Source organism: Salipaludibacillus daqingensis (assembly GCF_029891575.1).
Lineage (GTDB): Bacteria > Bacillota > Bacilli > Bacillales > Salisediminibacteriaceae > Salipaludibacillus > Salipaludibacillus daqingensis.
In genome coordinates this window covers 1-57,671 of record NZ_JARZHF010000012.1, presented here as the reverse complement: position 1 = coordinate 57,671, position 57,671 = coordinate 1, and the positions used below count along the sequence as shown (strand labels likewise).

Sequence of the window (57,671 nt, the reverse complement as noted above, 5' to 3'; positions counted from 1 at the left end):
TTTTATCGTCTTTCAAATTAATGAATTTATTTTGTTATTACCGCTACTCTATTTATTTTTCTCTTTTATGTCTCCGGCAGGTGGTTTAGGGGATAGCCTCGCTCAAAAAGTTTCGGTACAAAGAAAAGTTTCCTTTGGTAGTATTCGAATGTGGGGATCGTTAGGTTTTGCATCCGCTTCCTTGATCGGTGGATATATTTTAAGCGCTATTGGAATCGTACATATTTACTATGTATTTGCATTTTTTTTGGTGATAGCTCTTGTTTTTACATACATGGCCCCTGATAGTGAACCTTCGAAAAAGCCTGTGAAATTAATTAATGCCTTTAGGTTGCTAAAAGATAAACGATTATTAATTTTCTTCGTATTAATTTTATCGATTAGTCTGACTCACCGTATGAACGACTCGTTTCTTGGGTTATACATCGTTGAATTAGGTGGAGACGAATCGATTATTGGAATAGCTTGGTTTATCGGCGTTTTCACTGAAGCGACAGTTTTCGCATTTAGCGTGTATTTATTTAGAAAGTTTCACCCTTTAACGTATATTACTATCGCTGCAGCCATTTATGTATTAAGATGGTCGTTTATGTCAGTTGTTCCTGATGCCAATTATGTGTTAATTGTTCAAGTTCTTCATGGTTTGGCGTTTGCGACATTTTATTTAAACGCATTCCAATTTGTCTCAAAACTAGTGCCCGAGGAATTAGAGTCAACGGGGCATTTACTATTTATTTCTGTCTTTTTTGGTGTATCAGGTGTCATTGGTTCCATTCTTGGCGGAATGATCATTAATACCTTTGATGTTCGCAGTCTTTATATTCTAATGTTAGGCATCTCTCTCATTGGTTTATTAAGTTCATTGATATACCGATATTTTTATATTCAAAGAGAAAAAAAGCAAGCAATCGCTTCAAACTAAATTAAAGGAGGACATGTATATGTTCGGTTTTATTGCTATTGGTGTTCTTGTTTTACTCGTTATTTTATGGGTGGCTGGTTATAACAAATTGATTAAATTTAGAAACTGGGTAGAAGAATCGTGGGCACAAATTGATGTTCAGTTAAAGCGTCGTTATGATCTAATACCAAATTTAGTTGAAACGGTGAAAGGTTATGCTTCACATGAAAAAGAAACATTAACAAAAGTGGTCGAGTTACGTAATCAAATGGGAGATTCGAATATGAATCGTCAAGACCAAATGGAAGTCAATGATCAATTGAGTGGTGCTCTGAAAAACCTCTTCGCATTGCGAGAGGCTTATCCAGATTTAAAAGCGAATCAGAATTTTGCTATGTTACAAGAAGAATTAACTCAGACAGAAAATAAAATTGCCTATTCAAGGCAGCTATATAACAATACTGTTATGAAATACAACACAAAAATTCAGAGTATCCCTACGAATATTCTAGCGTCTATTCACGGTTTTGGAAAAAGAGACATGTTAGAAGCAAACAAAGAAGAACGAAAAAACGTAGAAGTGAAATTTTGATTGTAGGTGCACACGATGTTACTTTATGAACAAATTCAAAGAAACAAAACAAAAACCGTGTTTATCGTTACATTTTTTGTTGCGTTTGTTTTAGCAGTAGGAGCAGCTTTTTCGTATGCCATGTATGGAGACTTTATTATAGGAATGATCCTTGCTACGCTAATATCGATTGTTTACGTGTCGATTATATTAGCTTCAAGCACAAATGTTGTCATGAAGATGAATCATGCAAGAGAAATTAAATCAGTGGAAGATCATCGTTTTTTATGGCATACGGTTGAAAACATGGCAATGGTAGCCCAAATACCAATGCCTCGTGTATTTATCGTAAAAGATTCTTCTCCTAATGCATTTGCGACTGGACTATCACCTAAAAGTGGAGCGGTTGCTGTCACGTCTGGTCTGATGGATACGTTAAATCGGGAAGAAGTGGAAGGTGTCATTGCCCACGAAATAGCTCATATAAAAAACTATGATGTTCGGTTGTCGACCATTGCCCTTGCACTGGTTTCGGTTATCGCCATTATTAGTGATATTGGTTCAAGAATGTTGTTTTTTTCTAGAGGTGGAAGAAATCAAAAGCAAAGTCCAGTTGTTATGATCATCGCGATCGTTTTGTTAATTGTTGCACCTATCATTGCGATGATGACAAACTTGGCAATATCAAGGAATCGAGAGTATTTGGCAGATGCGAGTGCAGCAGAATTAACGAGAAATCCTTGGGCACTAGCTTCTGCATTGGAAAATATAACGGGAGTAAAAACCCCTGTGAAAGAAGCATCAAATTCTTCCGCGCCACTTTATTTTTCTGATCCACTGAAAAAAGGTGTCAAAGGGCTGTTTTCAACTCATCCTGATCCAAAAGAAAGAATTCGACGTCTGAAAAATATGTAAATATTTTGCTGCGTTTACTTACGAAAGATCTATGAATATCCATAGGTCTTTTTTATTTTTTGTTAATAAGTGAATCAAAAGTCTTGTGATATATGGTATATTTAACGAGATTTGAAAATATAGAATACATAAAAAATTGTTACTTCGTGGGGGTAGAAGATGAAAAATAGTATAAGAGCAAAGATTCTATTAGGTTTTGGTGTTGTACTAGTTATAATTGTAGCAATGTCTGGATATTCGCTATACAACTTGTACACAGTAAATAATCACGTTGATGATATCGTATCTGATAATTTACCGCGCGTTGCAACGAGCGATGAAATGGCTTATAACATGGCTGACCGTATGGCAACGATTCGAGCCTACATATTGAGTGGTGAGGAAGAATATCGCGAACACTTTATTGATATGGCAGCTGAAAGTGAAGAATTAGGGGACTTGTTACTAAATTATTCTAATCGAGATGTCGATGTAGCTCACTTAATTGAGCAGAGTGATCGTTGGAATAGGCTAACGATAGATCGTGTTTTCCCTATGTTTGAAGAACACGGTTTAGATACTGCTTTTATCACAGTAAGGTATGAATTAGATCCTATCGCAGAAGAAGTGCAAGATGGTTTTCGTGGCTTAGCGATAGAAGAGAGAGAAAGTATTGTTTCACTTGGAAGTTCGATGATGGAGCAGGGAACCATGGTCAGGATATTTAATATTATTGCAACTATAACCGGTGTTGCTATTGCAGTCGCCGTAGCATTGTTTGTAGCTAATCGGATTGTGAATCCAATTTTAACTGTTGTAACAAAAATTAAACAAGTGGCAGACGGTGATTTCTCTGGCGATAACATTAAAACGAATTCCAAAGATGAAATAGGACAATTAACGATAGCGGTTAATGATATGGTCATCAATCTGCGTCATCTATTAACGAGAACGATGGAGACGAGTGAAAAGGTAGCTGTTGCATCAGAAAAGTTAACAACAGCATCAGAAAAGTCTTCGGAAGCAACGAATGTCATCTCATCAACAATAAATGATGTTGCCAAAGGAGCAGCTAATACAGTAGAAAGCTCAAACGAGAGTGCTCGTGCGATGGAAGAAATGGCACTTGGAATTCAGCGAATCGCCTCTTCCTCTATGGTTGTGACGGAATCTGCATCGACAGCAACGAATGAGTCAGATGAAGGGAATCGAGATATCAACGAAGCGGTGAAACAGATGGGCTTAATATCAAGTTCCGTTGATGAAACGTCTTCGGTTATGAATGATCTTGGTCAAAGAACAAATCAAATTGGATCGATTGTTGAAATGATTACAGATATATCAGAACAAACGAACTTGTTAGCTCTTAATGCCGCGATTGAAGCAGCTAGAGCAGGCGAACATGGCAAAGGATTTGCTGTCGTAGCAGATGAAGTAAGGAAACTCGCAGAAGAGTCTCGAAAATCAGCGGAAGAAATCGGCAATGTTATTGTTCAAATACAACGTGATACAGAACAAGCATTAGCAAAAATGAGAACGGACACGGAGGAAGTGAATCGAGGGATTGAAAGAGTTCACAAAGCTGGTGATGCTTTTGAACGAGTGAATCAATCGATATTAAATGTATCTACTCAAATTCAAGAAGTTTCCGCAATATCTGAAGAAATGTCAGCGAGTACAGAGCAAGTCAGTGCTTCGGTGGATGAAATGGCAAAAATGGCAGACCATACGTCAGATAGATTTTTAGATGTCAAAAACGGGACAGATAATCAACGAATATCGATAGAAGAGATCACATCATCAGCAGAAGAATTAGATATACTTGCAAAAGAATTAAAACAGGAAGTAAAGAGATTCAAAGTTTCATAAAAAGAAGCAGCTTAGCCTGTTTCTTTTTCTTTTTTGCAGGAAGTTCGTTATAATGAAAGAACAAACCATTTTCCAATTTCATATAGGTGTGATGTGATGAAAAAAACAGCAATGATTCTGCTTATAAGTACCAGTTTACTTCTCGTAATATTCAATTGGGAATGGGTGATGCAGCTTCGTGAAGAAAATTTAAGTTATTTTACAGATGAGTTATTTCCAGAATTAGGTTATCGTATTTTGTTAATAACCATTCCTCTTATGATGATACAAAATGTCATTACAATTTTTCCTATTATCATATTAATTATGGTTCACTTTATTTCGTTCGGTATGATTTTTGGTTTTTTATTTAGCTTGATCGGAACGAGTTTAGGGGCTCTCCTATGCTTTTGGATAACGAGAACAGTTAGTGAAAAAACGATACAAAAATATTGGAAAAGAAAAGAAGAGAAACTCTCCTACATTTTAGATTTGTTGTCATCCTATGGAGTATTTATGATTGTTTTTTTACGAAGTATTCCGATTATGCCGAGTAATTTAATTTCAATTGCTGCTGGGGTTAGTCCAATAAATGATCGGGCGTATGCCTGGTCCACGCTCTTAGGCAACATTTCAATGGTTTGGTTGCTAAGTCTTTTATCAGGTCCACTTTGGATTAATGAGAACCAATACTTCGGTTATTTAGTCGGTTATGTCATATTTTCACTTTTCGTTTTATTGTTTTACTTCATGAAATTTTTTCGAAAGAATGTTCAGTAATCGATAGGAAAAACTTCTTTTGGAGGTGAAGCTTCATGACAGGAATGTTTTCCTCTTTGGAAATAGGATTTTTAGTTATTTTTCTCGTTTTGATGATTACGGTGTTTAGTGTCATAGGTCGGGAAAAATGGAAACGAAAGCATATTGTTTCGATGGCGAGTAGTAGTCGTGATTTAACAGAAAAGGATTTTAAGTCTTTTTCACCACCAATGATTGCTCAATTAATCTATGGGCGAGGGGCGTATACTCGACATATTACTGCAGGGTTATTAAATTTAGTAAGAAAACGAATGTTAACGTTAAAGGAAGATGAGCGAGGGCCTTCTTATTACTTTTCTGTGGAAGGGGTAGAAGAAAAAACAACTTCCAAAAGTGAACAGTATTTAATCGATTGGATATTGTTTGAAGTCGGGCAAAATGGTGTGTTTTATGTCGACGATCTTTTCGTTTATACAGAAGGTAAACATCAGCGAGATATATTTATCCAACGTCTCTATGAATGGGAAGAAACGATGAAGCTTGAGTTAAAGACTAAAGGACTTTTAAATATGTTTCCAAGTTATAAACGAGTGTTACTTATGTTGTCCGTAGTAATGATTTTATTAGGGAGTGGATTTATCATTGCCTCACCGCTCTTAAGTATCCTTTACCTAGTAGCTGGAATCGCTACATTCATTACTATGTTATCTGTTTCTTCTAAGACGTTTGCGGGGCAATTGGAATATCAGAAGTGGCAACCATTTATTGAGGAGCTAACTACTTCGCCTGAGAAAAAAGACGAACAATGGTTAACAGCTAGTTTTGTTTATGCGATTGCCTTCGGGTTAAAAGAAGATTATTTAAGTCATTTCCCTATTCGTGAAGCATCTCAAGTGTCTTTACAAGACGAACGTTTTCCTCTGTACTTTGCGATGGCACCTGGTGCGACGGCAATTTCATTGGAAGGAAAAAACATGGTTGACGATCTCGAAGCATCTTTGGATAAAGTGATTTCTCCAATTGCTCATAGTGAAAACGATATCGAAAACGAGTTTAACGATTTTTCGGAATAGTTCATTGATTTTCTTCTGAAAAGCTTCTAAACAAGGCTTACAGATTGTCGGGAAATCCTCTGTTGCATCTATGCTGAGGGTTTCTTTTTTTCTGTATAAATATTTAATATGAATACTTTTTGTTAGTTAAAGCAGATTAGAATCCCACTTTATTTACACCCTTGTTAAGTGGGATGCGATCTTCGTTATGTTCTGTTCATCGTTACTTCAGCGCTTTTTCGTTAGCGCTTTACAAGCTACGCATCCGCAAAGCTTCGCTCAACAATTCTTTTCTTGAAAATAGAATGAACGTATTTTTTCCAAAGAAAACAGAGGAAAATGATGTTCTATTGAAGAATAGGTAGTATGATATAGGGAAGAAGATTTTACGTTATTGGAGGAGTATATATGAAAACATTTAAGTTATGTTCGTTAATGGTTTTGTTTGATGAAGACAAAGAAACGAATGAAGAAATGAAGGGGAAACAAATCCCGTTAGCAGAGGGATTAATTATAAATAAAGAAGAAGCGGAAAAAAATTGGTTATTAGAAGCGGTACTCGATAAGGAATGGAATGATTTCTTCCAAAATTATCTAGAAACAGAGCAGTCGTTTATGACGGAAGTGACGATTACTAAGAGGACAAATGATCCGGCTACGTTCGTATGTAAAGTTAGATCTGTCAATCAATTAGAAGATCATATTGTTGTTCATTTAGAAGGGATTATTGTTGTAAAAAAAGACGACTTGTCAGATATGTTGATTAAAAACCTTATCGATGAAGGATATGCAGGAGAAGAATTGTATGATGAATACCGTCGTCGTAAGAAAGATAGGGGAAGAGCTATCCAAGGAATTTTAACAAATGCCTACGAACAAGTGAAAGAACAAGGATATTATGAAGCTGAAGGAGAAAATAAATAATTATATCAAGCGCCTTCCTATTAGATTAAGGGGCGTTTTCTACAGTGATGATGAGGAGGGAGTACTTGCATTGAAAATCATTGATGCACACGTTCATTTATCGCATATACATTCTTTTCGCCATACAGCAATAAACTTGTCGCATGTTGATTACTCTTATCACGGCCTAAAAAAAGAGATGAGGGAAAATAACATTTCTTTAGCCATTGGTATGGGACTCCGAGAGCTTGAAGGAGGCGGAGGATTTCCTTGCTCTGCTGCTTCGACACCGATGGGATTAGACATGCTACCTATATCGAGTGATTCTGTCTTGTATTGTGCAGGAATCAATCCTTATCGGCTCAGTCGGCAAGATCTCTATCATTTAGAGAGGGAATTACTACAACCTAAATTAGTGGGGATAAAAATTTACTTAGGGTATTATCCTTTTTATGCTTTTGATCCCATTTATGAACCAGTGTACGCTCTTGCAAAAGATTATAAGTTACCGGTTGTTTTTCATGCAGGAGATACGTATTCAGAGCGTGGGTTACTGAAATACTCTCATCCACTAACGATTGATGAAGTAGCTGTCAAACATAGAGATGTCAGCTTTGTCATTGCTCATTTTGGAGATCCTTGGATGCTCGATGCTGCAGAAGTGGTATATAAAAATCGGAATGTGTTTGCTGATTTATCTGGCTTAATTATTGGTGATGAAAAAGAAGTAAATCGGATCACACGAACACCACATTATTTTAATCATATGAAGCATGCATTGGCTTACTGTGATCATTACGATAAATTTATGTTCGGTACGGACTGGCCGTTAGTAAAAATAAAACCGTATATAGAATTTATTCAGTCTCATATTCCATCATCTTCTTGGGAGGATGTATTTTATCATACGGCGAAAGAAGTGTTCCCATTAATAAAAGCTACATAGTGAAACGAAGCATTGTATTACATGAGCTAAAGCTTAATGTACTTCTTTTTTTCCATAAGTAAATAAGTCTTCAATTTGGCGACTAACTTGGTTTTTTAAATGTGCATTTAGATATTTTGCTGTCACTACATAACCTCGGAAGAAAATGGAGTACTCAGAGAACGTTTCGTCGTATTCATTTAGCTGAACTTTAATACCTAGCTGTTTCATCGAAAACCTTGTGGTGTAGAGTTGTCGACTCAAACGGTGCAGTGTCACCTCCAAGAGACGAATGTATGGATCCTTTAATTTTAGAGGTGCTTGATCTAATCTAGCTAAGTCGATTTCCAGTACTTTGCGAGCCATCTCAAGTAAGATGTATGATTCCGTTAACTGTTCTTCTTCTGCTGTGAGTTTGGCCATTGTGATACCCCTTTCTCATTATAACGATATACGAACATTAGTTCTTATTTATAGTTTACTTTATTCTATAGATTAGTCAAGAACGTTTGTTTGGTAAATGTCTCCTAAGAGCCAAAATGAAAAAACAAAAAAAGAGAAGAAAAGGGAATTTTCTTCTCATAACCTTATTGATTTGTGTTCTCTGTTAAGCCTTTTGAGTAATGTCCGCTTTTAAACTAGGGAACAGAATGTTATTTTCAAGGTGAATATGTTGGAACATATCGGACTCTAGCGCTTCTAACCGTGAAAAAGTTAAATTATAGGTTGTGCAAGCCCCAGCAGGTAGGGTAAAATCATTGGTGATACTACGAATACTCTTTAATAAGTCACCAGCAGCTTCATGTTCTTCTTCCAATTCATCAATGCGTTGAACGGCTTGTGCATAATCGTTCGTGTCTAGCGTTTGTTCATAACGATGAATAGCAGGGAAAACCATTTGCTCTTCTTTTACCATATGTTGCTCTAGTTCCATTTTCAGATTGTGGAACTGTTTATGAAGATCTGCTAACTCTGGGTGAGCACCACCATGAACACGAAATATTTTTGTTACATAAAAACTAAGGTCAGGTAGTTCTTTCAACAAAAAACCGTGATGACGCTGTACAACATGATTCATCAATTCACCATAAGTTGCAGCAGTCCAATCTTTTTGATCTTGGTCCGTTCGATCTTTTGCATTTTGAGACAATGTCTCAAGTGCTTGAAGAATCGACTGTTCATCTAAATTTTTCTCTGCAATCACCTCATGAAGCGGACGCTTTCCACCGCAACAAAAGTCGATTCGATAGTGTTTAAATAGTTCATCTGAATGAGGGATTTCAATGACCAAATCTTTTACCATAGCTTCTCTATTAATCGTTGTATTCATAAGTAATTCCTCCTTATATGATCTGACTTCATTGTAATAGAGATAGGAGTCGTTAGCGGTGATATGAATCACCAAAATGAAAATTAATATCAGTAAAAGCGTTATTGCATTTACAATGCGTTAAATAAATTCACATGATAGGGAGATTGAGACATGAAAAAAACAAACAAATGGTTAACAAGTATAGCGTTAGTGGGGGTGCTCACACTTTCTGCTTGCGGTGACAACGAAGAAAATAATGGAAACGAACAAGAAAATCAAAATAATGAACAAACGGAAGAAAATAATACTGAAAATAACGAAAGTGCAAGTAACGATGCTGATGATTACTATCCACAGTTTACAAATGACGTGGCCGAAAATGAAAGAGAGGCGATCATCCATACAAACATGGGCGAAATTCACATTAAACTATTTCCTGATGCGGCACCTTTAGCAGTGGAAAACTTTCTTACTTTAGGTGAAGAAGGTTATTATGATGGTGTGATTTTCCACAGGGTCATAGAAAACTTCATGATTCAAGGTGGGGACCCTGACGGAACGGGAACGGGTGGACAAAGTGCTTTTGGTGAACCGTTTGAAGATGAATTTGATTCATCCGTAGGTCATTTTACAGGTGCGTTATCCATGGCTAATAGTGGACCAAATACGAATGGAAGTCAGTTTTTTATTGTTAATGCTGAGCCCAATACTCCACAGTTAAACGATGAAGAATCATTAAATGAAATGGGAGAACAAGGACTGGAATTCTCAGACGGATTTAAAGAGAGGTATTTAGAAGTAGGAGGAACACCTCATCTTGATCCAGCACATACCGTATTTGGGCACGTGATTGATGGAATGGATGTCGTTGATGATATTTCATCAGTTGATACAGAAGCGGGAGATCGACCGGAAGAAGAAGTTATTATTGAAACAGTAGAAGTTATAAACTAATTAGAAGCAATGAGCGATGACTTTTGATTTGAGTAACTAGAACTAGCGGAATAAATGTAATATATGGAGACCGACAAATGAAGACGTTCATTTGTCGGTCTTTTTTTTGTTAGGAATAATCGTAAAGTTGCAACGTAAATGAGGAGAGGAACAGGTAATAAAGTCGATATGATATCTGAGAAAGATGGAACTATCAAAGAAGCACCGCAAATTATTTTGCGATGCCATTGAAAGTTTTAGTTATTCTTTTTTAAAATAACGCTAGAATAAGCATCAATATTAAGTATATTGTCTTCTGATAGTGATGTCTGATCAGACTCGCTGAAGTAGAGGGTTGAAACGTCATCTTCGTCAGCAATAGCTATTTCAGACGACTCTTTGCTTAAATTATGAATAACAAGAAGACGCTCATCGTCAGATTCACGAATGAAGGAAACAATGCCTTCACCATCTGTTGAGGATTCTTCGATTTCTCCATAAAGAAGAGCGGAATGAGAGCGACGTAAATGCACCCACGTTTGGTAATGTCTCCAAAGAGAATTTTCATCATCTTTCATGTTTTCTACAGAGGGAGCATCATCAGATCTATTATGGCGAGGATTAATCCATGTCGTTTGACCATCAGCTTCTTCAGGTTCGTCATACCAAAGCATCGGTTCACGGATATGTTCGTCCGGTTTTTGTCCTTCCATCCCTATTTCTTCTCCATAATAAATGAAAGGAGAACCTGGCAAAGATAATAGAAGAGAAGCGGCTATTTTTGCTCGGTCGTCGTTACCTTGAAGTTGACTCATAACCCGGTCGATATCATGGTTCGTTAGAAAGGTTGAATCAATATAGTCATCGGAATAGTCTGCATAACGATCTAGAACATTTACGAGTGATGAAACAAGACGTTGACCGCGTTCTTGTCTAGCTGCTTGAATGATGTTTTCCCCTAAATCAAAATTAAATGTGGAATGAAACCCTCGCTCTAAATAAGGACCAGTGACTTGTGGAATATCCCATACTTCTCCAACTAAAAAGACATCTTCATTCACTGCTTCCATTTCAGAGCGGAACTCAGCCCACCATTGATGATTTTTTTCTGCTTCTCCAGGATAAATGTGTTTTGCAGCATCTAAACGAAACCCGTCTACACCTACGTCATCTAACCAAAATTCACCAATATCATAAATTTTATCTCTAACATCTTGATTATCCATATTCAGGTCAGGCATTCCTTCCCAAAATACACTCATGTATTGATTCGGTTCTTCACCATGCCAAAGGTTCTGTCCCCATTCGCCTCGTTCATCAACATTTGTATCTTCATCAGCCCAAATGAACCAGTCTCTGTAAGGACTATCTTTGTCATTTAATGCCTCTTGAAACCATTCATGTTCGTAGCTAGCATGGTTAACAACCAAGTCCATGATCACTTTGATACCTCTTTCATGGGCTTGATCAATAAACGCACGAAAATCATCAAGAGAACCGTAATCAGGGTTGATATCATAATAATCTGTGACGTCGTAGCCGTGGTACGTAGGAGAGGGATTAATAGGCATTAACCATAAAGCTTCGATCCCAAGTTCTTCTAAGTAATCTAGTCTTTCTGTCATCCCGGCTATGTCCCCGATTCCGTCTCCGGACGAATCTTGAAAAGCTCGGACAAATATTTCATAAAAAACCGTTTCAGGAAAATGATCAATCAATTCCATAGATTCCGAAGGGAAATCACTAGGAGAGTACTGAATAGCGTCATTTGATGTCCCATTTACTCCTTCTTCGTTCGTGTTATTACTCGGATCACTACACGCAGTAAAAAATAGGATTACGAAACAAATCATTGCATAACTAATAAACTTCTTCATATACATCATCCTTTTCTGAAAACGTTTGCTTTTATCATTTTAGCTAATGAAAGCGATTTTTTCAATAGATTTAAAACAAATTAAGCAAACGATTGCACAAATATAAAAAAGAGTGATGATTTTCAAAATAAGTATCTTACGAAAACAGAGTCAAAATAATAAAAAATTGAGGATAATCAGCTAAATGAACGATAATACATTTTAAAACAAAAAAGAAAAAGAAAAAGGGACTTCCCTTTTCTTTTTCTAATGTAGCTTCAAATAATTGATTGAAACTATTAATCTCTAATGGAGTAATACATCATCAAGATTAGTGTAGCAAAAGCTAAAATGATAAAAGGTCCCTCTAGCAAAGAACCTCCATTTTCTCCGTTGCCCTCTGCAAACGCTTGAGTAACAGGAGTGAAAAGCAAAAATAATGCTAAAAATCCCCAAGAAAATAATTGCTTTAACATGTTTATAACCCCCAATCTAACAAACAAGTCTCACATTATATTATAGAAGGATTAGTGGAAGGAATCAATTGAAATCTTTTTTGTACGTATTAAGGACTTTAAACCTAGTTATTATTGATGTATTTATAAGGAAAACATGGAATATATCAAAGAATAGTGGTAATCTATCATTATGAGTAATGCAAAATACACTGATAGAGTAGTTAATTATAGGGGGATCTACTATGAGAGAAGACAATAAAGGGATATTATTAGAGAGTGGAACGAATGAACTAGAGGTCATTGTTTTTCAAGTCGGTAATGGGACTTTTGGTATCAATGTGATGAAAGTAAGAGAAATTATTCAACCGTTAGATGTAACGATTATGCCCCACTCCCATCCTAATGTAGAAGGCGTTATTCGACTAAGAGATGAAATTATTCCAGTCATTAATTTAGCTAAAGCAATTGGTTTTGAAGAGTCGGAACATCCGAACAATGATAAATTAGTTGTTTCGGAATTAAATCAGGTCAAAGTTGCTTTTCATGTTCATTCCGTATCTAGGATTCATCGCATCTCTTGGGAACAAATTGAAAAACCAAATAAGTTAAGTCAAGGGTTACAAGACCTTACTATTGGCGTCATTAAAATGGAAGAACAGATGATTTTATTGCTGGATTATGAAAAAGTAGTTTATGACATTATGCCCGAATCTGGTTTGTCTTCTCGTAAATTAGATGGGATTGAAAAGAAAGGCCGAGCACAGAAAAAACTGTTGATTGCAGAAGATTCACCAATTTTGAGAAAGTTGTTAGAAGATATTTTAAAAGAGTCTGGTTATTCTCAATTAATGTTTACGGAGGATGGCAGAGAAGCATGGGAATATTTACAAGAGCAATCGCAAAGAAATATCGATCTGTTAATTACAGATATTGAAATGCCTTTAATGGATGGACACCATTTAACGAAAAAAATCAAAGAGTCTTCAGATTTTAAAGCACTCCCCGTCGTCATTTTTTCTTCTCTTATTACAGGTGATCTGTTTCATAAAGGTGAGCGTGTAGGAGCAGATTCTCAAATTAGTAAACCTGAGATAGACAAACTTGTTCAAAAATTAGATCAACTGCTTGAAGTATAAACGAATATTGCTAAAAGGATTACTTAACAATTAGGTGATCCTTTTTAAACGTCCATCTGTTCTATAATACTATTATACAGTGGAACACAAATTGGTAAAACTTTAAATAAAGTGATTTAATTACCGTTATACGCTTATATCGTTTTGTAAAAGCTATAATCGATTCGAAAATAGGTTAAATTGTTTTAAAACAATTTATTGTATTTCTATGTTTGTTATAGTACAATTAGGTCAAATGAAAGGATGGAGGGAAATTACAATGTTGATGACTAGTACAGAGTTTTTCAGTAACTTACCCCCGAAAGAATGCTCTAAATGCGGAGAAATAGTAGAAGAGATGCATGAGTGTTACTCAAATGAATGCCTTGACTGTGAATCTGAAATTAAATAATAATAATTTTATCGCTTTCTTTATGAAAGCGATTTTTTTTGTCTTCACTTTTTTAATAGTAAGAAAGGAAGGGTTCTAACTCTGTTTACTTTTTCATTCCTTTGGCTTTCATTTATTTTAGTGATCCTTCAAAAGTGATAGAAAAATATGAAAAAATCTAAAAGAATGAGTTTAAAGAGAAAATGGGAAAGGTAATGAATATAAAAGGGGCGAGGACAATGATTATTAAAGAAGATCAAGATACTGTTATATTCATTGAGCAACATGAACACGCACTGATTTCAGGGCAACTCGTTAACAAATGGCAAGACGCTTTTTTTAATGGAAGTCAATGGAGAACTTCCGTAGAGTATGCTATTACTAATCATGATCGAAGTTGGATACCGCTTGACCGAAAATTTCTTTTTTTAGAAAAAGAAACGATTCCTGCTTCATTTACAGATTATCCTCTAAAAATGAAAATGGATGCTTATGAAATAGGTATTGAGCAGTTAGTTAAAGAAGATGCTTATGCAGGTTTTTTATTGAGCTGCCATTATGCGAGTTTTTTTAATGAAAAAAATGATATAAAAAGTAGTTCATTTATAAAACAACAAGAAGAAAGACAGGAAAGTCTTTTAAAACAGATGTTTTCTCAAGATAAAGCTCTCACTTCAGAGACTAGACAATTTCATTTTGATTTACTTCAACTTTGTGATAATCTTTCCCTTTATTTATGTATGAATCATTGGGGTGTTGATAAAGAAAATGAATTATCGTGGTTTAAAGATGGATTTCCACAACAGTTGAACACGCTTAACAATAAAAAATTCTATTCAAGTTGGGAATCAGAAACAGTTGTAAAGTTGGATCCGTTTCCGTTTGAATCCAATCAATTACACATATCGATTCCTTATAAGCGTTTGGCAAAAAAAGAAATAGGAAAAGTATCGTTAAAAGAAACATATAGAAATACGCCTTATGACTATCACCCTGTCATGCTGAAAAAATAGGCTCTGTAACTTTTTTGATGTTGTCACAAAAATCATACTTTGATCCCGTAGGCGTATTGCTTTTTTATCATCAATAGTAAACTGCCCCCTGTCTACTTGACAAGGGGCAGTTTAAAATGGAAACGATAAATCGTTTTATACGTAAGGTGTTTCGTGTTTTGCTTTTAATGTTACCCAACGGCGTTGAACTTCATTTTCAAAGCTTTTGAGAATATCTTTATTTTCTTCTTTAAGAAGGTGTTTTGATTTACCCATATACTTAAGCCACTCTGGTAGTTCGATTCGCTTGTTCTTCGCTTCTGGGTTAACGGTAATATTCGTTTCGCCACGCTCCACTTCATAAAGAGGGAAGAAGCATGAATCAACGGCTGCTTTGATGATTGATTCGCCATCCCGGTCTGCAGACTTCCAGTTCAATGGACAAGCAATTAATAACTTACCATAAACCATGCCTTCGTTTTGCGCGTACCATTGTGCTTTCGCTGCTTTTTTAATAAGGTCTTGTGGATACGCTTCTGTACCAGTAAAGACATAAGGAATATTCGTTGATGCCATGATCTGTGGAGTATCCTTATGATGGAACGTTTTCCCTTGTTCTTCTTTTCCTACAGATGTTGTGCTAGTCATATGACCTAACGGTGTAGAATAAGACATTTGAGACCCTGTGTTCATATAGCCTTCATTATCATATTCTAAAATAATCATTTTATGATTTCTTAATGCTGTACCAATAGCAGATCCCATCCCAATATCCATTCCACCATCACCAGTAACCATAACGAAAGTGAAGTCTTCATCAATGTCTATTTCACCTCGTTCTTTCATTTCAAAAAATGCTTCGACGGTTCCGGATAATGTGGCTGGACCATTTTGGAACAAGTTATGAATGAATGGTTGTTTATGAGAACTATAAGGGTAAGCGGAAGTTACAACATATCCACAACCTGTATGGAAAAGAATGACTGCATCGCCTTCAATTCCTTTGAAAAATAATTCAAGACCAGGGAAAATTCCGCAACCAGGACAAGCTCCGTGACCTGAAGCAAATCGTTTTGGTTTTGTTGTCAACTGACGAAGTGGAGGAATTTTCACTTTCAATTTATTCGTTTCTTCATCTTCTGTCACTTTAATGAGACCAGTTTTATACGTTTCGCCAGTCATTGGTTGAACGACTTGCTCTAACTTTTTTGCTGGATCTCCTGGCTGAATGCCATAATAGTCAAATGGTTTCTTAATGATGCCAGACTCCGCCGCTTCAATGGCCATGTCGAAAAATGCTTCTGCATCGTCTGCGTAGAAGTCTTTTCCACCCATACCGAATACTCGGCTTAATACGAGGGTGTTGTTGTCAGGGTCTTCTTGAAGTGCGGACTTTAATTCATGTGTTAAGTTGGCTCCTTTTGCTCCGAATGAATCAGCGCGTTCTCCAACTAATACAGCTTTCACATTTTTCAACGCATTACGAAGGTCTTCTGCAGGGAAAGGACGAATAATATTCGGACTAACCACTCCAGCTTTAATACCTTTCGCACGTAACCGATCAACCACATCTTTTGAAGATTCGGCAGCCGAATTTAATAAGAAAACAGCAACTTCCGCATCTTCCATTCCGTATTGATCTAAAATGTCGTAACGACGACCGGAAAGTTCTTCGTACTCGGAGGCAATGTCTTTATAAACGTCATATGCTTTGTAAAGAGCCTCTGACTGTTGGAAATGATTATTCATCAAGTCATCGCCATTCATATGAGCCCCGATTGTGACAGGTTTTGCTTTATTAATGGAAGTCGCATAGCCTTTAGGTGATTCACCGACGAATCCTTGAACGGTTTCACGATCTCTAAATAGGTCTACTTTACGCTTCTGGTGCGATGTATAGAAACCGTCGTAAGCAACGATTACTGGCAAGCGAACGTCTTTATGTTCAGAAAGTTTCAAAGCCATGATGTTCATATCATAGACAGCTTGTGGTGTGCGGGCTGTTAAAATAACCCATCCAGTGTTTAGGCCATAATACAAGTCAGAATGATCTCCACGAATATCTAAAGGTCCACTTACTGCTCTCGTTACTAAATTCATTACCATAGGAAAACGTAGACCCGATTGAACTGGTAATTGTTCGATCATATAAAGAAATCCGTTAGCACTTGTTGCGTTGAAAACACGAGCTCCTGTTGTAGCGGCGCCGAAACAAATACCGGCTGATCCATGTTCACCATCAGCAGCAACTAGTTCAATGTCATGCAACCCTTTTGATTTCATCATATCTAAATATTGTGCAACTTCCGTAGAAGGTGTAATTGGGAAATATCCCATTAAATGATAATTTATTTGAGCTGCGGCCATTGCGGCCATTTCATTCCCAGATTCAAAGGTTGAAATTTGTACAGCGTTTGATTGTTTTTGAATATTTTCTTCTGTCATTGCCATTATTTAACCCCTCCTGCTACAAGTGGAAACTTCTGACTAACTCGATTCGCCTCTGCATACCCTTTAACTTCAGCCATATCGGCTAAGGCATCTGTTGGACAAGCGTCAACACATTTCAAACAACCTTTACAGTATTGATAGTCAACACCTTTAAGGAACATTTGCGGTCGTCCTCGTTTGTCTTCCCCTTGCTCCCAAACGAAACAGTAGTCCGGACAAACCGTGTCACAGGCGGCACAATGAATGCAGCTATCTGCTTTATATTCAGGTAAGAAACCAATACGTGATCCGCTTAAATCTTTTTGAATACTGTTAGCTTGCGCGGAAATGATCCCACCAATTTCTTGCGTTTCATACCCTAAACGTGGCTGAACTCTTGTAAACTCTTTACTCTTAGCATTAGCAGGCACGTCATATGTTTTAAATTGAACTTCTTCGTAACCACGATTAAATGTACGAATATTAGGTTCGACGAAATGCGGATATTTTTTCTCAAATGTTTTGCGAATGACATCTCTCATTTGATCGGCATCTAAAAAATCTAAAATACGGTAAAGCGCACCGAGCATTGCCGTGTTTACCTTTGTTTTTTCTTCATTGGCAATTTTCAACGCATCGACAGCAGCTAACGTACCTGATTCTAAATTTAAATCTTCTTTAATGACATCAAAATCACTTTGCGTATTTACTAACACAACCCCATCTGCGTCTAAACCGCTTACAACGTCAACCATTTTATAAAGCGCTTCATGAAAGACACCGATAACATGTGGTTGCTCGATAGGTGAGTGATCACGAATATCGACATCAGCATCACAAAAGCGAACAAATGATTTTACAGGAGACCCCTTTTTCTCCGATCCATAAGATGAAAAGTTGGATCCGTTTAAGCCTAAGCCAAGCACTCCAGCTTCGGCTAACATTTTCCCCGCGAGATTAGCTCCAAGCCCTCCGATTGATTCGAGGCGAATTTCAAAGAAACCAAGCTCGTTCTTTTTTGGTAAAATAGACATTACATTATCCCCTTTCAAAAATATTGACTAACTCCCTTGGCATTAGTATAGAAAAAACTCGCATAAAAAGATATGATATATGTCACACGTTCACAAAATGTTTAAATTTAAAAAATAATACACTTTTTAAAATACATATAAAACCATTGAATGTTATAGGTTTCACAATGAAATAGTTTATATAACAGTTTGAACTTTAAATAGATACAGATTAACACAGTTAACAGCTTGTTAATATTTATACATTATTATTTGAAAAAATACATGTCGGTAAGGAGTGGTCACAGATGAGTGAAGTGATAATAAATGCAGAGAAATGGGTAAAAAGCTTGTTCGCAAGTGATACAACGGGGCACGATTGGTATCATACGGACCGAGTGAGAAAAAATGCACTAACAATTGCGAGGCAGGAAAATGCTGATTTAATCATATGTGAATTAGCAGCTTTACTTCATGATGCCGGAGATGATAAGTTCCATAACTCAGAGGAAGCAGGGAGGTTGTTTGTTATGCAATGGCTAGAAAAACAATCGATCACTCGCGATGATAAAATAAAAGTAATGGAAGCCATTGACACGGTTTCATTTAAAGGAGGATTTAATCGACCACCGGAACACATAGAAGGGAAGGTAGTCCAAGATGCAGATCGATTAGATGCATTAGGGGCGATTGGAGTTGCCAGATGTTTTATGTTTGCGGGGAATAAAGGAGATGCTATGCATATACCTGATAAAAAGCCCCGAGAAGAGATGACGAAAGAAGATTATCGAAACGGTGAGTCTACAGCGATCAACCATTTTTATGAAAAATTATTAACGCTCACATCATCAATGAAAACGAAAACGGGTTATAAAATGGCTGAAGAGAGGCATGCATTTTTAAAAACATTTCTTGATCAATTTTACGAAGAATGGTCTGGAAAAAAATAAGTGACTTTCTTAAAAGTCATTCTTAATTAAGGGAAACGAGTCAGGATTAACTCCTAACTCGTTTTTTATATTGGAGATGTCGCTTTTTGAAGCGCTGTCCGCATATCAAAGAAAACGCAGGGAGATTAACCGTAGGAAAGGGTAATCTAATGTTGTACTTGTTCCAAAGAAAACGAGTCCGACCTAATGATATAAAAGACTTCAAAAATCATCCTTTTGGGACACCTACTCTCTTATTATTTTATACTTCGTCCACCAAGATAGCGTTCCCCCCAATAAGTGCTATTCATCTCAGAAATAGTAACCCCCGTCGATGATCCTGCATGAAGGAATGTGCCATTACCTAGATAAATCCCTGCGTGAGAAGGTCCTGATTTATATGTTTCAAAAAAGACTAAATCCCCTTTTTTAGGCGAGGAGACTGAATTAGTTGCATTCCAAATTTCTGCAACTGTTCTAGGCAAATCAACACCAGATCTGTCAAATACGTAATTTAAAAATCCACTGCAATCAAAACCAGATGGTGTCGTGCCACCCCATTGGTAGGGGGTGCCAATTAAGTCTTTTCCTTCGCTAATCATATTTTTAGAGGAGGAAACGGTGACAGTTTGAGATTTAGACTCAGGTTCAGGTTTTTCCTCAACGTCTTCCTTTTCATCTTCTGCATGAGAGGATGAATCACTAGAGCTCGAACTAGAATTAGAAGTAGTGCTAGTATCGGATAGGTTTGAATTAGAACTAGAACTTGATGATTGATTATCACTCTGATTATTTTCAGAAGAAGATTGTGTTTCCGATGGAGAACTACTGGCGACAATCTGTTCTTTTTTTCTGGCAAGTTCTGAAAGGTCTGTCGACGTCAAGAAACGATGAATTTCTTCCCCTGCTAAACCGTCAACTTGTAAGGAATGATGTTTTTGTAATGTTCGAACGGCTTGCTGTGTGTAGGAACCATAAATTCCATCCGTGGAGCCATCGTAATAGCCGGCTTTTTTAAGTTTTTGTTGAAGTAAACTGACTTCTTCATTTTGATCCCCGTACTGAAGATAATTGACAGCCTCTTCTTTTGAATCGGATTGGTCTTTCATAAACGGAGAAGTTAGATCATTCGAGAGATGGGTGCCTGTTTGAAAGACAGGTGGAAGGACGTGTTGTGATGTTAACATCACATGCAAATCGTTTTTTGCTTTTGTTTTTGTTCCGATCAAAGTGGAAATCGTCTCTTTTCCAACGATACCGTCGATTTGTAACCCGTGTTTTTTTTGGTAATCGTAAATGGCTTTTTTTGTTTTTGGACCAAAAACCCCATCGATGGTTGATAAATAATAACCTCCATCGTGTAGAACAGATTGCACTTCTTTCACTTTTTTACCTTCGTCACCAATGGACAGCACCATATCTTTTGGCCATACTGGTTCGTTTGTTTCCAATTCTTGTTTAGTGCTTGCTGTTTTTATAAGTGTAAGGTCGATTTTTGATATTTTCAACTCAGATTTTTGAAAATTAATTGTCGATGACTGGATGGTTTTTTTTTCGGCGGATGGTTCATTGTTGTTTGTCTGTGATCTTGTTTCCGACTCTGTTCCTGATAAAACCAAAGCTGTGGTAGCAACGGCAGAGCTAAAAATAACGTTTTTTTGCAGTTTGGTTAAACTGTTCACCTTTATACCTCCCCGTCTAATCTTTCTTATGAAACCTAACATGATTATATGGCCGTAAATTAACCTTAGAACATTAGCCAAGCAGGTAAAACAAAGGAATAATTTAGTAAATGATTGAATGATAATCTTTCAGGGTATCTTACACATGAGTATGATATGGAAAGGGTGTTTAAGATGAAATTAAAAGATAAAAAAGTTTTGACAGTTGTGGAACATGAATTTGAAGACTCAGAATTAATCTATCCACACTATCGTTTGCAAGAAGAAGGAGCTATTTGTCATATTGTTGGTAAGAAGGCAGACGCCGTTTATAAAGGAAAAAATGGTGTTCCTGTGACGACAGATTATTCATTTGAGCAAATTAATATTGAAGAATATGATGCTATCCTCGTCCCAGGGGGATGGGCGCCAGATAAATTACGTCGTTACGATGAAGTGATAAACATGGTGACATATATGCATGAAGAAAACCGTGTTATCGGGCAAATTTGTCATGCTGGTTGGGTGTTAATATCTGCAGGTATATTAAAAGGGAAAAATGTTACGAGTACGCCTGGTATTAAAGATGACATGACGAATGCAGGAGCTTCTTGGCATAATGAAGAGGTCGTTGTGGATGGATCGCTCGTATCAAGTAGAAGGCCACCAGATTTACCCGCTTACGGTCGAGCGTTAGTTGAAGCGATGGTAAAAAATAAATAGGATAGTAAATGAAAAGGAAGCGGCATCATCGCCGCTTCCTTTTCATTATAATGGTAGACTTTTCCTATACCCGTTAATAGGGTAAAATACAGAATAAGAGAAAAGAATAGTGATTGATTTCTAAAGGCAAAGGAAGATGAACATATGGAGCAATGGATCAAAAAGATGAACGAAGCAACGTTTCATTTAGATGAAAAGAATCCCCACGAAAAACATCCTTATTTAAAAGAATATTTATCGTATTATATGTTTGATATGACGGAGTTTGATCAATATCGATGTGGAACAATGATGTCTCATAATCAAAATATCTTTATTCAAGCTTTTTTAAAAGAAAAGTCGAAAGGAATGGTTTTGTTCGTTCATGGGTATTTAGATCATTCTGGAGGCTTGAGTCGAACCGTGAATGAATTGCTAGCTAATGGTTATGATGTCGTTACATTAGATTTACCAGGACATGGTTTTTCCCAAGGGGAGTCCGGAACAGTTGCTACATTTGATAAATATGTGGATGCGGTTGAAATAGGTTATCAATTCATTTGTGATATGTTCATGCCGACAAAATTATTTGGTGTTGGGCATAGCACAGGAGGCGCGATCTTATTCCACGCTGTGTCGGAAGAAAAAGTAGAATTGAAGCGGCTAGTTCTAGTTGCACCTCTATACTTTCCCTTTCGTTGGAATTTAGTAAAAGGCGCAATTAGAATGGTAGGAAAAGTGATTCCAAAACAAAAAAGACGTTTCAAGAAAAACTCTCATGATCAAGCATATCAAAAGTTTATTAAACAAGATCCTTTGCAAGTGAAATGGTTAAAGACCGACTGGTTGAGAGCTATGGAAGAATGGCATAAGCATATTATTTATTGTTCCACGTTAAAAACTCCTGTGTATTTTATTCAAGGTGGGAAAGACACAACGGTTGATTACAAAAAGAATGTCCTTTTTTATAAACAAAAATGCCATCACCTTCAGATTGCTTTTTTTCCAGCCGGTCGTCATCAATTATTAAATGAACATGATGAGATTCGTCACCTTGTTTATGAGCGGATGACGTCTTTTTTAGACAAAACTTGATGTTTTCTAGCCATGAAAAATAAAATAACTCCGAAAGACATCATAATCGCTGCACTAACGAGAAATGGGAAACCAATGATTTCGGCGATGGCTCCGGATAAAAAAGATCCAGAAACAACACCTAAAGAAAATGAAGCGTAAAATACCCCATACGCTTTTCCTCTGTCTACTTGGGTTGAAACGTCTGCGACGATTCTATTCATAGAAGGAAACACCAAGGCGAACCCAAGTCCGTAAAGGACCATGGCAAAGGAAATGCTGAATAAGGTTTGAAATATACTTAAAGCGACAAGGGAAACTCCAATGAATGAAAGGCCAGTTAAAACTAAGAGCATAGGTTCATACTGGTCATAAATTCTGTTGATCGGAGTTAAAAAAACAATAAGAGCAACGATTCCAAACGTACTCAATAAAAGCCCCGTTACGGAAGAGCTTAACCCAAGTAATTCTACTTTAACCGGTAGTGCAAAAGCGAGGGTACCATTACTTACCATTAAAGCGAAAGCAGTTAGACTAGCCTGAATGAGTAAAGGTTCCTTTAAAAGCGTGACAAAATGAGAAAGAGATACATTTCCTCTATTCGCGCGGACGTATGATTCTTTTAAAAATACTATGATCAACCCAGCTGTAACTGTGAATAAGACAGCAACGAGAAAAAACACAAACTCGATGGAAGATGTAGCTGCAATAATTCCACCCATAGCAGGTCCAATGATCGCAGCTGTTCCAATACAAGCCCCAGTATATGCCATCGTTTTTCCTCTTTGTCCCTTTACTGTGTAATCACCAATATATGCAAAAGCTGCTGGTATCAATGCCCCACCAGCAAGTCCATGAAAAAGCCTCACTAAAAATAGCTGTTCTCCTGTTTGAGCAAGTGGATAAAATAGTAAAATGAACGCAACAGCTAACATACCGATCAGTAAAATTCTTTTCCGTCCAAAACGATCTATCCAGTGACCAGCTAAAATATTACCTAGCATATTTGCTAAAGAATAGATGGCAATGATGCTACCGGTTAATATATTTGAAGCGCCTAATTCCATTGCATAGGGTGTAATGATAGGCAGTTGGATAAATGTATCTAAAAAAGCTACGATGATAATGAAGTATAATAGTTTTGTCATGTTTGCGTCCTCACTTTCTTACCTTACTATACAATGAGTGAAATTCTATAGTAAAGGAAATAGGGGTAACATCAGGGAAGGAATATGTTAAAATAGTATGATCATATATAAAAACGAAGATAGTTTTTATAAAAGGGTGATGTTATTAATGGATACAACAAACCGTGCATTTGTTGAAGCGTTACTTGCAGGGGATCATGCAAGATCTTTACAAATTGTCACGATAAGACAAGGGAATTGTTCCCGATTTGAAATATATAACGAATTAATTACGCCAGCGATGTATGATATTGGTGTGATGTGGCAAAAAAACGAGATTACAGTGGCAGATGAACATTTAGCAACGGCTGTTTGTGATTTTGTTCTAACTCAGACGGAGTTTGAGCTACTTCAACAATCAGCTTCGCCATATGCAACACCTAAAGCAATGTTTTTCACTGTAGAAGATGAACACCATTATTTAGGTTTAAAAATGGTGTCGATTTTATTTCGAGAAAAACACTGGAATGTAAAGTACTATCAATCAAATTTACCGATTGATCACGTACTTAAAGAAGTAGAACGATGGAAACCGAATGTCATAGGTCTATCTTTTTCATTAGCTTATCGGATTGATGAGTTAACGGACTACTTAAAAGCGTTCAGCAAATTGGAAGATAAACCTGAAGTATTAGTTGGTGGTCGCTTAATTAAAAATTATGATTTTTCATCGATTGGTCCACCTCAAACAACATTTATTCAAGATTTAGATGAACTACAAATTTGGTTTAATAAAGATAAACAGACTAGGCGGGATGAATTCGATGGAACATCAACTACCTCTTCCGTTGTTTAATATAACAGATGATTTCCATATTATTTCTAGATCCATGCAAGCAGAGGAGATTTTCCCGCTAACGGAAAATCTTCTTGAGATTGTTGATCAAGACAATGTGGACAAGATGAAAAATTGCTTCATTACATCCAATAAAAAAATAGAATTTGAAATTAATCTAATAACAAATGACTCTCCTTTAGAACTGTTTAGAGCGTTCGCTACTATTAATGGAACCAAAATATCTTGTGTATTTGTGCCGATGGGAGATCAATATGATGCTGTTCAAAAGCAATTAGGGGAACTTCAAGATCGATTAAATGACACAAATTTTGAATTGTTTCAAAAAAAAGAAAAATATGCTCGCATTGTTGATCAATTTAATGAATTATCAGGACCATACATACAATTAAGTGAAGACTTAGCTCTGTTACCTGTATTTGGAGATTTAACGGAACGAAAAATTCTTGCAATTAAGGATAGTGCCTTTAAACGTGTCTATCGTAATCAACCAGAAAGAGTATTAATCGATTTTACAGCTGTTGGAAACATTGAACGTGAAGGAGTAAGGGAATTAAAAGACATGATTCTTGTGATGGAGCAAATGGGGATCTACGTTGTCATGATTGGCTTATCTCCACAACATGCCCAAGCGTTAAAACCGTATCGCAATGAATTGCATCTCGATTTCGTTCACTCAGCAAAAGTGGCGATTCAAAAATGGTTGATAGAAGAACTTCGATAATTTTTTCATTTAAAAATATGATTTGATATGTGTACATTTGACCATGTTCTCAACGTTGGGAACATGGTCTTTTTATGTTGAAAATGAGAATAGAAAAGTATAAAAGGCGTATTATTGAATTGCGAACATTCGTTTGGTATAATGAAAAAGCAATAAACAATAGTCTATTTTGTTCAATTGATTACTAAAAAGAAGGACTTTTCCTGTAATATGTAGAATAATATACATCGATAGAGCTCAAAAAAATCTATCATTCACTCGCATCACATATGCTCTATATACCGAACGATGATCACGTTTATGGAAATAAAGTAGCTAAAAGGTTTAAGAAAACAAGGTACAAGGCAGATAAAAATGGTAAATGGAGAACATCTAGTTATGATAATTATTTAAATGGGAGGAAGAAACCGTTATGAAACAATTAACCCAGGAAGATATTTATAAACTTGTGATTCTTAAAGTTCTGAATTTAAAGACCTCTGATTATCCAGCATCTATTTTGAAAAAAGCATATGACCTCATTAGTCATCGTTCCATTAATCGGCGTTCGTTTTATTCGGCTGTTACGAAAGCAAAAAATGAAGGGTTGATTGAAATTGTAGAAAAACAAGACAAACTAATTTTTTATAGTATGACAGGGAAGGGAAGAGAAGTATATAAATCTTATTCAAAGTCGTTTACTCCATCCATGGAAGCAGTTAAAACCGTTGTAAGTCGATTAGAACACGTATTAAAAAAAGAAAATCTTCACCCGAAAATAGCGCCTATACTTGATGCTGAGCATCGGCCATTTTTCAGTCGATTATTTTCTGCTAAAGATGTGATTCGTTACTATACGTTAAAAAGACTTCTCATACAACGAAAGCTCTATATGGCTGAAATATCTGAGTTACTTGAACAAGAACTCGGTTGGACACCTTCCATCGGTTACTTATACGACATCGCTCACGAGATGGAAGAAGGCTCTCTAATCATCGGTAGGTGGGATAATGATGTAAGGCGAAATAAACGGTTTTACCAGTTAACAGATGAAGGTGCTCACCACTTTAAACAGATTGAACAGTCGACTTTTGATCAGACGCTTCAACATAAAAAATACTTAGGAGAGTGTTTGCAGTTAATGGAGGAGATTAAATACTAAAGTTTTAAAGTAAAGCAAAACGTTAAATATACTTCTTTGTGAAAATCAAAGTTATCGATTACCTACTTCAAGATAAGAAAAAAGCTATTCAACATATAAAGCGATAATGTTTTCGTAGTCATAAGATTTTATAGATAACGGCAATCACTGCAAAGTGGTTGTCGTTATTTATAGTGTTATTTAACGAATACTCAGAGGATTTTTCCATTCGTGTATAAAACAACCTTCATAAAAAAAATACTACGTAAAACATAGTTGAAGGAGATGGAAACATGATTAGGAAAATAGTACGGATGTTTTTAATGTCATTGATCGCTTTGAGCATGTTGGTTGTCGTGGAATTTCATGTAAAAGCATATGGTTTAGATTCGAGTGAAGTAGATCTCGTTCATAGGTTAGAGAGTTTAGATAAAGACGTACCTCCAATCAAAGGTGGACCGGAAAAAACCCGTCGTCAAGACGAAGACCCTATCCCTCTAACGACATTACAGCTTCAGTATCCTGATACGGTTTTTTTGCAAGGACCAACAACAGAAAATAAGGTGGCACTCACTTTTGATGATGGACCAGACCCGCGGTTTACGCCTAGTGTATTAGATGTTTTACAGGAGTACGATGTTCCAGCCACCTTTTTTTTATTAGGTTCTAGAGCTGAAGCTTATCCTGATTTGACGACACGAATCTTAAATGAAGGTCATGTCATAGGGAATCATACGTTCTGGCACCCTGACCTAGTGGAAGAAGGGGAAATAGACATCCTCGTAAGAGAAGTAGAAACAACGGAAGCTACACTAGAATCTATCATTGGTTATCAAACGACATTATTTCGACCGCCTTATGGATTTTTATATGATGAATTAGTAGATGAATTAATAAATCTTAAATATTCCATTATCGGATGGTCTGTGGATTCTCTCGATTGGCAAGAGATTTCTCCAGACGAGATTATTAGCAACATTTATGATCAAATGCAACCTGGTGCCATCGTTCTCATGCATGATGGCACGGACGCAGAAGGGGACCAAACAGAAACGATCGAGGCCCTGCAACAATTGATCCCGGAACTTCAGGAGCAAGGTTATGAATTTGTAACCGTCCCAAATTTGTTGAATATACCTTATCAGAGATGAAATCAGCCGCTTATATCATTTTCTTGACTTTACTATCTTCCAAAAATAATCCCCCATCCGTTCTTTTAAACTAGATTCAAGAACGTATATTCGCTATAATGGTGAAAGAGTAGGAGGGGGAAGCCATGTTCGGGAAAAAAACGTTAGCAGAATTAATCAAAGAATTAAAAAAAGATTCACAAGTGACACATTGGCATGAAATCCCTGAGAAAGAAGCGAAAACGGTTGAGATGCCTCATGAATTAGATAATCGAATAAAACGCGCGTTGGAAAAGCGTTCTATTAAACAACTCTATACACATCAAAAAAGTGCTTATGATACGGTCATGAGAGGAGAAAATGTCGTTGCGGTAACTCCGACCGCTTCTGGAAAAACTTTGTGTTATAACTTACCTGTATTGCAAAAGCATATGAATCACCCTGCTGGTAGGGCACTTTATATTTTCCCAACAAAAGCGTTAGCGCAAGACCAAAAAGCGGAACTAAATGAAATCATCGATGAGATGGAAGTGAATATAAATAGCTATACGTATGATGGAGATACGCCTGCAAACATTAGACAAGTGGTCAGAAAAGCAGGGCATGTGGTGATTACAAACCCTGATATGCTACATGCGGCAATTTTGCCTCATCATACGAAATGGATCTCCTTATTTGAAAACCTAGAAACAATTGTTATAGATGAACTTCATACGTATCGTGGAGTTTTTGGTTCACACGTTGCAAATGTAATTCGCCGATTAAAGCGGATTTGCGCATATTACGGGAGTAACCCGACGTTCATTTGTACGTCAGCGACGATAGCTAACCCTGAAGAACTGTCATCGGAATTGATTGGAGAACCCGTTCGATTAATAGATAATAACGGTGCTCCTAAAGGAAAAAAACATTTCGTTTTTTATAATCCTCCAATTGTTCATAAACAGTTGAACATTCGTAAAAATGGAACAAAAGTTGTGAATGAATTAGCGTCACGATTTCTAAAAGAAAAAATTCAGACGATTGTCTTTGCAAGAAGTCGCGTTCGCGTTGAAATCATTTTAAGTCATTTGCAAGAACTCGTAAAAAATGAGATCAACCGTCAGTCAATCCGAGGTTACCGAGGTGGTTATTTACCTAAACAACGTCGTGAAATTGAACGAAGTCTACGAAGTGGCGAAACAATAGGGGTCGTCAGTACAAATGCCCTTGAATTAGGTGTCGATATCGGTCAATTACAAGTATGCGTTATGAATGGTTATCCTGGATCGATTGCGTCAAGTTGGCAGCAAGCAGGGCGTGCTGGACGAAGGAAGGACGAATCGCTTGTCATTATGGTAGCAAATTCTAGTCCGTTGGATCAATATTTATTTCAACATCCTGAATTTTTTTTTGAGGGATCACCTGAAACAGCAAGAATCAATAAAGATAACTTAATTATTCTTGTCGACCATTTGAAATGCGCTGCGTATGAATTACCATTTCATCGGGGGGATACGTTTGATGGGGTAGATGTGGAAGAAATTCTTGAATATTTAACAGAGGAACGCGTTCTCCATGATAATAACGACAAGTGGTTTTGGATGAATGATGCGTTTCCTGCTCATAACATTAGTCTTAGGTCCGCTGCCCAAGAAAACGTTGTGATTATTGATCAGTCTGCCGTAGAAAACCATCGTGTCATTGGTGAAATGGACACGTTTAGTGCCATGACCTTGCTTCATGATGAAGCTATTTATCTTCATGAAGGGACACAATATCAAGTAGAATACTTGGATTGGGATGAGAAAAAAGCGTTCGTTCGAGAAGTAGATGTGGAATACTTTACGGATGCAAATCTAGCTGTAAAGCTGAAAGTATTGGAAATTGATAAAGATAAAGCAGCAGGAATGCATAACGTTCAGTATGGTGACGTGATGGTCACTGCCATGGCGACGATCTTCAAGAAAATTAAACTTGAAACCTTTGAAAATATTGGTTCTGGTCCAATCCATTTGCCAGAACAAGAACTTCATTCGAATGGGTTAGCGTTAACGTTTGCAGAATCGACGTTTGCAAATGAAAAAGATGATGTCATTGAACAAGTATTAATGGGAATGGCCCACGTCATCCAACATGTATCCTGTGTCCATGTGATGTGTGATCGTAATGACCTCCATGCCGTCCCAGAAGTAAAGGCGATTCATTCACAACAGCCAACTGTGTTTTTATACGATCGATATCCTGGAGGGATTGGTCTAAGTGAGAGTGTGTACACTCAAATCAATGAGATTATCAGGGAATGCTTGGACTTTGTTTGGAACTGTTCTTGTGATGGTGGTTGCCCTTCCTGTGTAGGTGTAGCAGGAGCCGGTCCTGAGACCCAGGTGAAAAAGTGGGTATTAAAATTATTAAGTCAAATAGCAACTTATGAATAAATCCTTCATCTTAAAAAGGTAATAATACGACAACTACGGTGAGACGATTTACCCTTTATGATAAAATAGAAGGGAAGGAAGGCAGGTGGTAACAATGAGTATCAAATCAAAGCTTATTCGCATGAAAAAGCATTTACAAACAGAAACGAATGATAAAAAGGAATCTACTGAGTTAGAAAAAGATTCTTCTTCAGATGAGATTCCTCATGAAACGTTATCACTTGAAGATTCCTTTTCAAAACTAGGTTTCGTTCCGTTTTATTTTGATGGCGAACGATCTTACCGTAAGAGAGTCGTCTATACATATGATCAAAAAAGAGATAAGGCACTCCTTCGTTCTATGACTAAATTAAAAGATTTTTGGAGTAGTGATTTAACGACACACCCCCTGTCCTTTCACGGAAAATCAACCGACAGGCTATTGTTTTTTGATACAGAAACAACCGGGTTATCTACTGGGGCTGGGAATGTGATTTTTTTAATCGGATATGCCCGACTAAAAGCGGAAGGAATAGAAGTGACCCAACACTTGTTGGAGAGCCCTTCTAACGAGGCTGCTTTTCTTTCAGGGTTTCTAGAAGATTTTGCCGAAGATGATTATTTAGTTACTTACAACGGAAAATCTTTTGATTGGCCACAAGTGAAATCTCGTCATGCATTCATTCGTAAAGAATTACCAAAACTTCCTGAATTCGGGCATATTGATTTACTACATAGTGCAAGGCGATTGTGGAAACATGAATTACCATCATGTCGTCTTTCTATTGTGGAAGAGGAAAAATTACACATATCAAGAGAGAATGATACACCAGGAAGTTTAGCACCTTTGTTGTACTTTGATTATTTACATGAAAAAGATCCTCATCATCTAGCCGGGATTATTAAACATAATGATCAAGATGTCCGCTCTTTAGCTTATTTATATGAACAAATAGCGATGAAAATCATTTTTTCTAGTAATGGAAACACAACGTCAATGGAACATTACTATATAGGAGATTGGTTTGAAAAGCTTGGGAACTACGAATGGGCTTTTTATCATTATGAACAATCTATAGAACGATCTTCTCGGCCTTTTTCACAAGCTTATTACCGACTTGGACTATTGAATAAAAAATTAGGAAATAAACAGGAAGCTATTCGTCTATTATCAACTTCTCTTCATCAAACTACATTTCCACCACTAGAAGCATGGATCGAACTATCCAAACTTGCTGAGCATTACGAAAAAGATATGGAAAAGGCAATTTATTATGCGAAAGAAGCATCGTCTCAGTTAAAGAAAACGAAACGAATGACACAAACTATTCGCAAAAGACAAGAAGCAAATTTAAACAAACGTTTAAATCGTTTGGAACAAAAATTTAGAAAATAAGAAAGGAGGAGGAATAGATGTCTGAACAATTAACATATGAAGCTGTCATAAGGAAATCATTCCCATTCGATTTGTTGACGGATAGTCAATTTGATGTGATGATGAATGATTCAAACCGACAGTCTTTTCAAGAGAATGAATTTGTTTTTCATGAAGAAGATGAAGAAGTAGAAGTTTTTTTTCTGTTAAAAGGACTTGCCAAAAATGTCCTTCACAGAGATAATGGTCAGCAATTTTCTGTCAGGTTTTATTACCCTGGAGATTTAATTGGGTTAATGATATTGCTTGCAGGGGGGCAGATGAACTTTTCTGTTCAAGCTTTGGAGAATTGTGAAACGGTAAGATTTAAAAAAAGTGTATTCCTTAAAATTATGACAGAAAATGAAGCTTTTTCAGAAGTGATTTTAACAGGTATAGGCGAACGAATGAAATCGCTTTACGATGAAATCAAAAAAGAGCGAAATGTCAGTGACCGTGAAAATATCGGATTGTTTCGAACTCGTGTTCATACGATGATGGAACGAGCAAGGCTAATTCATGAAAATAAGACGTTGGAAGATGCGGCCAGAATGATGACAGAATGGAATACAGCAGGTCTTGTAGTGACTAATAGTGATAAAGAACTTCGTGGTGTCATCACGCAACAACATATTATTCGTGGGTTACTTCAGGGAGACGGAGAGAAAACTGTTCAATTATGGATGGATAGTGAACCACAAACGATTCAAGAACATGCATTTAGTTATGACGTATTAACCTTTTTTAAAGATGATTATATTGATTTAGTTCCGGTTATGAAGGGTGAAAAAGTAGTTGGGATTTTAATGGCAGAATCCTTTTTACAACTTCAGGATTCCAAATATTTAAACCTGTCTTATCGGTTACAGCATGCTAAAAATATCTCTCAAATTTCAGCACTTGCCCCGAAAAAAAACGGAGATTTTCTCTTATTTACAGAAGCGTTATTAAATGAACGAACTCACCCATCTGAAGTGTGTGAATTTATATCGAATTACAATGATCAAATCCATCGTAAAGTAATTAAGTTTGCCTTAAGAGATATGCAAAAAGAAGGTTATGGAAAACCACCTGTAAATTACTGTTTTATTGTGATGGGAAGTCAAGGACGAAAAGAACAAGCGTTTAGTACCGATCAAGATAATGGACTAATTTTAGATAACTATCAGCATCTTCCAAATAAAATAGATGTAGAAGAATTCTTTCATCGTTTTGCTGCAAAAGTGAACGAAGGACTTGTGGACTGTGGATTTCCAGAATGCACAGGTGGAATCATGGCGCGTGAGCGAAAGTGGTGCCGAGAAATCAATGAATGGAATGTTGAAATTCAAAGGTGGGTCAAACAAGCGGATAGCCAGGAGATCCGAGATTTCACAATTTTCATTGACTACAGACCGATTTTTGGTGACTTTACGTTAGCAGAGAAACTCCGTGACTCGATTACAGACCCAGTTAAAAAAGGAAAAATGCTCCATGCGATGTTGATGAAGGATACGATTCGCTTTCGGGTTCCGATTAACCCTTTAGGGCGTATTTCTGTGAAAGGGAAACAAAAAAAAATCGATATAAAAAAATCAGCATTAATGCAAATCGTCAACGGTGTAAGAATATTTGCAATTCGGTATGGGATCCAAGAAGTGAGTACATTTGCTCGACTTGATAAGTTAGAAAAACTTGAGGTGTTTCATCCCCGCGATGTTAAAAACGCGAAGCTGGCAATGGATTATTTACATTTTTTCCGCATTAATGAAAATATTTCGCAACTTAGAAATGAAGAACCTCTTTCCAATATGATCGCGCCCCTTTCATTGGAAAAAGAAGAGAGAAAGCAGTTAAAAGAAGCTCTATTTATAGCAAAACGACTTCAGCAAATGAGTGAACTGAGTTTTGCGAAGAATCGAGGAATATAACGATGCAAGTATCCGTACTACAAATTTTTAAATACTTATTATATGATTGGCATCGGTTTAATCATAATAAAAACATGTGGATTAAAGAGAATTTCTCTCAGTATGACATAGTTAAACGTCAGGTCGAGTGTACTAATGATCCCCTTGACATAGGAAATAATCGAATGAGTGAAGTGACGTTTACTATTTTTGATTTGGAAACGACAGGGTTCTTTCCGAAGGTCGGTGATGAAGTCATTTCGATAGGGGCAATCAAAATCAATGAAACACACATTCAATTTCCCGAAAGTTTTTATGAAGTGATTACGCCTATGAAAATGCCTTCATCAACTGTGTGTGACCTAACAGGATTGAGTCATTCTCAAATTAAGTCAGGAAATCCATTTCCATATAGTTTTCTTCAATTTTGTGAATTTTCAAAGCGAACGGTATTAGTGGCACACCCAGCAAGTTTTGATGTAAATTTTCTAAAGGAAATATCTCGTAAATGGGGATTACCTAATTATACTCCTACCTATGTAGATTCTTATGAAATAGCTACTTTCTTGTATCCAAAAAAGAAAAACAGTTTAGATGAGTTAATTCAATTTTTTGGCATTGAAGAAAAGACACGGCACCACGCACTCAATGACGCGTTTATGACAGCAGAAATCTTTAAGAACCTCATACATGAGTTAGAATCCCGAAACATATACACTTTGAATGAGTTTTGGAAAGCGCAGAAAACAGCTAAAAAATGAAGAACGATGATTTTTGATGTTGAAAGGTTATATATTTGATTTAGTTTGAATAAAATAGTCTTGGAATAATTTTTAAGTTATTTCCCTTTAGATCATGGAAATAAACGTACATATATTTCCCGGGGAAGCGCATGATACAAGCTTTTTCGCCTGTTTTCTAACCAACTTCTTGGAGATAAAAAGTATTTAATGTCATATGATGACGAATTTAGGAAAAAAATGATTGATATTTGCTTAAATATTCATTATATTAATTTTAGTAGGGATAAAAAAAGATGGCTATAGAAGCTTAAGGAGAGAGAGAAAGTAAATGGCGAAAGTTTTTGTTTGTATGTTTTTTGTTCTAATTGGTAGTACATTTGTTCTTTTACAGTAAAATTAGGTTTTTACACTAGTACATGTCGGGCTGTGGAAACATACGTTGATATTGAACCTATAAAAAAGGAGGATATCATATGTTTAATTGTCACCACCCACGTCCTTGTCATAAACCAAGACCTCAAGTTTTGCAAACACAAGTATGTCCGACACAGCAAGCTGTGCGTGAAAGAGATTGTAATTATGTAGTACCGGTTGTTCATCCAAGTCACACGACTAATGTAATTAATCATCGATATGACTTTCATCACAGTTACCCACACACGGAATCGAGAGTAGATCGTATTTTCAATCGACATTTTCGAGGGCCAGGAGGACCAGGTCAGGTCGCAGGAGCATTTCAACCAGGACCAGGAGCACCAGGTCAAGTCGCAGGAGCATTCCAGCCAGGACCAGGTCAAGTTATGGGAGCTCACCATCATAAGCCTTGCGCAAGTACAAGAAGAGGATTTTTTTAGGAATTTGACTGTAGAAGCGAATCAGCTTGATGCTGATTCGCTCTTTCTTTATAAATATGAAAGTAAGTTAGTATTAGGACAAGGCTGTCATAAATGAAAAGAAAGCTAATATAAATAATGAAGAAAGGAGCAATGATTTTATGTATCAAGTACTTGCTATTACTGGATATAAACCACATGAAATCGGTATATTTAATGAACAACATGACCAATTGCCTTTCTTAAAAAAAGCTTTATCGAAAAAAATAACACAATTAAAAGAAGAATTTGATATTAAGTGGATTATCACAAGTGGTCAACCAGGAGTTGAATTATGGGCTGCAGAAGCTGCAATTGAATTAAAGTCAAGTTATCCTGATTTAAAAGTAGCTACTTTAGCACCATTTCATAACCAAGATGAACGATTTCAAGAAGCAGTAAAAACATTGTACGAATTTGTTTGGGATCACAGTGATTACCGTGATTACATAACGAAACGACCATACGATAATCCAGCTCAATTACGTTCCAAAAATGAATTTATCGTAGAAAAGAGTGACGCCTCCCTTGTATTATATGATTCTGAAACAGAAGGGACTCCAAAGTTTTTTCTAAATTATGCTTTAAAAAAACAACATCAAAAGACCTACCCTATTTTTTATTTAACACCAGATGACTTAGAAGAAATGATACGTGATCAGCTAGATGACGAAACATGGAATTGACAAGAACGCAGTTGTCTGAAAAAATAAGGAATAAATGAATGTACATATGAGGTGAACAATAGTGGATAAAAAACAAGTGTCTAAACTTTCTAAAAATGAGATTTATGAGAAAGATTTTAAAACAAGCATGCGAGGATATAATCAAGATGAAGTTGATCAATTTCTAGATGATATTATTAAAGACTATGAAGCTTTTGAAAATCGGATACAATGGTTAGAAAAAGAAACTGAGCGATTAAAGAAAGAAACAACGACGTTAAATGAACAAACACGTAAACAACCTACACAGCCATCAACAGGAAATACAAACTACGATATTCTTCGTAGACTTTCGAATTTAGAAAAACACGTTTTCGGAAGTAAATTGTACGACTGATGATAGGTGGATCATCTATTGATTGAATTGTATATTGATGGCGGAAGCGCCGGCGACCCAGGACCATCAGGAGCTGGCGTGTTTATTAAAGGAACGGATCCTGTCATTCGACAGTTGTTCCCTCTTAAAAAAATGTCCAATCATGAGGCAGAATTTCATGCTTGCATTAAAGGGTTGCTTGTCTGTAAAGAGCATCAGTTTTCGACAGTTTCGATTCGCTCGGATTCAAAAGTACTTGTTCAGGCAGTAGAGAAAGAATATGTGAAAAACCCAACATTTAAACCATTATTACAAGAAATTTTATCAATTATTCAAGAGGATTTCGATTATGTATTTATCAAATGGATTCCAAGTAAAAGTAATAAAGAAGCCGACAATCTAGCGAAACGGGCGATTCAATTGTCACTGGAAAAATTTCTCGATTGATTATTTAATGATTGTTGTGGTATGATAAATTATGTTGTTTAGACGACATCTATTTGTGTTTGGGTAATCGCTGCATCATTTATGGTGTAGAGGAAAGTCCATGCTCGCACAATCTGAGATGATTGTAGTGTTCGTGCCTGACGAAGTCATAAGTCAGGGTAGTCTGTTTAACAGGCTAACGGCAGGTAACTTACCTACGTTCGTAAGAATATGGTAAGACGACCTTGAAAGTGCCACAGTGACGGAGTCTGTTTGGAAACAAACAGAGTGGAACGAGGTAAACCCCACGAGCGAGAAACCCAAAATTAGGTAGGGGCACCCTTGAGAAGGAATTTAACGGATCAAGGGACAGATGATTCTGTAGACAGATGATTACCACCTCCGTACGAGGGATGACTCCCGTTTGCAGTACAAGAGGTACAGAACATGGCTTACAAAACACAAATGGCGTCATTTTAATGAAGAATTGTTCGGCTCCACGATGTAATTATCGTGGAGCTTTTACTTTTAGAATGTACATATTGTATACTATGAATGGGTTTAGAAAGGAATGAGTAATAAAATGAGTAAAGTAACATTAATTGCTACAGCAGCGATGGGGTTAGAATCGATTGTTGCAAATGAAGTTAAAAACTTAGGTTATAAAGACGTTACTGTTGAAAATGGGAAAGTCATTTTTAAGGCTGATTTTCAAGCCATAGCAAGAGTGAACTTATGGCTTCGAACAGCAGATCGGGTAAAAATTCTTGTTGGCGAATTCCGTGCAGAAAGTTTTGAAGAATTATTTGAACAAACAAAAGCTTTACCATGGGCGGATTTCATTTCAAAAGATGCCGAATTTCCAGTTATTGGTCGATCGGTAAAATCAAAATTATTTAGTGTATCTGACTGCCAAGCGATTGTGAAAAAAGCTGTTGTTGAAAGTTTAAAGAAAAACTATCACATTGACTGGTTTGAAGAAAAAGGGGCATTTCAGCGAATCGAAGTGGCACTTCATAAAGATGTTGCTAGCCTTACAATTGATACTAGTGGTGCTGGATTACATAAACGAGGCTACCGATATTTGCACAATGAGGCTCCTCTCAAAGAAACTTTAGCAGCAGCAATGATCCAACTGACAAATTGGAATGCTGACAAACCACTTTATGATCCATTTTGTGGTTCAGGGACAATTCCAATTGAAGCAGCAATGATAGGTCAAAATATCGCTCCCGGTATCAACCGTTCATTTGCTTTCGAAGGTTGGAATTGGTATGACCAAAAATGGATCGATGAGGTACATGAAGAAGCAGAAGATGTCGCGAAGTATGATCAACCGTTGTATATTATCGGTGGAGATGTGGATCATACTATGATTGAATTAGCACAAAATAATGCGACTGAAGCAGGTTTTCCCGACGCGCTTCGATTTAAGCAGATTCAAGTCAGTGATTTTTCGACGGAAGATGAAAATGGTGTGGTCATAGGTAATCCTCCATACGGCGAACGAATGAAAGAAAAAGACTACGTTGAGGAATTGTATCGTCAATTAGGACGAGTAATTCGACCATTAGAAACGTGGTCCGTTTATATTATCACGTCTCACCCTCACTTCGAGAAATTATATGGTGCCAAAGCAACGAAAAAACGAAAATTGTATAATGGAAATATAAAAACAGATTTTTATCAATTCTGGGGTAAACGACCTCGAAATAAATAGTTTGTGAAGAGCGGACAAAGTTACTAACTTTGTCCGTTCTTTTCTTTTATTTTATTTACATGGCAGAGTTAGATATATTTATTGATTTGTTTGATGAAGTCAAGCTACTGGACATTGGGTGACGGAGTCGGTTGGAATGTCTAATTAGTCACCTTGATTAGTGACCCATTATCGAAGGATAGAGGAATTAAGGGTCACTAGTCACCATCATTAGCGCCCCATTATCGAAGAATAGAGCGATTAAGGGTCAGTAGCCACTATCATTAGCGCCCCATAATCGACGGATAGAGCGAACAAGGGACAGTAGTCATCATGATTAGTGCCCCATAATCGACCGATAGAGCGAACAAGGGACAGTAGTCATCATGATTAGTGCCCCATAATCGTTGGATAGAGCGAACAAGGGACAGTAGTCATCATGATTAGTGCCCCATAATCGACGAATAGAGCGAACAAGGGTAAGTAATCATCATGATTAGTGCCCCATAATCGACGAATAGAGCAAATAATGGTCACTAATGCGATCCACTATCGCCAATCTTATAAGTTTCGTTTTCAGAGGAGTGAGAAATCACTAATCCCGATCCCTCTTATCCTCTTCCTTCCAAACTTTTCTAATACGTCATGTCATCTATCTTTTAATCTTCTAGAATATAAGAAGCCTTCCTTTCATATACTTCATATGACTGCATTAAACGAAAAGGTGTGATTTCATGAAGGAAGAATATGTAACTATAAAACAAATTGAATCTGCATTAAGGCAGGCCGATGACATGGTCGCACAAGCGAAAGCAACGATGAATGAAACTCAACTATATAACGCGACAAAATCGATGGAAGAGGCTAAAGAGAAATTAAATCAAGCAAAGATACTTCAGTTCACTCACGAAAGTATGTTATTTTCGAATGGAAAGGTTCATCGTCCTATCAATGAGAATGATGAAAAAACTGTTTAATTTGTCTTTTTTCAATATAAATACTATCATTTTGTTGCGAAAATAAGAAACTTAATGGTAACCCCTTGTACTTCAAAAATAGAACAAAGTATAATGAATGTATTAGGGGGTTGAATGTATGGACCATTCCATGAAAGACAAATTAGGAAGACCTTTAAGAGATTTACGAATTTCAGTAACAGATCGATGTAATTTTCGATGCAGCTATTGTATGCCACCGGAAATTTTTGATAAAAATTTTAAGTTTCTGCCGAAAAATGATATTTTAACATTTGAAGAGGTCACACGACTTTCAACGATTCTTGCTGAAAAAGCAGGGATACAAAAGTTAAGAATTACTGGCGGAGAACCGTTAATGAGGCACGAAGTATCACGTCTTATCAGCATGTTAGACAAGATTAAAGGAATTGAAGATATAGCTATGACAACCAATGGTGCTTTATTACCGATGCACGCGAAAAAGCTTAAAGAAGCTGGGTTGAAAAGAGTAACGGTTAGTTTAGATTCTTTAGACGATGAGAAGTTTCGTAAAATAAACGGCCGTGACGTTGGTGTGAATAAAATTTTAGAAGGTATTGAAGCTGCTCAAGATGTAGGACTAGCTGTGAAAATGAATATGGTCGTTAAGCGAGGGATGAATGAAGAGGACATTCTTCCGATGGCTCGTTACTTCAAAAATACCGATGTGATTCTTCGTTATATTGAATTTATGGATGTTGGGAATTCAAATGGGTGGAAATTAAATCACGTTGTTAGTAAAAAAGAAATTTTTAATATAATAAATAAAGAAATGCCTATAGAACCAGTGGACCCAAATTATACAGGAGAAGTGGCAGATCGCTTTAAGTTCAAAGAAAACGGCCATGAAATAGGGATTATTTCATCTGTCACCGATGCTTTTTGTTCTACATGTTCCAGAGCTCGTTTGTCAGCTGATGGAAAGCTTGTCACGTGTTTATTTGCTTCAAAAGGCCACGATCTTCGAGACATTCTTCGCTCTGGTGCATCGGATGAAGAAGTTGCGAAGCACCTCCAATATATTTGGGAAAATAGAGATGATCAATATTCTGCAGAGCGCTTGAAAAACACAGATAAAAAGCAAATCCAAAAAATTGAAATGTCCAATATTGGTGGTTAACCAAAGCCTGGATAAAAGAAGCTGGATAGGGTCATAGGCCCTGTCCAGCTTTTAAATTCATTCGTCTTTTATGGATTCGATACGTCATCCATGTTTTTATTGTTAAAGGTCACTTCACCATAGTCTTCATGATAATCGATGACCATGCCGTCGAAATACCACTGGTCTTCCTCCGTTACGCAAAAAATAACCCCAGCTTGCTCGGTGCTTTTATAATCCATGTCTGGTGTCCCACGATAAATACCAACTGAGAAACCACCAGAACCAACACCACCAACTCGAACAAAAAACGAAACGGTATCTCCTTCCGATAATTTCATTTCTTGTTTATAAAAACTAGACGCTTTATCCGTAATCGTTAGATTCATTTAAAGCCCTTCTCCCTTCGTTATCACAATGGATATATCCTACAAGTAGTATAACAAATGAAAAGAAGTCACGCTTCTAAGTTAATGATAATGAATTTATTTCAGAAAAAAGGTATGATAGAGTGAAGGGGTTTTCACCCTGATTATTACATAGTTTACAATTCGAAAGGAGTAACACACATGTCAACAAAAGTAACGACTATCGAACAAGACTTTCTCGACTACGTGAAGAAAATTAGTCACTACAATGAGGCTGTAGGGTTAATAGCGTGGGATTTACGAACAGGCGCCCCGAGAAAAGGAGCTTCCCAACGTTCGGAAGTTTTAGGATCTATTTCTTCTGAAATTTTCAGGATGTCCACTTCCGATGAAATGAAATCATATTTAACGAGTTTACGTCAAGAATCTGAGTGGAATAAGCTTTCAGATATTACAAAAGCGACGGTAGAAGAATGTGAAAGACAATTAGAAAAGTATGAAAATATACCACCAGAAGAATTCAAGGATTATGTCGTACTCACTTCCAAAGCAGAAGTTGCTTGGGAGACAGCAAAAAATGAAGACAACTTCGCTTCTTTCCAGCCATATTTAGAAAAAATTGTTGCATATAATCGTAAATATGTAGAGTGGAAAGGGTACGAAGGTAATAAATATAATGCGCTATTAGATGACTTTGAACCTGGTCTGACAGTGGATATTATTGATGATGTGTTCGGAAAGTTAAAGGATGCGCTTGTGCCTCTTGTGAAAGAAGTAACGGAAGCAAAAAATCAACCTGAAACGGGATTTTTGTTTAAGCATTTTCCTGCAGAAAAACAAGAAGCGTTAAGCCGTGAAATTCTAGAAAATATGCAGTATGATTTTGATGCAGGTCGATTGGATAAAACGGTTCATCCGTTTGCAATTGGGTTAAATCCTGGGGATGTGAGAGTTACAACAAAGTATGATGAAGCTGATTTTCGAACAGCGGTTTTCGGTACGATTCATGAAGGTGGTCATGCTTTGTATGAGCAAAATGTTGACGAAAAATATGTAGGAACACCACTTTGTACAGGTACCTCAATGGGGATCCATGAATCTCAATCGCTTTTTTGGGAAAATTTCGTAGGTCGTCACCATTCGTTTTGGGAAAAGTATTACGATCTCTTGAAAAAATATTCAGCAGGACAATTCGATGATATCGATTTAGAAACATTTTACCGTGGAATTAATGTTGCAGGGCCATCACTTATCCGAATTGAAGCGGATGAAATGACATATTCTCTTCATATTATTGTACGATATGAGTTAGAAAAAGCTTTGATTAATGAGGAGCTAGAAGTTGCTGATTTACCTAAAGCTTGGAATGATAAAATGGAAGAAATGTTAGGTGTACGCCCTTCAAATGACAGCGAAGGTGTTCTTCAAGATGTTCATTGGCCAAGTGGTGCTTTTGGATATTTCCCATCGTATGCACTAGGGTATGTTTATGCGGCACAATTGAAGCAGGCAATGTTAAGAGATATTCCTGACTACGATGAAAAGTTAAAACAAGGGGAATTAGCTCCTATTAAAGATTGGTTTACAAAGCATGTGCATCAGTTTGGTAAGAGCAAAAAGCCACTTGAAATTTTAAAAGATGCGACAGGTGAAGGGGTAACACCAGACCATCTCATCCAATATTTACGAGACAAATATCGCAAAGTGTATCAAGTAGATCAGTAGTGGTCGAGGAAGTCGCGAAAGGTTCATTCGTGACTTCCTTTTCATTTGAAAAAAGGGCTTATTCGTGTCATAAATAGGTTTACTTTATCCATAAAAAGTGAATTAAAGGAAGTATTCTTGTCTTCGTATTAGAATGTAGCAATAAATGTCGCTTAATTTGGTATAACAAGGAGTTGAACGTATGTATGATTGAATTTAAGAATGTTTCGAAAGATTTCCCCGATGGAACAAAAGCAGTTAAAAATGTAAGTTTTAAAGTGAATGAAGGAGAGATGTTTGTCATTATAGGTCCAAGTGGTTGTGGCAAAACAACAACGATGAAAATGATAAATAGACTGATCGATTCATCTGAGGGAAAAATACTCATAGAAAACAAAAATATTTTAGATATGAATATTAAAAAGTTGCGTTGGAATATTGGATATGTCCTACAACAAATTGCTCTGTTCCCGCATATGACGATAGAAGAAAATATTTCGATCGTACCCGAACTGAAGAAATGGTCTAAAGAAGAAACTCATAAAAGAGTGAATGAGTTATTAAACATGGTAGGGTTAGATCCAGATACATATCGTGACCGAATACCGAGTGAACTATCCGGTGGACAACAGCAACGAATTGGTGTTGTTCGAGCATTAGCTGGTAATCCAGATATCATCTTAATGGATGAACCTTTTAGCGCATTAGACCCTATTAGTCGAGAGCAACTACAGGGGGATATAGTAAAATTACAAAAAGAAATTAAAAAAACGATCGTTTTTGTTACCCATGATATGGATGAAGCATTAGCGTTAGGTAATCGTATTTGTGTCATGAAAGATGGTGGAGTTGTACAAATTGACGATCCTGCAACGTTACTACGAAATCCAACTGATGAGTTTGTTCGTGAGTTTTTAGGCGATCGAAAAGATCCTTGGTCTGAATTAGTGTCAGAACTCTTTCCTCTGACTGAAAAAGAGATCCCACCTGCGTACGATGCCTCTAGCTCTTTATCCGCTTCTGCAACTGTCAAAGAAGCATTAGATAAATTAAAGAAGGTTGATGACGACTCTATTGCTATTTTTGAAAATAATGACTATAGAGGGCATCTGAGCTATAGAGATATTACCCTTTACCTTGAAAAAAATCGGGTTAAAACAAAAGGAGGTGCGAGATCATGAATGTGTTTTCGATACAAACCTTCTTTCAACTGATGAATACCCGTCAAGATCTCCTCATTACCGCCCTTTGGGAACATATTCAAATGTCGTTGATTTCCTTACTAATAGCCGTATTTATTGCAGTACCGCTTGGAATCTTACTTAGCCATTATCGAAAAGGAGCGGAACCAGTAATAGGGGCAACCGCAGTTTTGCAAACGATCCCTAGTTTAGCATTGTTAGGTTTCTTGATACCCTTTTTAGGTATTGGGACAACTCCAGCGATCGTTGCTTTAACAGCGTATGCTCTTATGCCTATTCTTAGGAATACATACACTGGATTAAAAGAAGTGGATCCTGCATTGATGGAGGCTTCCCGTGGAATGGGGATGGGGACGATACAACAATTGCATAAAATACAATTGCCACTTGCTATGCCGATGATCATGGCAGGTATTCGAACGGGGATGGTATTGATTGTTGGGACAGCGACCTTAGCTGCGCTAATCGGGGCTGGAGGTCTAGGGGATTTAATTATGTTAGGGATTAACCGAAGCAACAATTATTATATTTTATTAGGAGCAATCCCCGCAGCAATTTTAGCATTATTAATTGATACGGTTTTACGTTTAACTGAGAAAAAGGCAAAAGGATCCTCTCTTATGCCGATTTTAGTAGTGATTGGAGCCGCTTTATTATTAGTGATTACTCCTCCTGTATTGAATACCGTAAGTTCTTTTGGAGAAGAAGAAAAAGAAGAAATTGTGATCGCTGGAAAATTAGGTGCAGAACCTGAAATTATTATTAATATGTATAAATTATTGATCGAGCAAGAGACGGACTATGAAGTTGTATTAGAACCAGGTATTGGTACAACCGATGTCGCTTTCCAAGCATTGATCTCTGGTGATTTAGATGGATATTTCGAATTTACTGGAACAGCCATTGCAGACTTATTAGGAGAAGAAGTAGTTAGTAATGATGAACGAGAAGCATATGAACAAGCAAAAGAAGGCATGTACGACGAATTTAATTTAGTGTTCTTAGAACCTTTAGGGTATCAAAACACTTACGCACTTGCTGTAACAGAAGAGATGGCGTCAGATTTAAATTTAGAAACAATAGGTGATCTACAATCGTATGAAGAAGACTTATCAGCGGCATTCACTGTAGAATTTGCTGATCGTCCTGATGGATATCCTGGAATTCAAGAAGTTTATGGAATTGAATTTTCAAACGTACAGACAATGGATCCTGGATTACGTTTAGGTGCATTAGTTTCTGGAGATGCTGAAGTCATCGATGCGTATTCGACAGATTCATATATGCGTGAATATGACTTAGTTGCACTAGAAGACGACGAGAATTTATTTCCACCGTTTAATGGCGCCCCATTGTTTAGAGAAGAAGCGATTCTTGCTTATCCTGAATTAGAAGACATTCTTAATCAATTAGAAGGGATGATTACAGAAGAAGAAATGCAAGAAATGAATTTTCAAGTAGATGAAAATGATGCAAATGCTAACGATATTGCAAGAGAATATTTAGAAGAAGAAGGGTTAATACAAGAATAGTTATAAAACGAAGCTTTTTTAGATAAAGGAAAAGAGAAGTAAGTCCTCTTTTCCTTTTTTTTCTTCTATCCGTTATAATAGAGTTATGCAAGAGGGATAATGGGGAGGGGCAGTGATATAATGTTTAAAAAGATATTATTAGCAGGGGATGGTTCAGAACATTCCTTACGTGCTTGCGAGAAAGCGGTCTATATAGCCAAACATTCAGAAAAGACTTCTATTACACTCGTTCACGTTGTGGATGATATTCCATCACAATCCGACGTCGTAGATGAAGAAATGAAACCTCGAGATATACCTGATCATCGAAAACAACGGGTTTTTCCTATGGTAAACAAGATTGAAGTGGAGCAAATTCCATTGACAGTTAAACATTTGTTCGGTGAACCTGGTCCAACCATTGTAAGAGAAGCGAATGATGGTGATTACGATTTAGTTATTATCGGTAGTCGGGGATTAAATCAATTTCAACAAATGGTTTTAGGAAGTGTAAGTCATAAGGTTGCAAAAAGAGTTAAGTGTCCAGTTATGATTGTGAAGTAATTCAAGGAGGGATCCAGGTTGGAAAATCCATCTAGAGACGAAATTAAAACAATTCTTGAAGATTCAAAGCGAATTGCTATAGTAGGGTTATCAAATAACCCTAATAGAACTTCTTATCAAATTGCAGAAGCGTTATTGCACGCCGGGTATGAAATTATTCCAGTAAATCCAACGATTGATGAAGTTTTTGGGATTAAAGCGGTTGATGATGTGACAAAAGTAGAAGGTCACATTGATATTGTGAACATTTTTCGACGAAATGAATATTTAGCTGACATTGCTAAAAATGTCGCGAAAATTGATGCTCCGGTTTTTTGGGCACAGCTCGGATTAGAAGATGAAGAGGCATACAAAATAGCGAAAGATGCTGGTAAAACAGTCATAATGGATCGTTGTATCAAAGTAGAACATGCTGTGTTAATAAGATAATAATTCGCAGAGGTAACCTGTATAAGGTTGCCTTTTTCAATTATGAGAACTAATAAATCTTTTTATTTTTCAGAGAAAAATTTGACAAATAGTACTCTTTCCTTTTATTTTAAGTATGATTGATAAATTCTTTTCCATGCATTTTTGATGGATTGTTATCGAAACAATGGATTAGTTGTGTTATGTTAGATAATAGTCTAAGAACGGAACGAAAGAGAGAGGGGTTAAAAGCATTGTCCACAAAAAAAGAATTTGAGTATAATGACGATGCCATTCAAGTATTAGAAGGTTTGGAAGCGGTTCGTAAAAGACCAGGTATGTATATTGGTAGCACCGATCATAGAGGTCTTCACCATCTTGTATTTGAGATCGTTGATAACTCAGTTGATGAAATATTAGCCGGATATGGTAATACTATTACTGTAAAAATACATAAAGATAATAGTATCAGTGTCATTGATGAAGGTCGCGGTTTTCCTACAGGAATGCACCAAACAGGCAAACCGACATCCGAAGTAATTTTAACAGTCCTACATGCCGGGGGAAAATTTGGGCAAGGTGGTTATAAGACCAGTGGTGGTCTTCACGGAGTTGGTGCTTCGGTTGTTAACGCCTTATCAGAATGGTTAGAAGTGACGATCTACCGCGGTGGGTCAACGTACCGACAGCGATTTGAAAATGGTGGCAAACCAGTTACAACGTTAGAAACAATCGGCAAAACTCGTAAAACAGGGACGACGATTCACTTTAAACCAGATAAGTCTATTTTTAGTACAATATCTTATCATTACGATACGTTAGCAGAGCGACTTCGCGAAGCGGCATTTTTAATAAAAGGTGTCAAAATCGAATTAATTGATGAACGTCCTGAACACGGTGTAGATAAAGAAATCTTTCAATTTGATACAGGTTTGGAAGCTTTTGTTGGGTATTTAAACGAAGAGAAAGAGACCCTTCATCCTGTTGTTTCTTTTGAAGGGATACACGATGAGATTGAAGTAGACTTCGCTTTTCAATATAACGATGGCTTCACAGAAAACATGCTTTCGTTTGTTAATAACGTTCGTACAAAAGACGGTGGAACGCATGAACTTGGAGCTAAAGCTGCTGTCACACGTGCAGTAAATGAACATGCCAGAAAACTACAGCTTTTAAAAGAACGCGATAAAAATTTAGATGGAAATGATATTCGTGAAGGATTTACAGCAATCATTTCTGTTCGGATTCCAGAGGAAAAGCTTCAGTTTGAAGGTCAAACGAAAGGAAAACTAGGAACTCCTTCAGCTCGTTCCGCCGTTGATAACGTCATTTCAGAAAAACTAGCTTTTTTCTTGGAAGAAAAACCAGAAATAAGTAATAACTTAATTCGTAAATCGATAAAGGCTTCCCAAGCAAGAGAAGCAGCACGAAAAGCGAGAGAAGATGCAAGAAGCGGAAAGAAAAACAAACGCAAAGATGCGATGTTAAGTGGTAAATTAACTCCAGCCCAATCAAAAAATGCCTCGAAAAATGAACTTTATTTAGTTGAGGGTGATTCAGCAGGTGGTTCAGCGAAACAAGGGCGAGATCGCAAATTCCAGGCGGTCCTTCCGTTAAGGGGTAAAGTGATCAATACGGAAAAAGCAAAACTTGCTGATATTATGAAAAATGAAGAAATTCGCACGATCATTTATGCGATCGGTGGGGATGTAGGACCTGACTTTGATATTTCTAATATTAACTACGATAAAATTGTTATTATGACAGATGCCGATACGGATGGGGCTCACATTCAAGTGTTACTACTGACATTCTTTTACCGATATATGCGTCCTCTCATTGAGTCTGGTCGCATTTACATTGCTCTTCCACCCCTTTATAAAGTTAGTAAAGGTTCTGGAAAAAAAGAAAAGTTAGAATATGCTTGGGATGAGAATGGCTTAAAAGGAGCAATCGACCTTATAGGTAAAGGATATATTTTACAACGTTACAAAGGTCTTGGAGAAATGGATGCGACCCAACTTTGGGAAACGACAATGAATCCAGAGACAAGAACATTAGTTCGTGTTACGATTGATGATATCGCTCGGGCAGAAAGACACATATCAACGTTAATGGGTGATAAGGTAGAGCCACGAAGAAAATGGATTGAGCGAAATGTCGCTTTTGGCTTAGACGAAGAAACAAATATTTTAGATAATGACCATTTATTAGTCACAGAGGAGGAGTAATCCTTGGAAGATAAAGAACGCTATTTGGACCTTCCTCTTGAAGATGTTCTAGGGGATAGGTTCGGACGATACAGTAAATATATAATACAAGATAGAGCTTTACCAGATGCTCGGGATGGTTTGAAACCCGTGCAACGAAGAATACTTTACGCGATGCATGTGGATCGTAATACTGCCGATAAGCCATTTCGAAAAGCTGCAAAGACAGTTGGTAACGTCATTGGTAATTATCACCCACACGGAGACTCATCTGTCTACGAAGCTATGATTCGTCAGAGTCAAGATTGGAAAATGAGGCACCAACTTGTGCAAATGCACGGTAACAATGGTTCCGTTGATGGGGATCCACCTGCCGCTATGCGTTATACTGAAGCTCGTCTTTCAAAAATCGCTTCAGAAATGCTTCATGCGATTGAGAAAAACACGGTAGACTTCATGCCTAACTTTGATGATTCACAAGAAGAACCAGTTGTATTACCGGCAAGCTATCCTAACTTACTTGTGAATGGTTCAACAGGTATTTCAAGTGGTTATGCAACAGATATTCCACCTCATCATTTAGGAGAAGTAATACAGGCTGCCATTTATCAAATGGAGCATCCAGACTGCACGCTAGACGATTTAATGAAGTATGTGAAAGGACCAGACTTTCCAACTGGAGGAACGATTCAAGGCGTCGAAGGCTTACGTAAAGCTTACGAAACGGGAAAAGGTAAAATCATTTTACGAGGGAAAGCAGAGATAGAAAGTCTTCGCGGAGGCAAAGAACAAATTGTCATCACAGAAATCCCTTATGAAATTAATAAAGCTAATCTCGTAAAAAAAATGGACGAACTCCGTTTGGATAAAAAAGTCGATGGTATTGCAGAAGTAAGGGATGATACAGATCGAACAGGGTTACGAATTATCATCGAACTAAAGAAAGAAGCAAATAGCAAAGGGATTCTTCACTTTTTATATAAAAACACGGACTTGCAAGTTTCTTATAACTTTAATATGGTTGCGATTTCTAAAAAAACGCCTCGTTTATTAGGATTAAAAGAAATGCTTGATGCTTATATCATACATCAGAAAGAAGTTATTACTAGAAGGACGAATTTCGACCTGACGAAAGCAAAAGAAAGAGCACACATAGTTGAAGGATTGATTAAAGCTATTTCGATCTTAGACGAAGTGATCGCTACGATTCGCTCGTCAAGTGATAAGAAAAATGCAAAAGATCGTTTGCAAGAAGCTTTCCATTTCACGGAACCGCAATCAGAAGCGATTGTGAACTTACAGTTGTATCGTTTAACAAATACAGACATTTCAACATTGCAAGAAGAAGCAGATGAATTGAAGAAGTTGATTGCAAAACTAGAAAATATTATAGCTAGTGATAAAAATCTTGTAGCTGAAATAAAAAAAGAATTAAAAAAGATTAAAAAAACGTATGAGAATGATCGCAAAACGTTAATTGAAGATGAAATTGAAGATTTGAAGATTAACCTAGAAGTTATCGTACCGTCAGAAGATGTGAGAGTAACCGTAACAAAAGATGGCTACGTGAAGCGATCTAGCCTTCGTTCTTATTCAGCATCAAACGGTGAGGCTCCAGGAATGAAAGATTCCGACCGTCTGCTTCACTCTGTCGAAATAAATACGACAGATACGTTACTCTTATTTACAAAAAAAGGATCCTACTTATATGTTCCTGTTCACCTTTTGCCAGAAATACGTTGGAAAGATAATGGACAGCACGTCGCAAATTTGGTTTCTATGGATCAAGATGATGATATTATACACGCGATTCCCATTCGGGATTTTGAAGAAGACAAATATTTGCTGTTTGCGACGAGGAAAGGCATGATTAAAAGATCAGCTTTAAAAGATTACAAAGCTCAAAGACATTCAAAAGCATTAATGGCTGTGAAATGTAAAAAGGAAGATGAACTTGTCCATGTTTCGTTAACAAATGGCAATAAAGATATTTTTCTAGCCAGTAAGTTTGGTTATGGGTTATGGTACGGGGAAGAAGAAGTAGGTACGACTGGTCAACGAACAGCTGGTGTAAAAGCGATTAACTTGAAGGAAAATGATGAAATAATGAGTTGTCAAACGTTTGACTCTGGTTATAGTCCATGGATTTTCTTATTAACTCAGCGGGCAGCGTTCAAAAAGATGAGTTTAAAATCGTTTGAAAAAACGTCAAGAGCAAAACGTGGTGTGGTTATGCTGAAGGAATTAAAAAAGCACCCACATCGAGTAGCATATGTTCATTTAGTCGAGTCACATGATATTGTTCATGTAGAAGCGAAAGATGGGACACATAGTACGGTAGATGTATCATCAATTCGAGGAAATGATCGATATACAAATGGATCTTTCTTATTTGATACAAGTACCACTGGAGATGTAAGAGATTCATGGGTAGAAAAAATCAATAAGAATGATGAAACTCTACTTTAATAAGACTTGGAAACACGCTAATCATTTTTAGCGTGTTTTTTTAGTCCATATAAGTTTACTATAATTGTATTATGTGAACTATAGATTTGAAAAAATTAATTAAAACCTATATAGAACAAGTATGTATAATTATTCCTTTTATCTAGAAACTATATTTTAAGTATATTTTAAGAAGGAGGAGCGAGGAACGTGACTTTCAAGTATGAATGAATTATCTAAAAATAGATGATATCTTTTAGATTCAACTTCACTTATTTTGGAGTTAAACGAAATATAAAAAGAAGCTTAAGCAAACCAAGCTCTGAGCAGCTAATATTTGGGAGGCAAAATAGGTATTATAGAAACTTTATAACAAATCTTTCATTAATTCGAATAATAATCATCAAAGATCCACGATTCAAGTCAAGACAATTTAAGCTAGGAACTCAAAGACATAATTAATAATGGTATCAGTTAGTACAGACTTTACGATGAAATTCGACTACGAAAAGACAAATCCTGTTTCCAGAAAGAAAAATAGAATCAAGCGTTGAAAATGTTCATAAAGTGGAAGATGAATTGGAACGAAGAGTAAAAAAGCGATAAAACAAACGGTCGAAAAAATGAAAGAGATTAATACGGTACATTTTTTATTTGGTCATCGTATATGGTCATCAGATTATCAATATTTTGAGACACTTGGCTGGACGGTTGGATTGACTCATAAATTTTTGTTCATCTTGATATTGATGTAGATAAAACTCGTCAACATGGAACATTAGAAAAAGAAAAATAAGGTCAATAATTTTTCTTTTGTCTCAAAACACTAAGTTTACTTAGATAACGAGACTCAATAATGATTATTTTAATCGGTTCCTATAATTTGTGTTATGTAAACTAGAGTTAATTTTATTTAATTCCATTATTTTGTTAAACTGCCTACACTTCTCTACTATATTGTAAATCCATTCTACCTAATTTAATAAAACGTGGCGCAGACGTCGCATAGTTCCTTTCGACCCCATCTCAGCAGCAAGAAAAAAGAATTTCAGTCATTGATTTGACTTCTATGTCTGTATGATTGCGTAGTTAACAATTTACTCTTTATACAGGTTTCGAATTTAATAGTTACTTCACAGTTCTTTTGCTGTTTACTGTGATCAAGTAAACTTCTTCGAATTTCAAAGTGATTTCATTCCTTGTACTTCTTTTTAACAAATACTTCATTTATGTTGATCTGAACCACGCTTATTTTTAAAAGAAAGATTGTGATTTAGTGTCCATACCAAATCCAAGGTTTTATATTTAGTCTCTTCACTTAATCACCCTCCCTTTACCCAATTATGCTTTATTACTTTTTTTGAAAAAATGTTGCTAAAAAATCAGACACTTCATCAGAAGTTTTTGCATTAGCGCTATGAAGATGACCAATTTTCTTTCCGTTTTGAAAAACTAACAGACTAGGGATTCCCATAACATCGTACTTTTCTGTTATGTCAGGAAATTGATCTTTATCAATATCTAAAAAAATAAATTCTTCATATTGCGCTAAAACATCACCAATAAAGAAGTTCATTCGAGTACAATCAGGGCACCAATCAGCAAAAAATTTAAGTAGTGCTGGGGTATCCTTTGAGATTGTTGTTTCAAACTCTTCCTTGCTTTCAATTAATTTATTCATATATAGTTTCCTCTTCTTAAAATAGTTGTGAATCCTAGTAAAGTGCTAACATGTAATCTGATGTGAATCAGTTCAAGATTTATCAACACCCTTTATGTTAATTTACCTTATATTCATTTATTATTCCGTAAGATAACTTACTTAGTGAATAGAACAGTATATTGTTTGTATAAATTCTTACAACATTTCAATAATATAATTATTTGAAACATAATAAAAACCACCTCGAAATTTGGTGTTTCCGTCTGTCAAACAGCCGGAGGTCCCTTTTATTGAGGAGGTTCTTTTATATTTATGGGCTAGTATAAAAATGCCAAATGAAACTAATCTGAACCTGGTATCTTGCAACCTTCAGGTCCACAATCATTCATTTCAACTTCTTTTTCTTTTTTCAATTGTTGATTTTGCCAGTCAATATCAATGGTTGGTTCAAACTTTTCTGGATAACGTATATACCACCTTTGTTTTCGAATGACGAAATTATCAGGATCGTATCGTAACGCCTCGTCTAACTGTTTAAGAGCTTGATCTTTATTATTCTGCTTCATTAATTCCATTGCTAATTTAAATTTCGTAATAGAAAGCTCTATTTCTAATGGATGATCCTCATTTTTTGGATCATAATAAATATCGTCTAACATTACTTTATCGACTTTTTCAGTGATAAGATCTTCTATGGCTTCCACATGATCTTCGTTCGTCACTTGGAAACCTTGTTTCATAAGACGAATAGTACCTTTTTCATCAACGTATATTCCATTTGGAATGAGTTTCATTCCAAATAAAGAAGATAACTTATTCTCTGTATCGACGACCGTTCTAAATGGAATTCCGTCTAAATAAGGTTTAACAACATTTGGCCCTTGAATGTCAACTGAAACCGATAGAATCTCAAAATTTTGTTCTTTATATTTTTCATAAAATTGCTGCCAACCTGGCAGCTGTTCACGACAGCGTCACCAAGATGCCCACATGAAAATCAATGTTTTCTTTCCTTGCAGTTCATCTGTAGAAAATGTTCCGCCATCTAACCTTTGTAACTCTATATTTGGTAATGTAGTTAATAACACAAATGATTCCTCCTCAATCCTTTTCTAATTGAATTTCTGATCCGTTACCCTCCCTTTAACGATTAGACTTATTAGTGCATTCTCTTGGATGTAATTTAAGCTCATCTTTCTCAAGTAAAAAAATTTCTTGTTGATTGAGAACATGTTTATTATCAACAATCAAAACTGGTGTAAAAACTTCCCCTGTTATTTTCATTAATGCTTGTATACTTTCAGGATCCTCTAAAATATTTTTTTCAATATATGTCATATTAACCTTCTTTAAATGTTTTTTCACTTCATGGCATCTACTGCAGCCAGTCATTGTATATAAAATTGATTTCACCATGACAAACCTCCTCCTTACGTTTCTTTATATGAAGCATTTATCGGTTATCTACTTATATTTTTATCTCACTTTGCTGTCATTCCTTTGAACGTTTCAGTATACTTGGTTCAAATAGAATGTGTGAAAGGAGATTATATATGGATAAGTTAACATTATTATCTCAAATTAGTCTATTAGATGAGTTGCCAATGGAAGATTTAAAAGTCATTGATGAATTAAGTGAAATGAAACCTATAAAAAAAGGAACGATGATTGTATCTCCAGCTCAGCCCATTGAAGCACTTTTTTTCCTGAAGCAAGGACAGGTTCGTCTGTTTCGCAGTAATCAACACGGAAAACAATTTACTGTCGATGTTCTCGTTGATGGAAATATATTCGGCGAAACTTCTTCCCTTACGTTAACAGATGATCAAATTTATGCAGAAGCAATGACAGATACGTATGTTTGTATCATTGGTAAACATGAATTTGAATCATTCATAGAGAAAAATCCTAAAATTGCTTTAAAGCTCATCAATATCCTTTCATCTCGTTTAAAGGAGTTATACAGTTTAAGTGAAAAAATAGCGCTTAGCGATGTGAAATATCGTCTTCTATACTTGTTGCTTCACTTAAGTGAGAAAACAGGCAAGCGAAAAAATGAGTGGCAGTCCATTAATATGAAATTGACTCATCAGGATTTGGCCAATATGATCGGTTCTACAAGAGAAACGACTAGTGCCATTTTAAGTCAAATGAAAAAAGAAAATTATATTAAGAAGAAACTGCTTCTTCATGTAAATGCAGATAAAGTTCAATCATTTTTAGACGAGTATTAACCGTGAACTCTTGACGCCAAGAATGATGATAATCTTGGCGTTTATTATATTCTTAAAAAATAGATTCATTCAGCTACATATAAAAGTGTATCAGGTTCATAAGCGGCCCATGCAAACCAAAACGTATCTAATTTAAAAGGAACGGGGGTTAATTTCTCCCCCTCTAGAGGTCCTGAAGTTGCCTCTCCAAAGAAATTCCAAGTCGATTCCGTTTGAGAATCTTTAAATGATTCTCCGTCTTTGTAGAATTCTAATGTTTCTCCATCTACTTCACTAAAGAATACATTGGAACTTCCTACTTCTTTTCCAGAAGCTATCGATGCATCATCTAAACCGGATGCTGTGCCTTCTTTAAAAAATAATACAATATCTTCTGCTAATTCGGAATCATTGATGACTCCTTTTTCAGATAGAGTCTCCGTTAAATATGATTTTGCTTGATCTGCTACTTCTACAGCAACGATTCTTTCCTTTGGTGCAAAAGACCCGTCAATTTCTCCAGAGAACAAAAATGGAGGCTCATCAGCTTGGTCATAACCTACATAAGGGTTTTGACCATAATTCCTTTCAAAAGAAGTATCTTTCGATAACACGAGTCCATCAGGATATGTCTCTTTAAATTCCCTCCATGCGACAATGGAACTTGGGACGAGCTCTAATCTTTCTCCCTTTAAAGGACCTCCTAAAGCTTCTCCTCCAAAGTGTGCCCAGAGAGATTGAGTTTGTCGATCATACATAAGCATAGCACCTTCGTATAAGTAACCAGTTGTACCAAAATCTAATAAATGGTCACCAACATCTCTTTTAAACGAAAAAGATGAGTTACAGAGTGGACAAAACGTGATAGAAATGGGAACATCATTAATCGTATCATTGACAATTTCATGCCACATTAAAATTTGTAATGGATAAGCTCTTGCTTTTCCATTTACTTCGACCCATATGACTGGCTCATTCTCCTCTAACCATTGATCGGCTTCAGCTAGATCTACAAACGAAGGTTGATCAATCGAAGGAATTCCATCGGGTGGAGGGCCTCCTTTTTGAAGTCTATCAACGATATTAGAAGATAAAGCTTCTAAACGATTGTCTAAATGTTCTGTCGTCATGAATGTCTGATCATCGAATAAATTATAGTTTTCTTCCTCACCTGTGCTCTCAGACATTTCCATGGATTCCTCTTCATTTTGAACAACATCTAAAGTTGAATTATCTGATTGTCCAGAAAATTGATTGATCACCAGAATAACTATCAGGATCAAAATACCACTTAATAAGGTCAGCCGAGCTCGTTTTTTCATCTTCCACCCCTCACTTCCTGTGTCTATCGAATGATTAAGTCTATTTTACCTTTACTACATAGTCATTTTCTGTAGGGAAGCTTACAAAAATATGATGTTATCTTTCGTATGATGTAGTTTGAAAAGATACCTCACCTTAGGGAAAAGTTTAAACTCTGCTTTTTTAGGAAAAAGCCTCTTGTAGGCCGTATAGAATAGAGATTTTAATTAATATTGTCTATAACTTTAAGTCCTACGCAGTCCCTTTTATTAGAACTTGATATAACTTATTGTTGATTTTAGTGCTATTCGAGGAGGCTCGGTCCTTGCACGCAGGATACGAATACGACGATAATTTGATCAAGTTTTTTAATTAACAGCTTTCATACTTTCCATTTTTCTATCAAAAAGTAAGTTATCTTACGGAGATGTAGGAAAATGATTGTTAAAGTAAAGAAGTACCAAAATTCAAGGAGGTCATAACAATGGCAGAAAAAATGACATTTAACGTAACAGGAACAACAGAAAAAATGAAAGCAAATCTAAAATCAAATCAACATACCATCATCATCGATGAACCACCAAATATGGGAGGTTCTGATGAAGGACCGGATCCGATCTCGAACATGTTAGCATCCTTAGCAGGTTGTGAAAATGTAATTGCAAATATGGTAGCAAAAGAGATGAAATTTGATCTAGAATCAATAGAATTTGATATTCGCGGTGAGTTAGATCCTCGAGGATTAATGGGAAATGCAAGTGTCCGACCATTTTTCGAAAAAGTTCAAGTCGATGCTAAAGTCTCTACTAGTGAATCTCAAGACCGAATTGATGAATTAAAAGAAAAAACGGATGCCAGGTGCCCTGTATTTACGACACTTAAAGCAGCAGGTGTGGAGCTAGAAGCTAATTGGGTAAAAGCATAATCTAAAGATAGGAGTTTTTTAAATGTCGAACCTTACATTAGGGCAAAAAGTACCTGAATTCAGTTTACAAACAACATCTAACGAAACCTATTCACTTGAAAAAGATTTAGAAGAACGTAAAGGATGGCATTTTATCGTATTTTTCAGGGGAGCTTGGTGTCCAGTTTGCATACAAGACCTCAAAGATATCGAAGAAAGTCATTCCTACTTTCAAGGGAAAAATGTAAGTTTCACAGCTATTTCCACGGATGATTTATCAAACTTAAGAAAATTATCTGATGAACATGATTTTTCTTTTCCTATATTATCGGATGAAAATTTGGATGTACTTCGATCATATGGTGTTTTCTATCATGATGATACAGCACCATACGAAGATCACGGGAGTCACGGTGAAGCTGCATATTTTCTAATTGATCAATCTGGAAACCTGTTGTATCAACAAAAACAAACAAGTCCTTTCGGAAGACCTAATGCAACGGAACTTCGAAAAATTGTTCAATACATTGATAAGAACTTAAAATAAAAAGTTAGAAACAAAGTGTCTCTCTAGAAATTTAAGAGAAGCACTTTGTTTTTATTTAGTTTTTACATACATTTCTCAATTCTTCTGATTTCAACGATTTTATTAAATCTTCTTTATTCACCTTATTGAACTACCCGCCACTTCATTGCTCTTACGAGCTATTTGAAGTGGGGGATTCCTAAGAACACCTTCGTAACCGAAAGTTTTGATTAGGCTATCCCCGTCGCACCGACGGTTAGAAGCCTGATAGCTTCATTTTTAAGATTTAATCCTGCGTTCCTATCGCGGTCGTGATGCACGCCACAAACACACGTCCACTCCCGCAAATTCAAATCTTTCACGTCTTTGTTTTTATAGCCACAACTGGAACATCGTTG

General features: G+C 36.5%; 55 protein-coding genes, 1 other RNA gene and 1 pseudogene (1 of these 57 running past the window's edge). 41 read left to right on the top strand and 16 right to left on the bottom strand.

What is annotated here, in order from left to right; genetic code table 11:
• From QDN89_RS19785 to QDN89_RS19750, 8 genes are all read left to right on the top strand, one after another.
• Window positions 1-922, top strand: partial view of an MFS transporter gene (locus tag QDN89_RS19785; RefSeq protein ID WP_280771906.1) — the 3' portion only. It extends 245 nt beyond the left edge of the window; 922 of the gene's 1,167 nt are visible here — the last part of the coding sequence; its start codon lies beyond the left edge, outside the window; the stop codon is at window positions 920-922.
• 19 nt (window positions 923-941) lie between these two features.
• Entirely contained in the window at window positions 942-1,493 is a 552-nt protein-coding gene (locus QDN89_RS19780) for a LemA family protein (RefSeq protein ID WP_280771905.1), read from the top strand.
• A gap of 15 nt (window positions 1,494-1,508) precedes the next feature.
• Window positions 1,509-2,387, top strand: coding sequence for a zinc metalloprotease HtpX (gene htpX / locus QDN89_RS19775; RefSeq protein ID WP_280771904.1), 879 nt, complete (start codon window positions 1,509-1,511; stop codon window positions 2,385-2,387).
• A 159-nt stretch (window positions 2,388-2,546) separates the two neighbouring features.
• Window positions 2,547-4,235 (top strand): methyl-accepting chemotaxis protein, encoded by a 1,689-nt coding sequence (locus QDN89_RS19770; RefSeq protein WP_280771903.1) that lies wholly within the window; start codon window positions 2,547-2,549, stop codon window positions 4,233-4,235.
• A gap of 96 nt (window positions 4,236-4,331) precedes the next feature.
• Window positions 4,332-4,994, top strand: a complete 663-nt coding sequence (locus QDN89_RS19765; RefSeq protein WP_280771902.1) for a TVP38/TMEM64 family protein — start codon at window positions 4,332-4,334, stop codon at window positions 4,992-4,994.
• Window positions 4,995-5,029: 35 nt separating this feature from the next.
• Complete coding sequence (locus QDN89_RS19760) at window positions 5,030-6,046, top strand: DUF2207 family protein (protein ID WP_280771901.1); 1,017 nt, start codon at window positions 5,030-5,032, stop codon at window positions 6,044-6,046.
• A gap of 387 nt (window positions 6,047-6,433) precedes the next feature.
• Complete coding sequence (locus QDN89_RS19755; RefSeq protein ID WP_280771900.1) at window positions 6,434-6,949, top strand: YwpF-like family protein; 516 nt, start codon at window positions 6,434-6,436, stop codon at window positions 6,947-6,949.
• 70 nt (window positions 6,950-7,019) lie between these two features.
• The gene (locus QDN89_RS19750; RefSeq protein WP_280771899.1) at window positions 7,020-7,874 is read left to right on the top strand and encodes an amidohydrolase family protein; all 855 of its coding nucleotides are present in this window, start codon (window positions 7,020-7,022) and stop codon (window positions 7,872-7,874) included.
• A gap of 33 nt (window positions 7,875-7,907) precedes the next feature.
• On the opposite strand, the gene QDN89_RS19745 is transcribed toward QDN89_RS19750, so the two are convergent.
• Window positions 7,908-8,276, bottom strand: coding sequence for a YhjD family protein (locus tag QDN89_RS19745; RefSeq protein ID WP_280771898.1), 369 nt, complete (start codon window positions 8,274-8,276; stop codon window positions 7,908-7,910).
• Between the two features lie 184 nt (window positions 8,277-8,460).
• A complete protein-coding gene (gene ric / locus QDN89_RS19740) occupies window positions 8,461-9,183 on the bottom strand; it encodes an iron-sulfur cluster repair di-iron protein (protein WP_280771897.1) in 723 nt (240 codons plus the stop codon).
• A gap of 153 nt (window positions 9,184-9,336) precedes the next feature.
• Between ric and QDN89_RS19735 the strand changes: the two genes are divergently transcribed.
• Complete coding sequence (locus QDN89_RS19735; protein WP_280771896.1) at window positions 9,337-10,119, top strand: peptidylprolyl isomerase; 783 nt, start codon at window positions 9,337-9,339, stop codon at window positions 10,117-10,119.
• A 236-nt stretch (window positions 10,120-10,355) separates the two neighbouring features.
• On the opposite strand, the gene QDN89_RS19730 is transcribed toward QDN89_RS19735, so the two are convergent.
• Together QDN89_RS19730 and QDN89_RS19725 are read right to left on the bottom strand one after the other, a co-directional pair.
• Entirely contained in the window at window positions 10,356-11,975 is a 1,620-nt protein-coding gene (locus tag QDN89_RS19730) for an alpha-amylase family glycosyl hydrolase (protein WP_280771895.1), read from the bottom strand.
• Window positions 11,976-12,253: 278 nt separating this feature from the next.
• Window positions 12,254-12,430 (bottom strand): hypothetical protein, encoded by a 177-nt coding sequence (locus QDN89_RS19725; RefSeq protein WP_280771894.1) that lies wholly within the window; start codon window positions 12,428-12,430, stop codon window positions 12,254-12,256.
• A gap of 224 nt (window positions 12,431-12,654) precedes the next feature.
• Here QDN89_RS19725 and QDN89_RS19720 point away from each other — a divergent pair, with 224 nt between their 5' ends.
• The 3 genes from QDN89_RS19720 to QDN89_RS19710 all read left to right on the top strand — a co-directional run bounded on the left by QDN89_RS19720 (window position 12,655) and on the right by QDN89_RS19710 (window position 14,931).
• Complete coding sequence (locus tag QDN89_RS19720; protein ID WP_280771893.1) at window positions 12,655-13,548, top strand: chemotaxis protein CheV; 894 nt, start codon at window positions 12,655-12,657, stop codon at window positions 13,546-13,548.
• 208 nt (window positions 13,549-13,756) lie between these two features.
• On the top strand, window positions 13,757-13,939 hold the full coding sequence (gene yhfH / locus QDN89_RS19715; protein ID WP_425335430.1) for a protein YhfH: 183 nt from the start codon (window positions 13,757-13,759) through the stop codon (window positions 13,937-13,939).
• A 218-nt stretch (window positions 13,940-14,157) separates the two neighbouring features.
• Entirely contained in the window at window positions 14,158-14,931 is a 774-nt protein-coding gene (locus tag QDN89_RS19710) for a DUF3891 family protein (RefSeq protein WP_280771891.1), read from the top strand.
• A gap of 135 nt (window positions 14,932-15,066) precedes the next feature.
• Here the strand turns inward: QDN89_RS19710 and QDN89_RS19705 are convergent, their stop codons facing one another.
• On the bottom strand, window positions 15,067-17,361 hold the full coding sequence (locus QDN89_RS19705; protein ID WP_280771890.1) for a thiamine pyrophosphate-dependent enzyme: 2,295 nt from the start codon (window positions 17,359-17,361) through the stop codon (window positions 15,067-15,069).
• Complete coding sequence (locus QDN89_RS19700; protein ID WP_280771889.1) at window positions 17,361-18,374, bottom strand: 2-oxoacid:acceptor oxidoreductase family protein; 1,014 nt, start codon at window positions 18,372-18,374, stop codon at window positions 17,361-17,363. The genes QDN89_RS19705 and QDN89_RS19700 overlap by 1 nt, the downstream gene beginning before the upstream one ends.
• A 287-nt stretch (window positions 18,375-18,661) precedes the next feature.
• Here QDN89_RS19700 and QDN89_RS19695 point away from each other — a divergent pair, with 287 nt between their 5' ends.
• Entirely contained in the window at window positions 18,662-19,303 is a 642-nt protein-coding gene (locus tag QDN89_RS19695; protein ID WP_280771888.1) for an HD domain-containing protein, read from the top strand.
• Between the two features lie 236 nt (window positions 19,304-19,539).
• On the opposite strand, the gene QDN89_RS19690 is transcribed toward QDN89_RS19695, so the two are convergent.
• A complete protein-coding gene (locus QDN89_RS19690; RefSeq protein WP_280771887.1) occupies window positions 19,540-20,964 on the bottom strand; it encodes a C40 family peptidase in 1,425 nt (474 codons plus the stop codon).
• Window positions 20,965-21,138: 174 nt separating this feature from the next.
• Here QDN89_RS19690 and QDN89_RS19685 point away from each other — a divergent pair, with 174 nt between their 5' ends.
• A complete protein-coding gene (locus QDN89_RS19685; protein ID WP_280771886.1) occupies window positions 21,139-21,666 on the top strand; it encodes a type 1 glutamine amidotransferase domain-containing protein in 528 nt (175 codons plus the stop codon).
• A gap of 144 nt (window positions 21,667-21,810) precedes the next feature.
• Window positions 21,811-22,740: an alpha/beta fold hydrolase gene (locus tag QDN89_RS19680; RefSeq protein WP_280771885.1), complete on the top strand. Its 930-nt coding sequence runs from the start codon at window positions 21,811-21,813 to the stop codon at window positions 22,738-22,740.
• Here the strand turns inward: QDN89_RS19680 and QDN89_RS19675 are convergent.
• Window positions 22,704-23,867, bottom strand: a complete 1,164-nt coding sequence (locus QDN89_RS19675) for an MFS transporter (protein ID WP_280771884.1) — start codon at window positions 23,865-23,867, stop codon at window positions 22,704-22,706. The genes QDN89_RS19680 and QDN89_RS19675 overlap by 37 nt on opposite strands.
• A 148-nt stretch (window positions 23,868-24,015) precedes the next feature.
• Between QDN89_RS19675 and QDN89_RS19670 the strand changes: the two genes are divergently transcribed.
• The 16 genes from QDN89_RS19670 to moaA all read left to right on the top strand — a co-directional run bounded on the left by QDN89_RS19670 (window position 24,016) and on the right by moaA (window position 40,271).
• Window positions 24,016-24,702, top strand: a complete 687-nt coding sequence (locus tag QDN89_RS19670; RefSeq protein WP_280771883.1) for a cobalamin B12-binding domain-containing protein — start codon at window positions 24,016-24,018, stop codon at window positions 24,700-24,702.
• Window positions 24,671-25,426, top strand: coding sequence for an STAS domain-containing protein (locus tag QDN89_RS19665; RefSeq protein WP_280771882.1), 756 nt, complete (start codon window positions 24,671-24,673; stop codon window positions 25,424-25,426). The genes QDN89_RS19670 and QDN89_RS19665 overlap by 32 nt, the downstream gene beginning before the upstream one ends.
• Before the next feature lie 412 nt (window positions 25,427-25,838).
• Window positions 25,839-26,567 carry a PadR family transcriptional regulator gene (locus QDN89_RS19660; RefSeq protein ID WP_280771881.1) on the top strand — a complete coding sequence of 243 codons (729 nt, stop codon included), beginning with the start codon at window positions 25,839-25,841 and terminating at the stop codon, window positions 26,565-26,567.
• Window positions 26,568-26,839: 272 nt separating this feature from the next.
• The gene (locus tag QDN89_RS19655) at window positions 26,840-27,697 is read left to right on the top strand and encodes a polysaccharide deacetylase family protein (protein WP_280771880.1); all 858 of its coding nucleotides are present in this window, start codon (window positions 26,840-26,842) and stop codon (window positions 27,695-27,697) included.
• A gap of 125 nt (window positions 27,698-27,822) precedes the next feature.
• Entirely contained in the window at window positions 27,823-30,093 is a 2,271-nt protein-coding gene (locus QDN89_RS19650; RefSeq protein ID WP_280771879.1) for a DEAD/DEAH box helicase, read from the top strand.
• A 94-nt stretch (window positions 30,094-30,187) separates the two neighbouring features.
• Window positions 30,188-31,468: a ribonuclease H-like domain-containing protein gene (locus QDN89_RS19645; protein ID WP_280771878.1), complete on the top strand. Its 1,281-nt coding sequence runs from the start codon at window positions 30,188-30,190 to the stop codon at window positions 31,466-31,468.
• Between the two features lie 17 nt (window positions 31,469-31,485).
• A complete protein-coding gene (locus tag QDN89_RS19640; RefSeq protein WP_280771877.1) occupies window positions 31,486-33,396 on the top strand; it encodes a DUF294 nucleotidyltransferase-like domain-containing protein in 1,911 nt (636 codons plus the stop codon).
• Window positions 33,397-33,398: 2 nt separating this feature from the next.
• The gene (locus QDN89_RS19635; protein WP_280771876.1) at window positions 33,399-34,136 is read left to right on the top strand and encodes a 3'-5' exonuclease; all 738 of its coding nucleotides are present in this window, start codon (window positions 33,399-33,401) and stop codon (window positions 34,134-34,136) included.
• Between the two features lie 455 nt (window positions 34,137-34,591).
• Window positions 34,592-34,972 carry a CotD family spore coat protein gene (locus QDN89_RS19630; RefSeq protein WP_280771875.1) on the top strand — a complete coding sequence of 127 codons (381 nt, stop codon included), beginning with the start codon at window positions 34,592-34,594 and terminating at the stop codon, window positions 34,970-34,972.
• Window positions 34,973-35,112: 140 nt separating this feature from the next.
• Window positions 35,113-35,676, top strand: a complete 564-nt coding sequence (locus QDN89_RS19625) for an SLOG family protein (RefSeq protein ID WP_280771874.1) — start codon at window positions 35,113-35,115, stop codon at window positions 35,674-35,676.
• A gap of 61 nt (window positions 35,677-35,737) precedes the next feature.
• Window positions 35,738-36,052 carry a cell division regulator GpsB gene (gpsB, locus tag QDN89_RS19620; protein ID WP_280771873.1) on the top strand — a complete coding sequence of 105 codons (315 nt, stop codon included), beginning with the start codon at window positions 35,738-35,740 and terminating at the stop codon, window positions 36,050-36,052.
• An 18-nt stretch (window positions 36,053-36,070) separates the two neighbouring features.
• Complete coding sequence (locus QDN89_RS19615) at window positions 36,071-36,478, top strand: reverse transcriptase-like protein (protein ID WP_280771872.1); 408 nt, start codon at window positions 36,071-36,073, stop codon at window positions 36,476-36,478.
• A 55-nt stretch (window positions 36,479-36,533) separates the two neighbouring features.
• Window positions 36,534-36,917, top strand: an RNA gene (gene rnpB, locus QDN89_RS19610) — RNase P RNA component class B.
• Window positions 36,918-37,040: 123 nt separating this feature from the next.
• A complete protein-coding gene (locus tag QDN89_RS19605; RefSeq protein ID WP_280771871.1) occupies window positions 37,041-38,177 on the top strand; it encodes a THUMP domain-containing class I SAM-dependent RNA methyltransferase in 1,137 nt (378 codons plus the stop codon).
• Window positions 38,178-38,890: 713 nt separating this feature from the next.
• A complete protein-coding gene (locus QDN89_RS19600; protein ID WP_280771870.1) occupies window positions 38,891-39,133 on the top strand; it encodes a DUF2564 family protein in 243 nt (80 codons plus the stop codon).
• Window positions 39,134-39,251: 118 nt separating this feature from the next.
• Window positions 39,252-40,271, top strand: a complete 1,020-nt coding sequence (gene moaA / locus QDN89_RS19595; protein WP_280771869.1) for a GTP 3',8-cyclase MoaA — start codon at window positions 39,252-39,254, stop codon at window positions 40,269-40,271.
• 68 nt (window positions 40,272-40,339) lie between these two features.
• Here the strand turns inward: moaA and QDN89_RS19590 are convergent, their stop codons facing one another.
• On the bottom strand, window positions 40,340-40,639 hold the full coding sequence (locus tag QDN89_RS19590; protein WP_280771868.1) for an iron-sulfur cluster biosynthesis family protein: 300 nt from the start codon (window positions 40,637-40,639) through the stop codon (window positions 40,340-40,342).
• A 180-nt stretch (window positions 40,640-40,819) separates the two neighbouring features.
• On the opposite strand from QDN89_RS19590, the gene QDN89_RS19585 reads away from it, so the two are divergent.
• From QDN89_RS19585 to parC, 7 genes are all read left to right on the top strand, one after another.
• Window positions 40,820-42,343, top strand: a complete 1,524-nt coding sequence (locus QDN89_RS19585; protein WP_280771867.1) for a carboxypeptidase M32 — start codon at window positions 40,820-40,822, stop codon at window positions 42,341-42,343.
• 185 nt (window positions 42,344-42,528) lie between these two features.
• Window positions 42,529-43,503, top strand: a complete 975-nt coding sequence (locus QDN89_RS19580; protein ID WP_280771866.1) for an ABC transporter ATP-binding protein — start codon at window positions 42,529-42,531, stop codon at window positions 43,501-43,503.
• Window positions 43,500-45,056, top strand: coding sequence for an ABC transporter permease/substrate-binding protein (locus QDN89_RS19575; RefSeq protein WP_280771865.1), 1,557 nt, complete (start codon window positions 43,500-43,502; stop codon window positions 45,054-45,056). The genes QDN89_RS19580 and QDN89_RS19575 overlap by 4 nt, the downstream gene beginning before the upstream one ends.
• 120 nt (window positions 45,057-45,176) lie before the next feature.
• Complete coding sequence (locus QDN89_RS19570) at window positions 45,177-45,599, top strand: universal stress protein (RefSeq protein ID WP_280771864.1); 423 nt, start codon at window positions 45,177-45,179, stop codon at window positions 45,597-45,599.
• 18 nt (window positions 45,600-45,617) lie between these two features.
• Window positions 45,618-46,028 carry a CoA-binding protein gene (locus QDN89_RS19565; RefSeq protein WP_280771863.1) on the top strand — a complete coding sequence of 137 codons (411 nt, stop codon included), beginning with the start codon at window positions 45,618-45,620 and terminating at the stop codon, window positions 46,026-46,028.
• A 233-nt stretch (window positions 46,029-46,261) separates the two neighbouring features.
• Window positions 46,262-48,238 (top strand): DNA topoisomerase IV subunit B, encoded by a 1,977-nt coding sequence (parE, locus tag QDN89_RS19560; RefSeq protein ID WP_280771862.1) that lies wholly within the window; start codon window positions 46,262-46,264, stop codon window positions 48,236-48,238.
• 3 nt (window positions 48,239-48,241) lie between these two features.
• Window positions 48,242-50,686: a DNA topoisomerase IV subunit A gene (gene parC, locus QDN89_RS19555; protein ID WP_280771861.1), complete on the top strand. Its 2,445-nt coding sequence runs from the start codon at window positions 48,242-48,244 to the stop codon at window positions 50,684-50,686.
• A gap of 1,330 nt (window positions 50,687-52,016) precedes the next feature.
• On the opposite strand, the gene QDN89_RS19550 is transcribed toward parC, so the two are convergent.
• From QDN89_RS19550 to QDN89_RS19535, 5 genes and pseudogenes are all read right to left on the bottom strand, one after another.
• The gene (locus tag QDN89_RS19550; RefSeq protein WP_280771860.1) at window positions 52,017-52,346 is read right to left on the bottom strand and encodes a thioredoxin family protein; all 330 of its coding nucleotides are present in this window, start codon (window positions 52,344-52,346) and stop codon (window positions 52,017-52,019) included.
• A gap of 323 nt (window positions 52,347-52,669) precedes the next feature.
• A complete protein-coding gene (locus QDN89_RS19545; RefSeq protein WP_280771859.1) occupies window positions 52,670-53,068 on the bottom strand; it encodes a tetratricopeptide repeat protein in 399 nt (132 codons plus the stop codon).
• Window positions 53,069-53,080: 12 nt separating this feature from the next.
• Window positions 53,081-53,287 (bottom strand): annotated as a pseudogene (locus QDN89_RS19540) (thioredoxin domain-containing protein); the annotation flags it as partial.
• Between the two features lie 15 nt (window positions 53,288-53,302).
• The gene (locus tag QDN89_RS22025; protein ID WP_425335429.1) at window positions 53,303-53,416 is read right to left on the bottom strand and encodes a TlpA family protein disulfide reductase; all 114 of its coding nucleotides are present in this window, start codon (window positions 53,414-53,416) and stop codon (window positions 53,303-53,305) included.
• A 55-nt stretch (window positions 53,417-53,471) separates the two neighbouring features.
• Entirely contained in the window at window positions 53,472-53,744 is a 273-nt protein-coding gene (locus tag QDN89_RS19535) for a glutaredoxin family protein (RefSeq protein ID WP_280771858.1), read from the bottom strand.
• Window positions 53,745-53,881: 137 nt separating this feature from the next.
• Between QDN89_RS19535 and QDN89_RS19530 the strand changes: the two genes are divergently transcribed.
• On the top strand, window positions 53,882-54,562 hold the full coding sequence (locus QDN89_RS19530) for a Crp/Fnr family transcriptional regulator (RefSeq protein WP_280771857.1): 681 nt from the start codon (window positions 53,882-53,884) through the stop codon (window positions 54,560-54,562).
• A gap of 65 nt (window positions 54,563-54,627) precedes the next feature.
• Here the strand turns inward: QDN89_RS19530 and QDN89_RS19525 are convergent, their stop codons facing one another.
• Window positions 54,628-55,863: a DUF3179 domain-containing protein gene (locus tag QDN89_RS19525; protein ID WP_280771856.1), complete on the bottom strand. Its 1,236-nt coding sequence runs from the start codon at window positions 55,861-55,863 to the stop codon at window positions 54,628-54,630.
• Window positions 55,864-56,327: 464 nt separating this feature from the next.
• Between QDN89_RS19525 and QDN89_RS19520 the strand changes: the two genes are divergently transcribed.
• Window positions 56,328-56,768, top strand: coding sequence for an OsmC family protein (locus QDN89_RS19520; RefSeq protein WP_280771855.1), 441 nt, complete (start codon window positions 56,328-56,330; stop codon window positions 56,766-56,768).
• A gap of 22 nt (window positions 56,769-56,790) precedes the next feature.
• Window positions 56,791-57,294 (top strand): peroxiredoxin family protein, encoded by a 504-nt coding sequence (locus QDN89_RS19515; RefSeq protein WP_280771854.1) that lies wholly within the window; start codon window positions 56,791-56,793, stop codon window positions 57,292-57,294.
• 209 nt (window positions 57,295-57,503) lie between these two features.
• On the opposite strand, the gene QDN89_RS19510 is transcribed toward QDN89_RS19515, so the two are convergent.
• Window positions 57,504-57,671 (bottom strand): zinc ribbon domain-containing protein (locus tag QDN89_RS19510; RefSeq protein ID WP_280772001.1); only part of this gene is annotated, 168 nt, incomplete at its 5' end.

What these genes read in the sequence shown, in the direction of transcription:
- QDN89_RS19780 (WP_280771905.1), top strand. Translation starts at nt 942, where the DNA reads ATGTTCGGTTTTATTGCTATTGGTGTTCTTGTTTTACTCGTTATTTTA.
- htpX (WP_280771904.1), top strand. Translation starts at nt 1,509, where the DNA reads ATGTTACTTTATGAACAAATTCAAAGAAACAAAACAAAAACCGTGTTT.
- QDN89_RS19770 (WP_280771903.1), top strand. Translation starts at nt 2,547, where the DNA reads ATGAAAAATAGTATAAGAGCAAAGATTCTATTAGGTTTTGGTGTTGTA.
- QDN89_RS19765 (WP_280771902.1), top strand. Translation starts at nt 4,332, where the DNA reads ATGAAAAAAACAGCAATGATTCTGCTTATAAGTACCAGTTTACTTCTC.
- QDN89_RS19760 (WP_280771901.1), top strand. Translation starts at nt 5,030, where the DNA reads ATGACAGGAATGTTTTCCTCTTTGGAAATAGGATTTTTAGTTATTTTT.
- QDN89_RS19755 (WP_280771900.1), top strand. Translation starts at nt 6,434, where the DNA reads ATGAAAACATTTAAGTTATGTTCGTTAATGGTTTTGTTTGATGAAGAC.
- QDN89_RS19745 (WP_280771898.1), bottom strand. Translation starts at nt 8,276, where the DNA reads ATGGCCAAACTCACAGCAGAAGAAGAACAGTTAACGGAATCATACATC.
- ric (WP_280771897.1), bottom strand. Translation starts at nt 9,183, where the DNA reads ATGAATACAACGATTAATAGAGAAGCTATGGTAAAAGATTTGGTCATT.
- QDN89_RS19735 (WP_280771896.1), top strand. Translation starts at nt 9,337, where the DNA reads ATGAAAAAAACAAACAAATGGTTAACAAGTATAGCGTTAGTGGGGGTG.
- QDN89_RS19730 (WP_280771895.1), bottom strand. Translation starts at nt 11,975, where the DNA reads ATGAAGAAGTTTATTAGTTATGCAATGATTTGTTTCGTAATCCTATTT.
- QDN89_RS19725 (WP_280771894.1), bottom strand. Translation starts at nt 12,430, where the DNA reads ATGTTAAAGCAATTATTTTCTTGGGGATTTTTAGCATTATTTTTGCTT.
- QDN89_RS19720 (WP_280771893.1), top strand. Translation starts at nt 12,655, where the DNA reads ATGAGAGAAGACAATAAAGGGATATTATTAGAGAGTGGAACGAATGAA.
- yhfH (WP_425335430.1), top strand. Translation starts at nt 13,757, where the DNA reads ATGTTTGTTATAGTACAATTAGGTCAAATGAAAGGATGGAGGGAAATT.
- QDN89_RS19710 (WP_280771891.1), top strand. Translation starts at nt 14,158, where the DNA reads ATGATTATTAAAGAAGATCAAGATACTGTTATATTCATTGAGCAACAT.
- QDN89_RS19705 (WP_280771890.1), bottom strand. Translation starts at nt 17,361, where the DNA reads ATGGCAATGACAGAAGAAAATATTCAAAAACAATCAAACGCTGTACAA.
- QDN89_RS19700 (WP_280771889.1), bottom strand. Translation starts at nt 18,374, where the DNA reads ATGTCTATTTTACCAAAAAAGAACGAGCTTGGTTTCTTTGAAATTCGC.
- QDN89_RS19695 (WP_280771888.1), top strand. Translation starts at nt 18,662, where the DNA reads ATGAGTGAAGTGATAATAAATGCAGAGAAATGGGTAAAAAGCTTGTTC.
- QDN89_RS19685 (WP_280771886.1), top strand. Translation starts at nt 21,139, where the DNA reads ATGAAATTAAAAGATAAAAAAGTTTTGACAGTTGTGGAACATGAATTT.
- QDN89_RS19680 (WP_280771885.1), top strand. Translation starts at nt 21,811, where the DNA reads ATGGAGCAATGGATCAAAAAGATGAACGAAGCAACGTTTCATTTAGAT.
- QDN89_RS19675 (WP_280771884.1), bottom strand. Translation starts at nt 23,867, where the DNA reads ATGACAAAACTATTATACTTCATTATCATCGTAGCTTTTTTAGATACA.
- QDN89_RS19670 (WP_280771883.1), top strand. Translation starts at nt 24,016, where the DNA reads ATGGATACAACAAACCGTGCATTTGTTGAAGCGTTACTTGCAGGGGAT.
- QDN89_RS19665 (WP_280771882.1), top strand. Translation starts at nt 24,671, where the DNA reads ATGGAACATCAACTACCTCTTCCGTTGTTTAATATAACAGATGATTTC.
- QDN89_RS19660 (WP_280771881.1), top strand. Translation starts at nt 25,839, where the DNA reads ATGAAACAATTAACCCAGGAAGATATTTATAAACTTGTGATTCTTAAA.
- QDN89_RS19655 (WP_280771880.1), top strand. Translation starts at nt 26,840, where the DNA reads ATGATTAGGAAAATAGTACGGATGTTTTTAATGTCATTGATCGCTTTG.
- QDN89_RS19650 (WP_280771879.1), top strand. Translation starts at nt 27,823, where the DNA reads ATGTTCGGGAAAAAAACGTTAGCAGAATTAATCAAAGAATTAAAAAAA.
- QDN89_RS19645 (WP_280771878.1), top strand. Translation starts at nt 30,188, where the DNA reads ATGAGTATCAAATCAAAGCTTATTCGCATGAAAAAGCATTTACAAACA.
- QDN89_RS19640 (WP_280771877.1), top strand. Translation starts at nt 31,486, where the DNA reads ATGTCTGAACAATTAACATATGAAGCTGTCATAAGGAAATCATTCCCA.
- QDN89_RS19635 (WP_280771876.1), top strand. Translation starts at nt 33,399, where the DNA reads ATGCAAGTATCCGTACTACAAATTTTTAAATACTTATTATATGATTGG.
- QDN89_RS19630 (WP_280771875.1), top strand. Translation starts at nt 34,592, where the DNA reads ATGTTTAATTGTCACCACCCACGTCCTTGTCATAAACCAAGACCTCAA.
- QDN89_RS19625 (WP_280771874.1), top strand. Translation starts at nt 35,113, where the DNA reads ATGTATCAAGTACTTGCTATTACTGGATATAAACCACATGAAATCGGT.
- QDN89_RS19605 (WP_280771871.1), top strand. Translation starts at nt 37,041, where the DNA reads ATGAGTAAAGTAACATTAATTGCTACAGCAGCGATGGGGTTAGAATCG.
- QDN89_RS19600 (WP_280771870.1), top strand. Translation starts at nt 38,891, where the DNA reads ATGAAGGAAGAATATGTAACTATAAAACAAATTGAATCTGCATTAAGG.
- moaA (WP_280771869.1), top strand. Translation starts at nt 39,252, where the DNA reads ATGGACCATTCCATGAAAGACAAATTAGGAAGACCTTTAAGAGATTTA.
- QDN89_RS19590 (WP_280771868.1), bottom strand. Translation starts at nt 40,639, where the DNA reads ATGAATCTAACGATTACGGATAAAGCGTCTAGTTTTTATAAACAAGAA.
- QDN89_RS19585 (WP_280771867.1), top strand. Translation starts at nt 40,820, where the DNA reads ATGTCAACAAAAGTAACGACTATCGAACAAGACTTTCTCGACTACGTG.
- QDN89_RS19580 (WP_280771866.1), top strand. Translation starts at nt 42,529, where the DNA reads ATGATTGAATTTAAGAATGTTTCGAAAGATTTCCCCGATGGAACAAAA.
- QDN89_RS19575 (WP_280771865.1), top strand. Translation starts at nt 43,500, where the DNA reads ATGAATGTGTTTTCGATACAAACCTTCTTTCAACTGATGAATACCCGT.
- QDN89_RS19570 (WP_280771864.1), top strand. Translation starts at nt 45,177, where the DNA reads ATGTTTAAAAAGATATTATTAGCAGGGGATGGTTCAGAACATTCCTTA.
- QDN89_RS19550 (WP_280771860.1), bottom strand. Translation starts at nt 52,346, where the DNA reads ATGAATAAATTAATTGAAAGCAAGGAAGAGTTTGAAACAACAATCTCA.
- QDN89_RS19545 (WP_280771859.1), bottom strand. Translation starts at nt 53,068, where the DNA reads ATGAAACAAGGTTTCCAAGTGACGAACGAAGATCATGTGGAAGCCATA.
- QDN89_RS19535 (WP_280771858.1), bottom strand. Translation starts at nt 53,744, where the DNA reads ATGGTGAAATCAATTTTATATACAATGACTGGCTGCAGTAGATGCCAT.
- QDN89_RS19530 (WP_280771857.1), top strand. Translation starts at nt 53,882, where the DNA reads ATGGATAAGTTAACATTATTATCTCAAATTAGTCTATTAGATGAGTTG.
- QDN89_RS19525 (WP_280771856.1), bottom strand. Translation starts at nt 55,863, where the DNA reads ATGAAAAAACGAGCTCGGCTGACCTTATTAAGTGGTATTTTGATCCTG.
- QDN89_RS19520 (WP_280771855.1), top strand. Translation starts at nt 56,328, where the DNA reads ATGGCAGAAAAAATGACATTTAACGTAACAGGAACAACAGAAAAAATG.
- QDN89_RS19515 (WP_280771854.1), top strand. Translation starts at nt 56,791, where the DNA reads ATGTCGAACCTTACATTAGGGCAAAAAGTACCTGAATTCAGTTTACAA.